This window comes from Bifidobacterium aesculapii (genome assembly GCF_001417815.1).
GTDB classification, from domain to species: Bacteria; Actinomycetota; Actinomycetes; order Actinomycetales; family Bifidobacteriaceae; genus Bifidobacterium; species Bifidobacterium aesculapii.
In genome coordinates, this window is the sequence record NZ_BCFK01000050.1 from 1 (window position 1) to 57671 (window position 57671).

Annotated in this window: 52 protein-coding genes, 2 tRNA genes and 2 pseudogenes (1 of these 56 running past the window's edge); 24 read left to right on the forward strand and 32 right to left on the reverse strand. The window is 66.0% G+C overall.

The genetic code is table 11. The annotated features are described in order from the left end of the window. The 6 genes from BFAL_RS07010 to rplS form a co-directional block, all read right to left on the reverse strand. Positions 1 to 683, reverse strand: a 683-nt coding sequence (locus tag BFAL_RS07010; RefSeq protein WP_055427741.1) for an L-ribulose-5-phosphate 4-epimerase, incomplete at its 3' end; no start/stop codon positions are given. 53 nt (positions 684 to 736) lie between these two features. Then, the gene (locus tag BFAL_RS07015; protein ID WP_055427700.1) at positions 737 to 2380 is read right to left on the reverse strand and encodes a xylulokinase; all 1644 of its coding nucleotides are present in this window, start codon (positions 2378 to 2380) and stop codon (positions 737 to 739) included. A 266-nt stretch (positions 2381 to 2646) separates the two neighbouring features. After that, positions 2647 to 3765, reverse strand: a complete 1119-nt coding sequence (locus BFAL_RS07020) for a LacI family DNA-binding transcriptional regulator (protein ID WP_055427701.1) — start codon at positions 3763 to 3765, stop codon at positions 2647 to 2649. A gap of 255 nt (positions 3766 to 4020) precedes the next feature. Beyond that, positions 4021 to 4746, reverse strand: a complete 726-nt coding sequence (gene rnhB, locus BFAL_RS07025; protein WP_055427702.1) for a ribonuclease HII — start codon at positions 4744 to 4746, stop codon at positions 4021 to 4023. Then, on the reverse strand, positions 4746 to 5513 hold the full coding sequence (lepB, locus tag BFAL_RS07030) for a signal peptidase I (RefSeq protein ID WP_082440449.1): 768 nt from the start codon (positions 5511 to 5513) through the stop codon (positions 4746 to 4748). Before lepB ends, rnhB begins: the two co-directional genes overlap by 1 nt. 118 nt (positions 5514 to 5631) lie before the next feature. Next, positions 5632 to 5988: a 50S ribosomal protein L19 gene (rplS, locus tag BFAL_RS07035; protein WP_055427703.1), complete on the reverse strand. Its 357-nt coding sequence runs from the start codon at positions 5986 to 5988 to the stop codon at positions 5632 to 5634. A 506-nt stretch (positions 5989 to 6494) separates the two neighbouring features. On the opposite strand from rplS, the gene BFAL_RS07040 reads away from it, so the two are divergent. Next, positions 6495 to 7010: a hypothetical protein gene (locus BFAL_RS07040; RefSeq protein WP_055427704.1), complete on the forward strand. Its 516-nt coding sequence runs from the start codon at positions 6495 to 6497 to the stop codon at positions 7008 to 7010. A 65-nt stretch (positions 7011 to 7075) separates the two neighbouring features. After that, entirely contained in the window at positions 7076 to 8575 is a 1500-nt protein-coding gene (locus BFAL_RS07045) for a class I SAM-dependent rRNA methyltransferase (protein WP_082440450.1), read from the forward strand. Between the two features lie 104 nt (positions 8576 to 8679). Here the strand turns inward: BFAL_RS07045 and BFAL_RS07050 are convergent, their stop codons facing one another. The 8 genes from BFAL_RS07050 to BFAL_RS07085 form a co-directional block, all read right to left on the reverse strand. Beyond that, positions 8680 to 9504: a hypothetical protein gene (locus BFAL_RS07050; protein ID WP_055427705.1), complete on the reverse strand. Its 825-nt coding sequence runs from the start codon at positions 9502 to 9504 to the stop codon at positions 8680 to 8682. Positions 9505 to 9613: 109 nt separating this feature from the next. Beyond that, positions 9614 to 11314 carry a glucose-6-phosphate isomerase gene (pgi, locus tag BFAL_RS07055; RefSeq protein WP_055427706.1) on the reverse strand — a complete coding sequence of 567 codons (1701 nt, stop codon included), beginning with the start codon at positions 11312 to 11314 and terminating at the stop codon, positions 9614 to 9616. Between the two features lie 197 nt (positions 11315 to 11511). Continuing rightward, complete coding sequence (locus BFAL_RS07060) at positions 11512 to 12516, reverse strand: AEC family transporter (RefSeq protein WP_055427707.1); 1005 nt, start codon at positions 12514 to 12516, stop codon at positions 11512 to 11514. A 72-nt stretch (positions 12517 to 12588) separates the two neighbouring features. After that, positions 12589 to 12669: transfer RNA gene (locus BFAL_RS07065), tRNA-Leu, on the reverse strand. Positions 12670 to 12738: 69 nt separating this feature from the next. Continuing rightward, positions 12739 to 12814, reverse strand: a tRNA-Thr gene (locus BFAL_RS07070). A 125-nt stretch (positions 12815 to 12939) separates the two neighbouring features. Next, a complete protein-coding gene (locus BFAL_RS07075; RefSeq protein ID WP_055427708.1) occupies positions 12940 to 13665 on the reverse strand; it encodes a non-canonical purine NTP pyrophosphatase in 726 nt (241 codons plus the stop codon). Between the two features lie 147 nt (positions 13666 to 13812). Next, entirely contained in the window at positions 13813 to 14577 is a 765-nt protein-coding gene (gene rph / locus BFAL_RS07080; RefSeq protein WP_055427709.1) for a ribonuclease PH, read from the reverse strand. 49 nt (positions 14578 to 14626) lie between these two features. Further along, a complete protein-coding gene (locus tag BFAL_RS07085; RefSeq protein ID WP_055427710.1) occupies positions 14627 to 15253 on the reverse strand; it encodes a Pr6Pr family membrane protein in 627 nt (208 codons plus the stop codon). Between the two features lie 77 nt (positions 15254 to 15330). Here BFAL_RS07085 and BFAL_RS07090 point away from each other — a divergent pair, with 77 nt between their 5' ends. After that, entirely contained in the window at positions 15331 to 16653 is a 1323-nt protein-coding gene (locus BFAL_RS07090; RefSeq protein ID WP_055427711.1) for a nicotinate phosphoribosyltransferase, read from the forward strand. Between the two features lie 215 nt (positions 16654 to 16868). Here BFAL_RS07090 and BFAL_RS07095 read toward each other — a convergent pair whose 3' ends face one another. Beyond that, entirely contained in the window at positions 16869 to 17300 is a 432-nt protein-coding gene (locus tag BFAL_RS07095) for a MerR family transcriptional regulator (RefSeq protein ID WP_055427712.1), read from the reverse strand. A 150-nt stretch (positions 17301 to 17450) separates the two neighbouring features. On the opposite strand from BFAL_RS07095, the gene BFAL_RS07100 reads away from it, so the two are divergent. Continuing rightward, positions 17451 to 18461: an aldo/keto reductase gene (locus tag BFAL_RS07100; protein ID WP_055427713.1), complete on the forward strand. Its 1011-nt coding sequence runs from the start codon at positions 17451 to 17453 to the stop codon at positions 18459 to 18461. A gap of 99 nt (positions 18462 to 18560) precedes the next feature. On the opposite strand, the gene BFAL_RS07105 is transcribed toward BFAL_RS07100, so the two are convergent. Beyond that, positions 18561 to 18842, reverse strand: a complete 282-nt coding sequence (locus BFAL_RS07105) for a DUF3039 domain-containing protein (RefSeq protein ID WP_055427744.1) — start codon at positions 18840 to 18842, stop codon at positions 18561 to 18563. 193 nt (positions 18843 to 19035) lie between these two features. On the opposite strand from BFAL_RS07105, the gene coaD reads away from it, so the two are divergent. The 7 genes from coaD to ilvN all read left to right on the forward strand — a co-directional run bounded on the left by coaD (position 19036) and on the right by ilvN (position 25208). After that, positions 19036 to 19551: a pantetheine-phosphate adenylyltransferase gene (coaD, locus tag BFAL_RS07110; protein WP_055427714.1), complete on the forward strand. Its 516-nt coding sequence runs from the start codon at positions 19036 to 19038 to the stop codon at positions 19549 to 19551. A 14-nt stretch (positions 19552 to 19565) separates the two neighbouring features. Beyond that, positions 19566 to 20519 carry a cell division protein gene (locus BFAL_RS07115; protein ID WP_370696064.1) on the forward strand — a complete coding sequence of 318 codons (954 nt, stop codon included), beginning with the start codon at positions 19566 to 19568 and terminating at the stop codon, positions 20517 to 20519. 114 nt (positions 20520 to 20633) lie between these two features. Further along, positions 20634 to 21242, forward strand: a complete 609-nt coding sequence (locus BFAL_RS07120; protein WP_055427715.1) for a YceD family protein — start codon at positions 20634 to 20636, stop codon at positions 21240 to 21242. Positions 21243 to 21379: 137 nt separating this feature from the next. Beyond that, positions 21380 to 21574, forward strand: coding sequence for a 50S ribosomal protein L32 (gene rpmF / locus BFAL_RS07125; protein WP_055427716.1), 195 nt, complete (start codon positions 21380 to 21382; stop codon positions 21572 to 21574). 162 nt (positions 21575 to 21736) lie between these two features. Then, complete coding sequence (gene rnc / locus BFAL_RS07130; RefSeq protein ID WP_370696065.1) at positions 21737 to 22444, forward strand: ribonuclease III; 708 nt, start codon at positions 21737 to 21739, stop codon at positions 22442 to 22444. Between the two features lie 234 nt (positions 22445 to 22678). Next, positions 22679 to 24649, forward strand: coding sequence for an acetolactate synthase large subunit (locus BFAL_RS07135; protein WP_082440453.1), 1971 nt, complete (start codon positions 22679 to 22681; stop codon positions 24647 to 24649). Between the two features lies 1 nt (position 24650). After that, positions 24651 to 25208 (forward strand): acetolactate synthase small subunit, encoded by a 558-nt coding sequence (gene ilvN, locus BFAL_RS07140; protein ID WP_055427717.1) that lies wholly within the window; start codon positions 24651 to 24653, stop codon positions 25206 to 25208. Positions 25209 to 25334: 126 nt separating this feature from the next. Here ilvN and BFAL_RS07145 read toward each other — a convergent pair whose 3' ends face one another. Beyond that, positions 25335 to 26012, reverse strand: coding sequence for a nucleoside/nucleotide kinase family protein (locus tag BFAL_RS07145; protein ID WP_055427718.1), 678 nt, complete (start codon positions 26010 to 26012; stop codon positions 25335 to 25337). Positions 26013 to 26279: 267 nt separating this feature from the next. Here BFAL_RS07145 and BFAL_RS07150 point away from each other — a divergent pair, with 267 nt between their 5' ends. The 3 genes from BFAL_RS07150 to BFAL_RS07165 all read left to right on the forward strand — a co-directional run bounded on the left by BFAL_RS07150 (position 26280) and on the right by BFAL_RS07165 (position 28773). Continuing rightward, complete coding sequence (locus BFAL_RS07150; RefSeq protein WP_055427719.1) at positions 26280 to 27554, forward strand: ROK family transcriptional regulator; 1275 nt, start codon at positions 26280 to 26282, stop codon at positions 27552 to 27554. Positions 27555 to 28033: 479 nt separating this feature from the next. After that, a complete protein-coding gene (locus tag BFAL_RS07160) occupies positions 28034 to 28354 on the forward strand; it encodes a FitA-like ribbon-helix-helix domain-containing protein (protein WP_055427720.1) in 321 nt (106 codons plus the stop codon). Further along, positions 28351 to 28773 (forward strand): type II toxin-antitoxin system VapC family toxin, encoded by a 423-nt coding sequence (locus tag BFAL_RS07165; protein ID WP_055427721.1) that lies wholly within the window; start codon positions 28351 to 28353, stop codon positions 28771 to 28773. Before BFAL_RS07160 ends, BFAL_RS07165 begins: the two co-directional genes overlap by 4 nt. An 87-nt stretch (positions 28774 to 28860) precedes the next feature. On the opposite strand, the pseudogene BFAL_RS11900 reads toward BFAL_RS07165, so the two are convergent. The 3 genes and pseudogenes from BFAL_RS11900 to BFAL_RS07175 all read right to left on the reverse strand — a co-directional run. Further along, positions 28861 to 29901, reverse strand: a pseudogene (locus BFAL_RS11900) (ATP-binding cassette domain-containing protein); the annotation flags it as partial. Positions 29902 to 30012: 111 nt separating this feature from the next. Then, positions 30013 to 31119, reverse strand: a pseudogene (locus BFAL_RS11905) (ABC-F family ATP-binding cassette domain-containing protein); the annotation flags it as partial. Positions 31120 to 31336: 217 nt separating this feature from the next. Then, complete coding sequence (locus BFAL_RS07175; protein ID WP_055427723.1) at positions 31337 to 32101, reverse strand: type 1 glutamine amidotransferase; 765 nt, start codon at positions 32099 to 32101, stop codon at positions 31337 to 31339. Between the two features lie 183 nt (positions 32102 to 32284). Here BFAL_RS07175 and cysS point away from each other — a divergent pair, with 183 nt between their 5' ends. Beyond that, positions 32285 to 33943 carry a cysteine--tRNA ligase gene (gene cysS, locus BFAL_RS07180; RefSeq protein WP_055427724.1) on the forward strand — a complete coding sequence of 553 codons (1659 nt, stop codon included), beginning with the start codon at positions 32285 to 32287 and terminating at the stop codon, positions 33941 to 33943. A 106-nt stretch (positions 33944 to 34049) separates the two neighbouring features. Here the strand turns inward: cysS and BFAL_RS07185 are convergent, their stop codons facing one another. Further along, a complete protein-coding gene (locus BFAL_RS07185; protein ID WP_236691701.1) occupies positions 34050 to 35168 on the reverse strand; it encodes a cation transporter in 1119 nt (372 codons plus the stop codon). Between the two features lie 284 nt (positions 35169 to 35452). On the opposite strand from BFAL_RS07185, the gene ffh reads away from it, so the two are divergent. The 6 genes from ffh (at position 35453) to trmD (ending at position 40887) form a co-directional block, all read left to right on the forward strand. Then, on the forward strand, positions 35453 to 37087 hold the full coding sequence (gene ffh / locus BFAL_RS07190; RefSeq protein ID WP_055427725.1) for a signal recognition particle protein: 1635 nt from the start codon (positions 35453 to 35455) through the stop codon (positions 37085 to 37087). A 168-nt stretch (positions 37088 to 37255) separates the two neighbouring features. Further along, on the forward strand, positions 37256 to 38431 hold the full coding sequence (locus BFAL_RS07195) for an endonuclease/exonuclease/phosphatase family protein (protein ID WP_055427748.1): 1176 nt from the start codon (positions 37256 to 37258) through the stop codon (positions 38429 to 38431). A 126-nt stretch (positions 38432 to 38557) separates the two neighbouring features. Beyond that, positions 38558 to 39013: a 30S ribosomal protein S16 gene (rpsP, locus tag BFAL_RS07200; protein ID WP_055427726.1), complete on the forward strand. Its 456-nt coding sequence runs from the start codon at positions 38558 to 38560 to the stop codon at positions 39011 to 39013. Positions 39014 to 39103: 90 nt separating this feature from the next. Next, positions 39104 to 39337 carry an RNA-binding protein gene (locus BFAL_RS07205; protein ID WP_055427727.1) on the forward strand — a complete coding sequence of 78 codons (234 nt, stop codon included), beginning with the start codon at positions 39104 to 39106 and terminating at the stop codon, positions 39335 to 39337. Between the two features lie 57 nt (positions 39338 to 39394). Continuing rightward, entirely contained in the window at positions 39395 to 40024 is a 630-nt protein-coding gene (rimM, locus tag BFAL_RS07210) for a ribosome maturation factor RimM (protein ID WP_055427728.1), read from the forward strand. Continuing rightward, a complete protein-coding gene (gene trmD / locus BFAL_RS07215; protein WP_055427729.1) occupies positions 40021 to 40887 on the forward strand; it encodes a tRNA (guanosine(37)-N1)-methyltransferase TrmD in 867 nt (288 codons plus the stop codon). Before rimM ends, trmD begins: the two co-directional genes overlap by 4 nt. 162 nt (positions 40888 to 41049) lie before the next feature. On the opposite strand, the gene BFAL_RS07220 is transcribed toward trmD, so the two are convergent. The 6 genes from BFAL_RS07220 to BFAL_RS07245 form a co-directional block, all read right to left on the reverse strand. Then, positions 41050 to 41649, reverse strand: a complete 600-nt coding sequence (locus BFAL_RS07220; protein WP_055427730.1) for a nitroreductase family protein — start codon at positions 41647 to 41649, stop codon at positions 41050 to 41052. Between the two features lie 150 nt (positions 41650 to 41799). After that, a complete protein-coding gene (gene rsmD, locus BFAL_RS07225) occupies positions 41800 to 42429 on the reverse strand; it encodes a 16S rRNA (guanine(966)-N(2))-methyltransferase RsmD (protein WP_055427731.1) in 630 nt (209 codons plus the stop codon). A 243-nt stretch (positions 42430 to 42672) separates the two neighbouring features. Further along, entirely contained in the window at positions 42673 to 44271 is a 1599-nt protein-coding gene (locus BFAL_RS07230) for a dicarboxylate/amino acid:cation symporter (protein ID WP_055427732.1), read from the reverse strand. Positions 44272 to 44281: 10 nt separating this feature from the next. Next, positions 44282 to 46192, reverse strand: a complete 1911-nt coding sequence (locus BFAL_RS11050; RefSeq protein WP_055427733.1) for a thioredoxin domain-containing protein — start codon at positions 46190 to 46192, stop codon at positions 44282 to 44284. 53 nt (positions 46193 to 46245) lie between these two features. After that, entirely contained in the window at positions 46246 to 47280 is a 1035-nt protein-coding gene (locus BFAL_RS07240; RefSeq protein WP_152973583.1) for a hypothetical protein, read from the reverse strand. 583 nt (positions 47281 to 47863) lie between these two features. Then, complete coding sequence (locus tag BFAL_RS07245; protein WP_370696066.1) at positions 47864 to 49186, reverse strand: APC family permease; 1323 nt, start codon at positions 49184 to 49186, stop codon at positions 47864 to 47866. Positions 49187 to 49437: 251 nt separating this feature from the next. On the opposite strand from BFAL_RS07245, the gene BFAL_RS07250 reads away from it, so the two are divergent. Then, a complete protein-coding gene (locus BFAL_RS07250; RefSeq protein ID WP_055427735.1) occupies positions 49438 to 50451 on the forward strand; it encodes an acyltransferase family protein in 1014 nt (337 codons plus the stop codon). 35 nt (positions 50452 to 50486) lie between these two features. On the opposite strand, the gene BFAL_RS07255 is transcribed toward BFAL_RS07250, so the two are convergent. Together BFAL_RS07255 and rpmB are read right to left on the reverse strand one after the other, a co-directional pair. Continuing rightward, positions 50487 to 52979, reverse strand: coding sequence for an ATP-dependent DNA helicase RecG (locus tag BFAL_RS07255; protein WP_055427736.1), 2493 nt, complete (start codon positions 52977 to 52979; stop codon positions 50487 to 50489). A 127-nt stretch (positions 52980 to 53106) separates the two neighbouring features. After that, entirely contained in the window at positions 53107 to 53301 is a 195-nt protein-coding gene (rpmB, locus tag BFAL_RS07260) for a 50S ribosomal protein L28 (RefSeq protein ID WP_055427737.1), read from the reverse strand. 335 nt (positions 53302 to 53636) lie between these two features. Here rpmB and BFAL_RS07265 point away from each other — a divergent pair, with 335 nt between their 5' ends. Together BFAL_RS07265 and BFAL_RS07270 are read left to right on the forward strand one after the other, a co-directional pair. Continuing rightward, positions 53637 to 54728 carry a PfkB family carbohydrate kinase gene (locus BFAL_RS07265; protein WP_082440456.1) on the forward strand — a complete coding sequence of 364 codons (1092 nt, stop codon included), beginning with the start codon at positions 53637 to 53639 and terminating at the stop codon, positions 54726 to 54728. A gap of 87 nt (positions 54729 to 54815) precedes the next feature. Beyond that, positions 54816 to 56129 (forward strand): MFS transporter, encoded by a 1314-nt coding sequence (locus BFAL_RS07270; RefSeq protein WP_055427738.1) that lies wholly within the window; start codon positions 54816 to 54818, stop codon positions 56127 to 56129. A gap of 121 nt (positions 56130 to 56250) precedes the next feature. On the opposite strand, the gene BFAL_RS07275 is transcribed toward BFAL_RS07270, so the two are convergent. The 3 genes from BFAL_RS07275 to adhE form a co-directional block, all read right to left on the reverse strand. Then, entirely contained in the window at positions 56251 to 56616 is a 366-nt protein-coding gene (locus tag BFAL_RS07275; RefSeq protein WP_055427739.1) for a VOC family protein, read from the reverse strand. Between the two features lie 74 nt (positions 56617 to 56690). Further along, positions 56691 to 57095, reverse strand: a complete 405-nt coding sequence (locus tag BFAL_RS11615) for a hypothetical protein (protein WP_236691703.1) — start codon at positions 57093 to 57095, stop codon at positions 56691 to 56693. Positions 57096 to 57262: 167 nt separating this feature from the next. Further along, positions 57263 to 57671, reverse strand: partial view of a bifunctional acetaldehyde-CoA/alcohol dehydrogenase gene (gene adhE / locus BFAL_RS07285; protein ID WP_055427740.1) — the end only. Its footprint extends 2321 nt past the window's final position; the window shows 409 of its 2730 coding nt (coding positions 2322–2730); its start codon lies off the right edge, out of view — the gene reads right to left on this strand; the stop codon is at positions 57263 to 57265.

Below are 57671 nucleotides of genomic sequence, written 5' to 3' on the forward strand. Positions count from 1 at the left end.
CCGTAGACGTTCTGGTAGCGGTCGTTGAGCTTGTCGATGTCGGCCTGGTCGATCTCGATGATGTCGCCCAGCTGACGCGCCGCCCACATCGTGTGCGCGACCTCCTCAGTCATGGCCGCGGCCTTCACCGCGCCCTCCGCGTCCTTGCCGATCGTGAACGGGCCATGGTTCTGCATGAGCACCGCCGGGGACTTCGGATACTTCTTCAACGTCTCCACGACACCCTCGCCGATCGCCTCCGAGCCGATCAGACGGAACGGGCCAACCGGCACCGGACCACCGAACTCGTCGCCCATCATCGTCAGACCGCACGGGATGTTCTGACCGGTGGCGGCCCAAGCGGTGGCGTAGGTGGAGTGCGTGTGCACCACACCGTACACGTCCGGCATGTTGCGGTAGATGTACGCGTGCGACGCGGTGTCCGAGCTCGGCGCCTCCGTGCCGTCGACCACGTTGCCGTCCAGATCGACCACGACCATCGAGTTCGGGGTCAGGTTCTCGTAGCGCACGCCCGACGGCTTGATCACGAACAGATCCGCCGTGTGCAGACGCTGGGAGACGTTGCCCGCCGTCCACACGACCAGGTTCCACTTGATCAGCTGCTGGTGCAGGTTCGAGACGACCTCGCGCACCTGCTTGACCTCGGCACGCACCTCAGGGCCGTAATCAGCCAAAGTAGCCATTTGCTTTCATCCTTTCAATCAATGGTTGGACGTTGTTGAAACCGTGTTTCCGCTTACTTGTCTTCGAGGTCGATGGTCTCGATGGCGGCGTGCTCGATGGGCAGGCCCTTGGTGAAGCGGCCGAAGAACTCCTCGAAGCCGACGACGTCGCCGGCGTAGGGCTCCTCGGTGGTGGACTGGTCGTCCTTGAAGACGCAGCCGTCGAGGTAGTCGGCGAGGTTGGTGTGCTCCTCATCGGTGTGCCACAGGTAGTCGGCGAGCACGGCCATGCCCCATGCGCCGCCTTCGGCGGCGGTGGACATGACCTTGATCGGCGTGTTGAATGCGGCGGCGAGGATCTTCTGGGCCACCTTCGGGGTGGTGAAGATGCCGCCGTGGCCGACGAGGGAGTCAATCTGCACGTGCTCCTGCTTGGTCATGACGTCCATGCCGATCTTGACCGGGGAGAACGCGGAGAAGAGCTGCGCGCGCATGAAGTTGCCGAGGGTCATGTTGGCCTCGGGGCTGCGGGCGAACAGCGGACGGCCTTCCGGCAGTCCGGCGAGGAATTCGCCGGAACGGAACGGGTAGTTGAGCAGACCGCCGCAGTTGGCGTCGACGTCGTCGGCGATGGCCGCGCGGAACAGGGTGCCGTACAGCATGCCGGCGTCGACCGGGCTGCCGATGGCCTTGGCGAACTGGCCGAACAGGCCGACCCACGCGTTGAGGTCGGAGGTGAAGTTGTTGGCGTGGCTCATGCCGGCGAGGTCGCCGGCCGGGGTGGTGACGAGGTCGACCTCCGGATGCAGGGCGTTGAGCTTGTGCTCGAGGACGACCATCGCGAAGATGGAGGTGCCGGCGGAGACGTTGCCGGTGCGCACGCGCACGGAGTTGGTGGCGACCATGCCGGTGCCGGCGTCGCCTTCCGGCGGGGCGAGCACGATGCCCGGCTGCAGGTTGCCGGACGGGTCGAGAAGCTTGGCGCCCTCTTCGGTGAGCGTGCCGGCGGGGGTGCCGGCGACGAGCGGCTTGGGCAGCAGGTCGGTGAGCTTCCACGGCTGGGCGGCGACTTCGGGCAGCGCGTTGAACTTCTCGATGAATTCGGTCTCGTAGGTGTGGGTGGTCGGGTCGATCGGGAACATGCCGGAGGCGTCGCCGACACCGAGGACCTTCTCGCCGGTGAGCTTCCAGTGGACGTAGCCGGCGAGGGTGGTGAAGTACGCGACCTTGCCGACGTGCTCCTCCTTGTTGAGCACGGCCTGGTAGAGGTGGGCGATGGACCAGCGCTCGGGGATGTTGTACTGGAACAGCTCGGAGAGCTTCTTGTGGGCTTCGGAGGTGTTGGTGTTCTGCCAGGTGCGGAACGGCACGAGCAGTTCGCCGTCCTTGTCGAAGGCGAGGTAGCCGTGCATCATGGCGGAGAAGCCGATGTGGCCGACGTGGGTGAGGGTCTCGCCGTAGGCGGTCTTCACGTCGTTGGCCATCGAGGCGTAGGCCGTCTGCAGGCCCTTCCAGATCTCCTCCTTGGAGTAGCTCCACAGGCCGTCCTCCAGATGCGAGGCCCAGCCGTAGTCGCCGGAGGCGATGGTCTTGTATTCATCGTCGATCAGCACGGCCTTGATGCGCGTGGAACCGAATTCGATGCCCAGCGAGGTCTTGCCGGCGCGAATCTTCTCCGCGATCGTCGCGACCTGCTCGGAGGTGTTCGTTGCTGCCATTCTGTGGACTCCTTCTGACCGGCCGGCCATCACCGCCCGATCGTCGTTCCTTGGGCGCTGACCGCACCCCTTCCTTGGGTGGCCGTTAACGCTCACAATTTCCGTATTCATTGTAACGGCCAGACGGCCGTACCACAAGCCCGACGTGCCACGAAAGATAACGGTTTGATAACAGGTCATCAAACAGCCTGATACCGGCCCATGCCGCACTCGCGGGCCCGCACGCAATGACCCCGAACCGCATATGCCCACCGGCGACGCGCCCGTCAGACACGGGGCACCGGCCCCAACGAGATGCGGTCACGCACCGAGGCGGGAACCAGACCGACGCCGTGCTGCGAATTGGGCAGCGCCGCGCCCTGCCCTTCGCCGAGCAGCCGCAGCACCTCACGCATCGCGGCGGTGCCGAGCCCTTCGAAGTCCGGACGCACGGTCGTCAACGGCGGGAACATGTTGTCCATCGCGGTCATGTCGTCGAATCCGACGAGGCTCACGTCCTGCGGAATGCGCAGTCCGTGCTCCTGCAGGGCGCGCGCCACGCCCACCGACTGCGCGTCGTTCGCGGCGACGACGACGGTCGGCAGCGGCGCACCGGTCACGCCGGCGGTGTCGATGAGGCGGTTCATCTTCGCGTACGCCTCGCCCGACTCCCACGTACCGCAGCGCATCACCTGCGTCTGGATGGATTCCGCGGCGGAGAGCGTCTCCCACGCGGCCAGTCGCGTCGCGGCGTCGCGCCAGTCGTGCGGACCGGCGAGATAGAGCACGCGGCGGTGCCCTGCGGACTTGACCAGACGCATCACATCGGCCATCGCGCCCCACTGGTCGATGCCGACGAACGCCGTGCGCTCCAGATCGCCGGCGGGCAGCAGCGAACGCGCCTCGCGCATGCTGATGCCGCCGTGCGTCGAGGTGACGATGACGCGCGGCTGCGTGACGCGCGACCGGCAGGCGACGTCCAGCATCACGTCGGTGGGGGTCAGGAAGATGAACGCGTCGACGTTCTGCTCGTTGAACGTGTCGACGAGGTCGTCGAACTCGGCCTGCGTGCACAACGCCTCATGCACCATCATCACGCTCATGAACAGCCCGTGGCCGCGCGCGATGGACTCGATGGAGGAGATGGTGGAGATGGGACCGAAGAACTTGATGCCTCCGGCGATCAGTCCGATGGTGCGCGAACGGCTCGAGGCGAGCGCGCGCGCCGAGTTCGACGGACGGTAGCCGAGTTCGCGGATCGCCGCCTTGACGCGTGCGCGCGTGGCGTCGGAGACGTCCGGGGAGTTGTTGATCACGCGGGATACGGTCTGATGGCTCACTCCCGCGAGCTTCGCGACCTCGAACATCGACGGGCGTTTGTTTGCCCTATTGCGGCCGGACACCATACCACTTCTCCTTCCGCGCGGCACTGCACTGTCCCTCGCAGTGTATCGCGAAAAACCAGACGACACGTGAACGTTCACACGATTATCGGGGCCGGAGCATGGCCGTATCGGCGTGCATGCACGGGCGACGGCGCCGGTCCGCACCCCGCCCCGACACGAATACGACGCCATGCGACGCGACGCCATGCGACGCGACGCCATGCGCTACGACGCGACGCCATGCGATACGATGCGGCGCGACGGGAGCCTTACGGATCAGACAAGCTTCCAGGAGACGCGATGCAGGTCGCTGGGCCCCTGAGCGGCGATCGCCGCCTTGTGCGCCGCGGTGCCGTAGCCCTTGTTGCTCCCCCAACCGTATGCGGCGTATTCCTGCCGTTCAGCGAGACGCTCCATGAGCCGGTCTCGCGTCACCTTCGCGATGACGGCCGCGGCGGCGACGCTCGCACAGGAGCGATCGCCCTTGACCTTGGTCGTCACATGCGCCGGCACCGGCACGTCCGGCGCGTCGAACGTGTCGAGCGTTTTGGTGATGTAGTCGTACGGGCCGTCGAGAATCGCACCGACGCGCACGCGACGGCGATCCGACTCCCCCGCCACGTCGGTCATGTCGAGCATGCCGGTCGCGTCGATTCCCAGACGCCGTTCCGCTTCGGCGAGCGCACGCAGCGCGGCGACGCCGAGCGCATGGCTGATGCCCCATTCGTCGATTTCGGCGTTGCTCGCCTCGCCGACCGCCCACGCGGCGGGCCATGCGACGAGCTCGCCGTAGATGGCCTCGCGGCGGTGTTCGGTGAGGAGTTTCGAATCGGCGACGCCGTCGGGCACGTCGAGCGAGGCGAGGTCATGGGCGTGCAGCATCGTGCAGCCGACCATCACCGGGCCGGCGAGCGCGCCGCGCCCCACTTCGTCGAATCCGGCGACGAGGTCGTAGCCGCGGGAGGCGAGCTCCCGTTCAAGGTCGAGCGTGGGGGTGATCATCAGGCTCCCGTAGGCGCGTCCGGCACGCCGGCGAAGACCTCGTGGTGCCCGTCGAGCGATCCGAGACGGTTGAGCGGCCAGTAGCGGCACAGTCCGACGCCCACCACGTCGGAGATCGGGACGAGACCGTGGTCGCCGTCGTCCTGATGGTAGCGGGAGTCGGCGGAGTTGGCGCGGTTGTCGCCCATGACGAACACGTGGCCTTCGGTGACGGTCACGCTGAACGGGAACGCGCTCGGCTGCACGCCGTTCTTGAGGTATGCGGTTTCGGTGACGGCGACGCCGTTGACCTTGATCGGCTGGCCCGCGCCCTCGCATGCGACGGTGTCGCCGGGCAGGCCGATGACGCGTTTGATGAGGTAGTCGCCGGGAAGCGGCGACGTGGATTGTTCGTTGGAGAGCCAGTTCGCCGGATCGTGGAAGACGACGACGTCGCCGCGTTTGAGTCCGAACGCCTTGGGTGCGATCTTGAGGGTGACGACGCGGTCGCCGGGTTCGATGGTGCTTTCCATCGAGCGGGAGGGGATCACGTAGGTGCCGATGAGGAAGACGCGCACGAGGATCACGATGAGGATCGGGATGCCGCACCAGATGAGCGTGTCCTTCCAGGAGAACCGTTCATCGTCGAGTTCCCGCCGTGTGCCGCGGTTCCGGGCCGCGGACCCGGACTCGGGCAGGTCGCCGCCCGACGGTGCGGCGGTCACGCCGACGCCCTGCTCGGCCAGTTGGAACGTGTGGCGGTCGCGCTCGTCATTGTCGTATGGCATGGCCCCTCCTGTCGCGAAAACTCCGCCCATCTTAGCCGCGTGCGTGCCCAGATGCGAAACGGCCCGGAACCGCGTACGGGTTCCGGGCCGTCGTTCACGCGCGATGTGCGCTATCGGCTCACTTGGCGCGACGCTCGACGATACGAGCGGCCTTGCCGCGCAGGGCGCGCAGGTAGTAGAGCTTGGCGCGACGGACGCGGCCCAGACGCACGACCTTGATGGAGTCGATGGACGGGGAGTGCAGCGGGAAGCGACGCTCCACGCCGGTGCCGAAGCTGATCTTGCGGACCACGAAGGTCTCGCGCACGCCGGAACCCTGACGGGCGATGACCACGCCGGTGAAGGTCTGGATACGGGAGTTGTTGCCTTCCTTGATCTTGACGTTCACGTCGACCGTGTCACCGGGACGGAAGGCCGGGATCTCCTCGGCGGGCTTCATGTGCTTGGCGTCGAAAGCCTCGATGGCGTTGACCATGATTGTTCCTTAGGTGCCGCCGCATATCGGCCACCGGTCGGGGCGCATGCACGGCCTGTATGGCCCGGACTGTCCGCCCGGCGTGGCGCATGCACCGATGTCTTTCCCCACGGGTCCGCCCGCGAGGGGTGCCGATCCGCCGGAGACACGCCTTGCGGCGCCCGGCTGGACCTTCGTGCGACGGGGGTTTATGCGGCGACCCCCGCCACGACACAGCAATCGAACATTGTACGGCTCCTCGCGGACACCTCGCACGCGCGCAGGTTCGCGAGCCGGACGCCCCTCCTCCACGAGCCGGACAGGACCCTTCCACGAGCCGGACGGGGGCGGCCGGACGGGCGGGTCGTTCCTATCATCGGTGTGCGGCATTCATTGGTCCATATAGTGAACTCATACCATTCGCATATCGAACCAATGGTGGGCATCCGCCGCCGAGGGGCGGCGCGTCGCGGCACGTAACTGAGCGTGACGCGATCGTAACGGCATCAGGGTGGTGGAGGGTGATCATGGGCGCGTTTTCCTTGACGGCCAACAACGAGATCGGTTCGAATGCGACGTGGAGGGCGGTCCCTCTCGGGCGACTTGAGTTTCCACAGGCGAGCGAACCCTACGAAGGCGCGTTCGACGACGACTTCTGGCCGAGCCGCCACGAGGAGTACAACCGCCTCGAATGGGACAGGATGGACTGGAACGCGGTCCGCAGGCAGATGAATCGGGTGTCGGACCGGTTGGAACGCCAGCCCGAGACGTCGCCCGAACTGGAATTCGACGTCCCTTCGATCCGCGAGCGCACGTTCCTGGAGATGTGGTTCGGCTACGGCGACCCGAGCGTCGAGGCCACGGCGGTCGACGGAACGGCGTCGACCCGCTACCGCGTCGGATACGGCCAGCATCGCATCTGCGCGTACGCCGACTATCCGATGGGCACGCGCGACCGCGGTCTGATGCGGATCCCCGCCTCCGGGTTCCTGCCGTCCGGCCCGCTCTCCCCCGGCACCCGCATCCCCGTGCTCACGCACTGACGGGAATCGCCGGCCGCCACGGGCCGGGCGTCGACGGGGCTCATATACAGACAGGACAGCACGATATGAAGACGAACAGAACGTATCCACGCGCAGTGGTCACCGCGAAGGGCGCCCATGCGATCGAGACAGGGCATCCGTGGGTGTACGAGGGCGAGGTGAGACGGTTCGAGCTGCCCTCCGGCGAATCGTGGGACAACAACGGCTCGCTCAAACCCGGAGCATGGGATTCGCCGGCTGCCGGGCCCTCGCCCGAAAACGCGCCCGACCATGAACACACGTCCGGTCCCGACCATCCGACGGAAGACGTGCGGCCCCTGCGGGCGCGTCGCGGCGCCGGCGATTTCCACGAGCGCCGCCTTCGCAAGGAGCTGCTCAACGCGCCGCGGACCGAAGGCGAGATCATTCCGCTCGAAACCCTGCCCGACGGCTCGATCGTGGATGTGGTAAGTCTCAAGGGCGCCTATCTCGGCACCGGCCTGCTGTCCCGCCACAGCCGCATCCGCGTGCGTCTGGTGACGCGCAACGCCAACGACGACTTCTCCCCCGAGTTCTGGAAGCGCAAGGCGCGTTGGGCGTGGGACTACCGCAGGACCGTGATGGGGGACGATGCGCGGGCCTGCCGCGTGATCTTCTCCGAAGCGGACGATTTCCCCGGGTTGATCGTCGACCGGTTCGACGACGTGCTCGTCACGCAGACCCTATCGGCGGGCATGGAACGGCTCAAGCCCGTGGTCTTCCGGGCATTGCTCGACGTGTTCGCCGAGGATGGGATCGCGTTGCGCGGCATCTACGAGCGCAACGACGTGGCCACGCGCGCGCTGGAGGGATTGGAGCAGACGACCGGCTGGTGGACGGCGCGATCACGGGACGGCATCGCGGACGGCGCCTCCGACGCGGGCCCGACCGTCACCGACATCGTCGAGAACGGTGTGCGCTATCACGTCGACTTCGCGAACGGCCAGAAGACGGGTTTCTTCCTCGACCAGAAATACAACCGCCGCGCCGTGGCCCGTCTGGCGAACGGCAGGCGCGTGCTCGACTGCTGCACGCACACCGGTTCCTTCGCGCTCAATGCGGCGCTTGGCGGAGCGGAGTTCGTGCGCGCGGTCGACGTGTCCGAAACCGCCATCGACATGGCGAGGGAGAACGCGCGCTTGAACGGACCGGACGTCGAGAGCCGCATGGATTTCACCGTCGCGAACATCTTCGACCTGCTGCCCGAGCTGGAACGCACGCGCAACCCCGAACGCTTCGACTTCATCATCCTCGACCCGCCGGCGTTCACCAAGAGCCGCCGCACCATCACCGCGGCCGCGCGGGGCTACCGCGAGATCAACTACCGGGCGATGCGCATCCTGCCGCGCGGCGGCTATCTGGCGACCTGCTCCTGCTCGCATTTCATGGATCATGACCGGTTCAAGCGCATGCTCGCCGAGGCGGCGCAGGATGCCGGCGTGCATCTGCGCCAGATCGAGGAGCGCCAGCAGGCCCCGGACCATCCGATCGTCTGGGGAGTGCCGGAGACCGACTATCTCAAATGCCTGCTGTTCCAAGTGGTGTAAGCCGGTGTGAGCCGGTGTAAGACGCTGTGAACCGCTGACCGTCATGAGACAGGATGGGGGCTACGGGGACGTCATGCCCCGTAGCCCCCATCCGCACGTAATCCTCACATGAGCCAGTGCGTGGCGCAGGCGGCGAGGAACACGAGCAGGCCGAATCGCATGACCGGAACCATGCCCATGCCGAGCCACGCGTAGGCGGCCGGATGCTCCAGCGCGTTCCACTGCCTGGTGGAGACGCGCAGCAGCACGACGGCGGCCACGACCAATACGAGGAACACGGTCCAGCCCACGGCCGAGGCGGCCTCGGGCTTGGCCATGTCCGCGTACATGGCGGGCAGGAAGATCCAGCACGATCCGCACAGCACGGTCCATCCCGATTCGATGCCGATGCGCACCACGGTGCCGGGATCGTTCTCGGATTCGGACTGCCCGCGGTGCCTCGTGTTGGCCCACAGGAACGACGCCGCGACGACGAGCAATGCGGCCACGGCGAGATACGCGGCCCACCGCAGGTAGGTCACGTCGGTGTAGAACTCGCTCGGCAGCACGACGATGGCGGAGACCACGAACGTGACGGCCACCATGATGCGGCCGAACACACCCTGTTTCTCGGTGCCGCCGAACGGCCAGCCGACGATCATCAGCATCGTGGCCGACATGGCGAGCATGCCGGAACCGATGATGCCGCCGGGCGTGAGCACACCCAACGTGTACACGATGCCGAAGAACAGCGCGTAGGCGACGAGCTGCGTGACGACGACGGTGAACTCGCCGTGCACGGTCATGCCGAACCCGGGACGCCCATTGCGCGCGTCGCCGCGGCCGGAGCCGCCGCGCGCGTCGCCGCGCACCGGGCGGCGGGCCTCGTCGCGCGTCGCGGAGACGCGCCTGTCATTGCCGCGCCCCTTGCGCGGACCGCGTTTGCCCATATCCATTCCCTCCTTGCAAGCCCGACGGCCCTGACGAACGATGCCCGGCATCGCCGGGATGCCGGGCATCGATGGTGACCGCTCCGCGATTACGGAGCGTCACGGCCGATCAGAACTCGCGGTTCTTACGGTAGAACTCGATCAGCGACTTGGTCGAGGCGTCCTGGGCGGCGAGCGCGTCGTCGTCCTTGGAGATGGCCGGCGTGATCTGCTTGGCCAGCTGCTTGCCGAGCTCGACGCCCCACTGGTCGTAGGAGTCGAGGCCCCACACGGTGCCCTCGACGAAGGTGATGTGCTCGTACAGGGCGATGAGCTCGCCGAGCGCGAACGGGGTCAGGGCCACGCCGAAGATGGAGGTGGTCGGGCGGTTGCCGGTGAACACGCGGGCGGGGACGATCTCCTCCGGGGTGCCCTCGGCGCGGACCTCGTCGGCGGTCTTGCCGAACGCGAGGGCCTTGGTCTGGGCGAAGTAGTTGCCGAGGAACAGCTCGTGCACGTCCTGGTCGCCGTCCTTGGTCGGGTTCGGCGTGTTGACGAACGCGATGAAGTCGGCCGGGATGAGCTGGGTGCCCTGGTGGATCAGCTGGTAGAAGGCGTGCTGGCCGTTGGTGCCGGGCTCGCCCCAGAAGATCTCGCCGGTCTCGGTGGTGACGGGGGTGCCGTCCCAGCGCACGGACTTGCCGTTGGACTCCATGGTGAGCTGCTGCAGGTAGGCCGGGAAGCGGTGCAGGTACTGGTCGTACGGCAGCACGGCGTGCGAGGCGGCCTTGAAGAAGTTGCGGTACCAGACGTTGAGCATGCCGAGCAGCACGACGACGTTCTTCTCGAACGGCGTGTTGGCGAAGTACTCGTCGATCTCGTGGAAGCCGTGCAGGAACTCCTCGAAGCGGGCCGGGCCGAAGACGACGGCCAGGGAGGTGCCGACGGCGGAGTCGACGGAGTAGCGGCCGCCGACCCAGTTCCAGAAGCCGAACGCGTTGGCCGGGTCGATGCCGAACTCCTCGACCTTCTCCAGGTTGGTGGAGACGGCGACGAAGTGCTTCTTGATGGCTTCGGCCTTCTGGGCCTCGTCGTCGTCGGAGATGGCGCCGTTGGCGACGAGCTCCTCGAGCAGCCAGGTGCGGGCCTCGCGGGCGTTGGTGAGGGTCTCGAGAGTGGTGAAGGTCTTGGAGACGATGATGAACAGGGTGGTCTCCGGGTCGAGGCCCTTGGTCTTCTCGGCCAGGTCGTTCGGGTCGATGTTGGAGATGTAGCGGGCGGAGATGCCGGCGTCCGCGTAGGGCTTGAGGGCTTCGTACGCCATGACGGGACCCAGGTCGGAGCCGCCGATGCCGATGTTGACGACGGTCTCGATCTTGCGGCCGGTCACGCCGGTCCACTTGCCGGAGCGGACCTCGTCGGCGAAGGCGTAGATCTTGTCGAGGGTCTCGCGCACGTCCTTGACGGTGTCCTGGCCGTCGACGATGTACTTGCCCTCGTCCTCGACCGGGCGGCGCAGCGCGGTGTGCAGCACGGCGCGGTCCTCGGTGTTGTTGATGTGCACGCCGGTGTACATGGCCTTGATGCGCTCGTCGAGCTTGACCTCGCGGGCCAGGTGGACGAACAGCTGGAGGGTCTCCGGCTTGATGAGGTTCTTGGAGAGGTCGAAGTGCAGGTCGCCGGCATCGAAGCTGAGCTCCTTGACGCGGTCGGCGTCTTCGGCGAACCACTTCTTGAGGCTGATGCCCTCGGCCTGAAGCTCGTCGTAGTGCTTCTGCAGAGCGACCCACGCCGGGGTGGTGGTGGCGTCAATGGGAGGATTGATGGCCATAGGATTCCATTCCTTTCATCATTGATGGAAGCGACTCGCGACCCGTTGCTTCCCCGGATCGTCCGCCGTTCCGTATCACGAAACAGAATACTCACAAAAGCGGACACAATAACACAAAAAGAACACGCGGCTACGCTACGGCAACGTAGCGGTGAACGGACGGGGTCAAGCGCCGGCGCGGCCCGCCCGCACCATTCTCATGCCACGCCCATCAGTGCATGGGCGACGGCCATCATGACCAGGGAGATGATGGCGGTGATCGCCAGCGAGAACCCGGCGAGCTTCGCGTTGCCCAGCACCTTGTCGGTGAACAGGGTGGAGAAGATCGCGATCGGGGCGAGCACGGCGATCACGGCGACCGCACGGATCTCGGCGGAGAACGGCAGCACGAACCAGGCGAACGCGGCGAACGCCAGCGCGAACGGCAGACGCCATGCGAGCACCGCCAGCACCTCCTTGACGTCATGCCGGTCGCGCGGCAGGTCCATGAGCATGCCGACCATGAACATCGAGCAGAACGCGTTCGCCCCGCTCAGCGGCTGCATGACGGTAGCGATCCAATCGGGAATGCGGATGTCCGCGAACATGAGCACGACCATGAGCATGTACGTGTCGAACGGCACGGAGCCGAAGAAGCTTCTGAGGATGTTCTTGGCGAACGCGCGACGCGCCAGACGCCTGGCGTCCCGATCCTTCGGCCGCTCATACGGCAGCGTGGGCGCGGCGCCCGCATGCTGCTCGGCGAGCGTCTTGCCGGGCCGGATGTGCAGCAGCTGCTGGGTCATCACGTTCGTGCCGGCGGCGACCATCACGCAGTTGCCGATGTCGAACATCGCGGCGGGCACCACCGCGCCCGGCCCCCAGAACGCGGTGACGACGGGGAAGCAGAAGCAGCCGAGATTGAATCCCGCGCCGTTGAGCATGAGGAACGCGCGGTCGGCCACGCCGCGCCGGCGCGTGGTCAGGAAGATCAGGACGGGCGGGATGAGCGCACAGAAGAACCCGAACACGCTGAGCCACAGGTAGCTCACGTCATGCGGGTTCGTGGCGAACGAATAGATGATCGCCCCCGGCAGCACCACGTTGAACTCCGCCGTCTGGATGACACGGTAGTCCTTCGCACCGAACAGGCCGAACCGTTTGAACAGGTATCCAGCCAGAATGATGAGCAGCAGCGAGGCCGGGCCGAGTATCGCCGTCATGATCTTCCCTCCTGCCCCGAGCATCACGCGGCACCGGATGAGGTCCCGGATTGGACGGGGCCCGGGGTCATGTGCGCGAGATGGGACTCGAACCCACACGTCCGAAGACACAGGAACCTAAATCCTGCGCGGCTACCATTACGCCACTCGCGCGCAAGAAGACAATGTATCAGTGGCCGGGGAGAATGAAAAACCCGGACTCGGCGAACCGAATCCGGGTGCTGGAGCCACTTGTCAGAATCGAACTGACGACCTGCTCATTACGAGTGAGCCGCTCTACCGACTGAGCTAAAGTGGCTTTGCGCTTGGGAAGCGTACGCTACCCATGCACAAGAGAAAAAGTATAGGGCGCGTCGCGCAAAAAGCAAACCGGCGTGTCATTGCGTGCCGGACGCCTCCGATCCGACCGTCCGGCACGGTCCGTCAACGCTCCAGCAACGCCTCGAGCGCCGGCACGAGCGCCTTGAGCGCCTTGCCGCGATGGGAGATCGCGTTCTTCTCCGCCGGCGTCATCTCGGCGCTGGTCAACGGCTCGCCCTCATGACCGGGCTCCTCGCTGGAGCGGCCGGGCTGGTCGTCCGGCACGAAGATCGGATCGTAGCCGAATCCGTGTTCGCCGCGCTCCTTGCGGATGATCCGCCCGGGCATCTCCCCCACCTCGACCGTCTCGGAGACGATCGCGTGCTGTGCGGCGAGCGCCGCGGCACCGCCTGCGGCCACCGCGCTGCCGCCCGTCGCGTCGACCTCGTCGCCGGGCACGACGAGCGCGGCGGCGCAACGGAATCGCGCCGTGCGCCTGTCGTCCGGAATGTCCTCGATCTGGGCGAGCAGCAGCGCATTGTTCGCCTTGTCATGCCCGTGCGCGCCGGCCCACCGCGCGGAGAGGATGCCGGGCGCGGCGCCCATCACGTCGACGATGAGTCCGGAATCGTCGGCGATGGCGGGCAGACCGGTGCGTCGGGCGACGTCACGCGCCTTGAGCAGGGCGTTCTCCTGGAAGGTGACGCCCGTCTCGACCGGGTCCGGCAGGTGCAGCGCGCCGGCAGAGACGAGTTCGACCAAGGCGGCGTCCGCGCCGAGATCCTCTTCGAGGATGCGGCGAATCTCCACCAGTTTGCCTTCGTTGTGTGTGGCGACGACGAGTTTCATCGGGTTCCCTTTCACATATGCCCTATATGCGTTCCTGGATGCGCCATGATCGCCGGGCGGTCATGCACGGCGCAGGTGCGGTTGTGCGGTCAGGTGCGGCGCGGTCATCCGCGGCCATGTGCGGTCGCGCACGGTCGCGCGTGCGGTTCAGTCGAGCGCGAGCGCGGCGCGCTGGGCGGCCTGCAGCTCCTTGTTGCCCTTTTCGGCGAGGTCGAGCAGCGTGCCGAGTTCGGCGCGCGTGAACGGGCGGTGTTCGGCGGTGCCCTGCAGTTCGATGAACTCGCCGCGGCCGGTCATCGCCACGTTCATGTCGGTCATGGCCTGGCTGTCCTCGACGTACGGCAGGTCAAGCATCGGCGTGCCGTCGATCACGCCCACGGACACCGCGGAGACGACGTCCTTGATGGCCTTGTCGGCGGACTTGATGTGCCCGTTGCGCTCCGCCCAGTCCAGCGCGTCGACGAGCGCGACGTACGCGCCGGTCACGGAGGCGGTGCGCGTGCCGCCATCGGCCTGGAGCACGTCGCAGTCGAGTTGGATCTGGTTCTCGCCGAGCGCCTTCATGTCGATGACACCCCTGAGACAGCGGCCGATCAGACGGCTGATCTCATGCGTGCGCCCGCCGATCTTCCCCTTGACGGATTCGCGGTCGGTACGCTCCTTCGTGGCGCGCGGCAGCATCGCGTATTCGGCGGTGACCCAGCCGAGCCCGGAATCCTTGCGCCAGCGCGGCACGCCCGGCGTGAACGTCGCGGTGCACATGACGCGCGTGTTGCCGCATTCGATGAGCACGGAGCCTTCCGGAGCGTCGGTGAAATGGCGGGTGATGCGCACGGGGCGCAATTCGTCGACCTTGCGGCCGTCCTGGCGGATGATGGGGCGATCGGACGGCATGTCTGTGATTTCAACCATGGCACACAGCCTACTCCACGCGCCCCGACCGCGCCGGGATACCCGCACTTCAGCCGAGCAGCGGCTTGGACGGCAGGATGCGGTCGATGACGAACACGATGAGACTGAGTACGAGGAAGCCGATGGCGAGCTTGCCGCAGTTGACGCCGAACTGCGCCCAGCCGAGCGCATTCAGGTCGATGAACGCATACGGGTACGGGCTGCCGCCCGCTGCGGGACCGGCCGTGGGGAACAGTGCGGCGCGCACGAGCACGAACGCGAGGTAGACGGGGAAGTAGATGAGCCACGAGAACATGTAGTGCCATTGGAACCGGCGATGGGCGTCGAAGAGCACGAAGTCGACGACGGCCATGATGGGGGCGATGCGGTGCAGCCACGTGTTCGTCATCAGACCGAGCACCTGCGGCACATACGCAGGATCGTCCGGCGGCATGGCCACGAACGCGACCACGGCGGTGACGACGGCGTACAACGTCACGCATCCCTTGAGCCACGCGGGCGGCTCCACGCCTTTGAGGATCGAGGCCGCACCGGCCCACAGCATCACGAAACCGAGCGCGAACCCGGCCTGGAACGTGAAATACGTCCAGAATTCGGGGCGGCTCCACGCCTCGTATGTGCCGACGAAACACATGGCGGCGATCGCCAGCCGCCACAATCCCGCGATGAATCTCATGCTCCCCAGTCTATCCGCAAGGGGGTAATCTGGTACCCGACTCAGGAAACGGACGATGCCCACAGGCCAAGGGAGCGATCATGGATTATTCGCCGGCGCTGATGACCGACATGTACGAGTACACGATGCTGGACGCGTGCCTCAAGGACGGCACCGCGAACCGCAAATGCGTGTTCGAGGTGTTCACCCGGCACCTGCCGCAGGGACGGCGCTACGGCGTGGTCGCGGGAACCGGGCGCATCCTCGACGCGCTCGAACGCTTCCACCTGGACGACGCGGACCTGCGCTTCCTCGCCGACCGCCACGTGGTGAGCCCCGAAACCATCACATGGCTGGAGAACTTCCGCTTCTCCGGCACGATCAAGGGCTACCGCGAAGGCGAGATGTTCTTCCCGAACTCCCCCATCCTCGAAGTCGAGGGCACGTTCGGCGAGTGCACGCTGCTCGAGACGCTGATCCTGTCCGTCCTCAACTACGATTCGGCGGTCGCCTCGGCCGCCTCCCGCATGGCCTCCGCCGCGAAGGACCGCCCCTGCATGGACATGGGCGGGCGCCGCACGAACGAATGGGCGGCCGTGGCCGCCGCGCGCGCCTCCGTGGTCGGCGGCTTCCAAGGCACCGCGAACCTGCTCGCCGCGCAGATGTACGGTCTCAAGGCCATCGGCACCGCCGCGCACTGCTTCACGCTCGTGCACGACAGCGAGCGCCAGGCGTTCGAATCGCAGATCGCCGCACTCGGCAAGAACACCACACTGCTCGTCGACACGTACAACATCGAGGAGGCCGTGAAGACCGCCGTCGAGGTCGCCGGCCCGCAGCTCGGCGGCGTGCGCATCGACTCCGGCGACCTCGCGCTCATGGCGCAGCGCGTGCGCAACCAGCTGGACGCGTTGGGCGCGACGAACACGAAGATCACCGTCACCAACGATCTCGACGAGTATGCGCTCGCCGCGCTGCAGACCGCGCCGGTCGACTCGTACGGCGTGGGTACGATGCTCGTCACCGGTTCGGGCGCGCCCACATGCGCGATGGTGTACAAGCTCACCGAGCGCGAGGGCGCAGACGGAGCGATGACGCCGGTCATGAAGAAGTCGAAGGACAAGGCCACCGTGCCGGGCCGCAAGGTCGCCTACCGTTCGTACGAATACGGTCTGGCGGACGTCGAGCACGTGGTCTCGGGCTCCGAGGACAAGCTCGCCGCGTTCCGCCCCGACGAGGGGTGGAAGGATCTGATGGTCGACTTCGTGGACCATGGCGAGATCGACCACCAGTGGCAGGGTCATGACGCGATCATGCGCGCGCACGACTACCGCGCCAAGGCACTGGCCGAGCTGCCGATCGCGGCGCAGAGCCTGATGAAGGGCGACCCAGTGATTCCTACGGAAATCACCGTTCTGTGATTTCCGTAGGAATCCTTCGCGGCTGCCGCCGCTCACCTCACCTACGGGCAGCCCACCGGGCTGCCCGCCTCACGGTTCGGCCTTCGGAAATCACCGTTCTGTGATTTCCGAAGGAATCCTTCGCGGCTGCCGCCGCTCACCTCACCTACGGGCAGCCCACCGGACTGCCCGTTTCACGGTTCGGCCTACGGAAATCACCGTTCTGTGACACCGGTTCAGCATTCGATGGCATAGACGCGGGTCTTGTAGTCCTTCCATTCAGGCAGGGACTCACCCGCGTCGAGCGCGCGCTTGATATCGCCGTAATAGTGGAGCTTGCGCTGCACATGCATCGCGGCCTCATCGAGCGCGCGCCGCTGCTCGTCGAGTGACTCGCGCCTCGATTCGAGCAGGTCGAGGATCTCGTCGATGTGTGCCGGCTCGTCCCGCTCGTATGTGAAGAACTTCTTGAGATCGTCGATGGTCATGCCCGCGTTCTTGAAGCAGCAGATCGCGCGCAGCCGGTTGATGTGGCGTTCCTCGTACACGCGCCGGCCGGCCGTGTCGCGCCCCACATCGGTGAGCAGCCCCTGATCCTCGTAGTACCTCAGCGTGGAGGTCTGCATATGGAATCGGGCCGCCACCTCGCGAATCGTGTATGCCGCCATGGTTCCACCGTCACCTTCCATCCGTCGTTCCCGATTCCCACGGCCGCCGCACGACACGCCACGGCCGCCGCGGCTTGAGTTCAAGCCCACTTGAATTGCGACGATGGTCACGTTACCAGACAACAGCCCCATCGAACCGGAGGACAACCGATGCTCGAACCCACCACCACCTACACGCCGGCCGCAGGCCGCTACGACGCGATGACCTACAACCGCTGCGGCGAATCCGGCCTCAAACTGCCGGCCGTCTCGCTCGGCTTCTGGCACAACTTCGGTATCCTAACGCCGTTCGAGCACATGCGCGCGCTCGTGTTCACCGCCTTCGACCACGGCATCACGCATTTCGACCTCGCCAACAACTACGGGCCGGAGCCCGGCGAGGCTGAACGCAATTGCGGGCGTCTCATCAACCGCTACTTCAAGGCGTACCGCGACGAGCTCGTCGTCTCCACCAAGGCCGGCTACGAGATGTGGACGGGCCCGTACGGCGACCACGGCTCGCGCAAGTACCTGCTCGCCTCGCTCGACCAGTCGCTGGAACGCCTCGGCCTCGACTACGTGGACATCTTCTACCATCACCGCCCGGACCCGGAGACCCCGCTCGAGGAGACGATGGGCGCATTGGCCACGGCAGTCCAGTCCGGCAAGGCGCTGTACGTGGGTCTGTCCAACTACGACGGGCCGACCCTGGAGCGCGCGACCGCGATCCTCGACGAGCTGCACGTGCCGTTCATCATCAACCAGAACCGCTACAACATCTTCGACCGCACCATCGAACGCAACGGGCTCAAGGAGACGGCCAAACGCCTCGGCAAGGGCATCATCACCTTCTCGCCACTCGCGCAGGGACTGCTGACGAACCGTTATCTCGACGGCGTGCCTTCGGACAGCCGCATCGCCCTCGATCCGCGCTTCCTCAAGGATTCCGCGCTCACGCCCGAGCGCCTCCAGCAGATCCGCGAGCTCAACGACATCGCCATCGCACGCGGACAGACGCTCGCCGAGATGAGCCTCGCCTGGCTGCTGCACGACGGCGTCGTCACCTCCGTGCTCGCCGGCGCCTCCAAGCCGCAGCAGATCCTCGACAACATCGGCGCGCTGAAGAACACCACGTTCAGCGCGGAGGAACTCACCAGAATCGACGAAATCTCCCAGCGCTGACGGTCGTCTTACTTTCTTGGCGCGGTTTTCGTGCGCGTTCCGGCCGGAACGCGCACGAAAACCGCGCCAAGAGACGACAGCCGTGGGAGACGAGACACATCACCAGCCGCGCATCTCGTCGTAGATGCGCTTGCAGTCCGGGCACACCGGGTACTTGGACGGATCGTGCTTCGGCACCCACACCTTGCCGCACAGCGCGACCACCGGACGCCCGGTCATCTGCGATTCGGCGATGCGGTCGCGCGAGACGTAGTGCGCGAACCGGTCGGCGTCGCCGTCGTCCGCGCGACGCGTCTCCTCCTTCTCCTCCGGACGTTCCAGCACCGCGGTGCCGGTCTGCGCGTCCGGATCGGACAGCGGGGACGACGTGTCCGCGTCCATCCACGCGGCCGACGCCGCCGCCTCTCCTTCGACAGGACGGAAACCAAACACGACAGACGCGTCACGTTCCTTCATGACGACCTCCTTGCAACTCGAAATCCTGCGACCTGTGCTACCGACCACCATCATAGCGACGTGGCAACGAGGCGGCCTCGACCGGCGACGACGCGACGACGCGGTAGGCTAGTGACCCATGACCATAGCAGTGTGCCCCGGCTCCTACGACCCAGTGACCGCCGGACATCTTGATGTAATCGAACGCAGCGCGCGCTTCTTCGAGCAAGTGCATGTGGTGGTGGCGGTGAACGCGGCGAAGACGCCGATGTTCCCCGCGCACACCCGCGTCGATGTGATTCGACGCGCCCTCGCCAAGGACGGCTGCACGAACGTCGTCGTCGCCTCGACCGACGGGCTCATCACCGACTATTGTCGTGAAGTGGGAGCCTCCGTCATCGTCAAGGGGCTGCGCCAGAACGGCGACTACGAGGCGGAACTGGGCATGGCTCTGGTGAACCGCAAGATCGGCGACGTGGAGACGCTGTTCCTGCCCGCCGACCCGGTGCTCGAACACATATCCAGCTCCATCGTCAAGGACGTGGCCCGCCATGGCGGCGACGTGACCGGCATGGTGCCCGACTGCGTGGTGCCGATGCTCACCGAGGCGCTGGCACGGGAGGCCTCCGCACGCGATACGCGCGCGAACGCGTAGGAAAGGAACGCATCATGACCGATGCAGCACAGGACGGACGCCCGCAGGACGACGCGGCGCGCCCGGACGGATACGTGGACCTCACCGCGCAGACGGAAGGCGGCGCGCGACCGCAGTCGACCGGCGACGCGGCGGACGCGCCGGCGTCGCCGGTGACGTTCGAACCGATGGTGGCGCCGCCCGCACCGGTCGTTCAGGACGCGGAACCGGCCGCGCCCACGGACACGGAAGGACCCGGGGGGCCGACGGACCCGCCGGCCCTCTCCCCCACCGCGCCCGCACAGACCGTCACCGCCGCACAGGACGCCGCCGCAGAAGACGGCCGGCACGACTCCGACGACGAACGTGTGCTCAAGTCGCCGTTCCCGTTGCCGGATCTGCGTGAGAGCGACGAGGACGACGACCTCGACCAGAGCCGTGACGAGTTCACCACGGTCTACGACATCATCGACCGTCTGGAGGCCACGCTCGAGGAGGCGAAGGGCGGCATCTTCTTCCCCGATCAGGTGAAGATCGACCGAGCCCGGTTCGGCGACGAGCTCAACGAGCTCAAGAAGATGCTCCCCGTGCAGCTCGAACGCGCCTCGGCGCTCATGCGCGAGGCCGAACGCCGGCTGGAAGGCGCGCAGACCCAGGCCAACGCCATCGTCGCCTCCGCACAAAGCCGCGCCGCCGACATCGTCAAGGAGGCGAACGAGCAGGCCCAGTTCCTCGCCGGGCAGGAAAACGTCACCGAAATCGCCCGGCAGAAGGCGCGCACGATCCTCGACACCGCCCAGACGAAGGCCGACCGCCTCACGCGCGGCGCGGACGATTATTCAACGAAGGTGATGGAGACGTTGCGCGCACAGCTCACGAAGATGAGCGGCGACGTGGACGCCGGACTCGACGTGCTCTACGAGCGGCGCAAGTCCGCGGGGCGAGACCTGCCCAAGCTCGAAGTGAGCGACTATCCGGAATCCCGCTGAGACCGCACGCAGGCGGACGCGCGGAACCCGGACGACATCGGAACGCGCCGGCGCATGTATGCTGACGCCCGGCGCAACCACAGCATCAAGCATCAACGAAAGGAAGACCACATCATGGCCCGTCCCGAAGATTCCCCCTGGGCGGTGTCCGTCGCGCAGATCGCGGCGCGCCCCGGCCAATCCAAACCGCTCGACGCCGATTTCCCCGCACCGGAAGGCATCGGCGACGCGGTCATCGGCGTCGACGAAGGCGCGCCGGTGCATGTGCGCGGCTCCTTCGACTCGATCGTCGACGGACTGATCCTCACCGCGCGCGTGACCGCCCCGGTGCACGCCGAATGCACCCGCTGCCTCAAGCCCATCGCACGCGACTGGGGCGTGGACGTCACCGCGTTCTTCCCCTACGAGCCCGACGACGGCAAGAACCGCGACGGACACGGCAAGGGCGAGGTCGAGGTGATCGCCGGCGAAGAGGAGTCTGAGGACATCTACCCCCTGTCCTCCGGGGGCGCGTTCGCCGACCTGGAGGCGCTGCTGCGCGACACGCTGGTCGAGCGCCTGCCCCTCCAGCCGCTGTGCCGCGAGGACTGCCTCGGCCTGTGCCCGCAGTGCGGAGTGGACCTCAACGAGCATCCGGACCACCATCACGAGACCACCGATCTGCGTTTCGCCGGACTCGCCGACCTCAAGGCGCAGCTGGAGGCCGAGGAACGCGGCGAGTAGCCGCACCCGGCACGCTCGGCGGCGGCCAACCTGCATCGGCAAACGCCGAGCGTGTCGCCGTCGGTCTTTGTACAGACGCCGCGTTACACTTCTGAACGCTTAAGCTCACATGTTCGAACGAAACAGAGGATACTGAAATGGCACTGCCTAAGTACAAGACCTCGCGCGCCAACACGCACTCGCGTCGCGCGAACTGGAAGGCGACCGCTACGGCGACCGTGACTTGCCCGAACTGCGGCGAGCCGGCCCTGCCGCACGTGGCCTGCCCGAGCTGCGGTTCCTTCCGCGGCCGCATCTACCGTGAGGCCATCCGCTCCGGTCACGCCAAGTGATCACGCGGTAGCCGATCGACATCGACATGAGGGAAGCCCTGCCATCGACGGGTGGCGGGGCTTTCGCATAAGTTCAGGAGCATGAGATTGACCGAAACCACCCACGACCAGCATGACGCACACGAGCAGGAGCGGACGGGCGCGGACGGCACCGCCCACGCGGTGCGCATCACGGGACCGACATCCGACGCCGCCGCCGAACTGCTGAACCGGCTCGGCACCACGATCAGCCCGGACCTGCTCGTCCAGGCGCTCACCCACCGTTCCTTCGCGCACGAGCACCCCGGAGTCAAGCATTACGAACGTCTCGAATTCCTCGGCGACGCCGTGCTCGAACTCGTCGCCACCGAGACCCTCTTCCGCGTCCACCCGGACATGACCGAAGGCCAGTTGGCGAAGATGCGCGCCAAGGCGGTGAGCGAGGAGGCGCTGAGCGCCATCGCGCGCACCAAACTGCACGTCGAACCGTACATCCTTCTCGGCCGCGGCGAGGCGGCGCAGGGAGGTGCCTCGAAAAGCTCCATCCTGTGCGACATCGTCGAATCGCTGATCGGCGCGACATTCGTCGAACACGGCATCGACGGCGCGCGCGAGGTCGTGCACCGTCTCGTCGACGACACGCTGGCCGAAGTCGCCACCGAAGGCCCCGCGCTCGATTGGAAAACGTCGCTGACGGTGAAGGCGCACGAGATGGGCCGCCCGGAGCCCGTCTACCACATGTCCGTCTCCGGACCGGAATACGCGCAGGTGTTCACCGCGCGCGTCACGCTCGGCGACGACGACACCGTGCTCGGCACGGCGCGCGGCTCCAGCAAGCGCAAGGCGCAGCTGGCCGCCGCCGAAATCGCGTGGCACAGGCTCGACGACTGACGGCGGGGCGACGACCGCCACGGCGGGCGCAACGGCGCAGTGCGACGCACCTCACACGCCGCCGTTCCGCCCATTGGGCCATATCCCGCAAACGTTCTCGGAACGAATAGACTGGTAGCACGCACGCGCAGCCAGGCACGACCCGGCCGCGCGCCCACGACGAAGCCGACACGGCCACCGGGAACCACCTTGGAGCCGAACGGCCACGGACCAGTAGTGAAGTGTGAGAGGATTATGGCTTTACCCACGCCTTTGCAGGCTTTCAGCGGCGTGCCCAAGACACCCGCGAGCGACAAGCAGACCATCGTCGACGGCGAGAAGATGACCGGCGCGCAGGCGCTGGTCCGTTCCCTGGAGGATCTGGGAGTCACCGACGTGTTCGGCATCCCCGGCGGCGCGATCCTGCCCGTCTACCACCAGATCAACGACGATCTGAAGTTCCGCTTCATCCTGATGCGCCATGAGCAGGCCGCCGGCCACGCCGCGGAAGGCTACGCCATCGCGACCGGCAAGGTGGGCGTGTGCATCGTGACGTCCGGCCCGGGCGCCACCAATGTGGTCACCGCCATCGCGGACGCCAACATGGATTCGGTGCCCCTGGTCGTCATCACCGGTCAGGTCGGCGTGCAGGCCATCGGCACCGACGCCTTCCAGGAGGCCGACATCGTCGGCATCACCTACCCGGTGTCGAAGCACTCGTATCTCGTCACCCGCGCGCAGGACATCCCGCGCGTGCTCGCCGAAGCGTTCCACGTGGCCGCCACCGGCCGCCCGGGACCGGTCGTCGTGGATCTCACGAAGACCGCGCAGACCGGCGACATGTACTATTCGTGGCCGCAGCGCATGATCCTGCCCGGCTACAACCCGACGACGAAGGCGCACGGCCGCGTGCTGTCCGACGCGGCGAAGCTGTTCAACCAGTCGTACCGCCCGGTGCTGTACGTGGGCGGCGGCGCGATGCGCTCCAACGCGGGCGCGCAGGTGAAGCGTCTCGCCGAACTCACGGACGCGCCGATCGTCACCACGCTGCCGGCGCGAGGCATCGTGCCCGACTCCGACCCGCACAACCTCGGCATGCTCGGCATGCACGGCACGGTGGCGGCGACCGGCGCCGTGCAGCGCTGCGACCTGCTCGTCGCGATCGGCGCGCGCTTCGACGACCGCGTGACCGGCAAGCTCGACGCGTTCGCGCCCGGCGCGCGCGTGATCCACATCGACATCGACCCTGCCGAAATCGGCAAGAACCGCACGCCCGACGTGCCGATCGTGGGCGACGTGGCGACCGTGCTCGACGACCTCATCCCGGAGATCGAGCGCGCGCAGGCCATCACGCCGAAGCCGAACCGCAAGCCATGGTGGGACCGCATCGACTACTGGCGCGGCAAGTACCCGATGACGTGGGACGAGCCGACCGACGGCTCGCTCGCGCCGCAGTGGGTCGTCAAGAAACTCTCCGACATGGCCGACCCGTCGACGATCTGGGTGACCGGCGTGGGCCAGCACCAGATGTGGGCCTCCCAGTTCATCGACTTCGAAAACCCGAAGTCCTGGCTCTCCTCCGGCGGCCTCGGCACGATGGGCTACGGTCTGCCGGCGGCGATCGGCGCGGCGGTAGCGTCGGCGCGCGAGTTCGACGGGAAGAAGCCCGTGTGGCTCATCGACGGCGACGGCTCCTTCCAGATGACCAGCGAGGAGCTGGCCGCCGCGTTCTTCGCGCACACGCCGGTGAAGATCGCCCTGCTCAACAACTCCGTCTACGGCATGGTGCGCCAGTGGCAGACCCTGTTCTACGACCACCACTATTCGCAGACGAACCTGCTTGACGGCGAGGCGCACGGCCCCGAGGGCGACGCGCAGGCCGCAGCCGGCGACCTGCCGCTCGAAGTGCCGGACTTCGTGAAGCTGGCCGAAGCCTACGGCTGCGTGGCGATGCGCGTGTTCACCGAGGAGGAGGCCGTCGAGGCGATCGCCAAGGCGAACGCGATCAACGACCGACCGGTGCTCATCGACTTCCGCGTGTGGAAGGACGCGATGGTGTGGCCGATGGTCGCCGCCGGAGCGTCGAACGACGCGGTGACGTACAAGCCGGGCATCAAGCCCCTGCTGGACGACACCGAGGGCGACGCGTATGTGAACGCCGCCGAGGAGCGGCGCGTCGCGGCCCGCGAGGCCGCCGAGGCCGCCGCCGATGGGAAGGAGAACTGACATGCCCGCGAACTACCCTGCCTCCAAGCCCGGCTCCGAACGCCACACGCTTTCCGTGCTGGTGGAGAACCGCCCGGGTGTGCTGGCGCGCATCGCCGGCCTGTTCGCCCGCCGCGCGTTCAACATCAACTCGCTGTCCGTCTCCCCCACCGAGCGTCCGGACATCTCCCGCGTGACCGTCACCGCCGATGTGGAGGCCGTGCCGCTCGAGCAGATCATCAAGCAGCTCAACAAGCTGCTGCACGTGCTCAAGATCGTGGAGCTCGACCCGAACACCACCGTGGAGCGCGAGCTCGTGCTCATCAAGGTGGCGGCGGACGAGTCCAACCGTTCCGACGTGCTGGAGATCGTGCGTCTGTTCCGCGTGCGCGTGGTCGACGTGAACCCGGAGTCGCTCACGATTGAGGCCACCGGCGCCGAAGGCAAGATCGACGCGCTGCTGGGCCTGCTCGAGCACTACGGCGTGATCGAGCTGGTGCGCTCCGGCGCCGTGGCCGTCACGCGAGGCCCGAAGGCCCTGAGCGAAAAGGTCATCGGCTCCGAGATCACCGGCCGGTGATTTCGATCTCGACGAACCGGCCTTGAGCCGGTGGACACCGCTGATCACGGCCAATCACGATGGAGGGCGTCCATCCCGAAACGACGGGATGGACGCCCTCTTTGATACGTGCACAGGTTGCGAAACTCACAAGTCCAGCGGCGGCAGTTCGACTGTGGCGTCGGCGCGGTCGCGGCAGGCGGCGATGCGGCGCGCGTTGACCTCGTCGACCTCCATGACCCATTTGCGCGCCTGCTCGGGTTCCTTGCCGAATCGGATGTGGCGTTCGACGAGGCGCTCGCGGCGCAGATCGTCGTCGACGTCGACGTACCACACCTCGGTCATGGCCGCGCGCACGTCCCTCCACGCATCGGCCTCGTCCAGCAGGTAGTTGCCCTCGGTGACCACGAGGCGGGTCCACGGGAACACCGGAATCGCTCCGGCCAGCGGCTGCTCCAGATCGCGTTCAAACATCGGCGCGTAGATCACGCCGTCCTCGCCGGCGCTGATGCGCCTGAGCAGGGAGCGGTAGCCACGGGCGTCGAACGTGTCGATCGCGCCCTTGCGCTGCAGGCGCCCCAGACGCCTGAGTTCGACGTCGGCCAAATGATAGCCGTCCATCGGCACCCACGCCGAGAAGTGGTCCTTCGGTTCGGCGGCGCCGCCCGGGACCCCTTCGGCGAACGCCTCGGCAAGCAGCTGCGCCAGCGTGGACTTGCCGGCGCCCGGCGCGCCGACGATGCCGAGGATCACACGCTCGTCGGCGGCGAGCAGCTCCTTCACGCGGGACTTGGCTTCTTCGAGATTCGCAATGTTGACGGTCATCGTCGTTTCCTCCCATGGGTTTCGCCCCTCCCGTCCGTCGGCACCGCCGATGGACGGGAGATGGCGGTGTATAGTGCCATCGTTCGTGGGCGCAGACGTCTCCGCTTCTTCGGGAGATGACTGCAGTGGAGTCCGCGGATGCGTCACCGTCATCCGTTGTTCTCCTTGCAGTACATAAGTCTACCACAGTTTTGTATAAGAATATACAAAAGTAAGCATGAAACTGTAAAGGTTCTGTCAATACTCAGCTGCTGTATGCTAACTGGTATGGATAAGTCTGCGGAATACACCGATCTCGGCGACGGCGCCGTCGAACTACTCACCCGCCTGCGCACACATGGTCCGATGACGCGCAGCGAAATCGGCGCCGTCACCGGCTGGGCGCGCCCCACCGTGAACCGCCGCATCGAGGAACTCGACGCCATCGGTATCGTCCGTCCGCTGTCCATGCCCAGCCCGACCGGAGGCAGACCCGCGCAAGGCTTCGCCTTCGACGCGTCCTGCGCGACCATCCTCGCCGTCGACATCGCGACCACGGCCACCACCATCGCCCTATGCGACCTGTCCGCGCATCCCACCGAGATCCGGACCATCGCGGTCGGCGCCGAGAACGAACCGGAGGAGACGCTCGCCCTGATCCGCGCGACGGCGGACGCGATGCTGGCAGGCGGCGCGGACGCCACGCTCTCCCCCGTCGCACCGGCGCGCCTGTGCGCGGTGTCCGTCGCGGTGACCACCCGCGTCGAAACCGCCACCGGCAACATCATCCAGGCGCCGGTGATGCGACATTGGGAGAACCACAACCTCCGCGACTATTTCACGGCGCACTACCACGTGCCCGCGTTCGTCGAGAACGATGCCAACGCCCGCGCCCTCTGCAAGGCATACGAACTGGCCGAGAACGGCACCGGCTATGCCGACGCTGAACGGGGCGACGGCGCGCCCATGATCGCCGACCTCCTGTACGTGCATGCCGGCATGGGCTTGGGCGCCGGCGTCATCTCCTCCGGCACTGTCATGCATGGCGCGTTCGGCGCCGCCGGCGACATCGGCCACATCCACGTCTTCGGCGAGGACGGCGCACAAAGCTCCTGCCGATGCGGCAACACCGGCTGCGTGGAGGCTTCGGCCGGCGGGTGGGCCGTGATTCAGGCGCTGCGAGACACCGGCCGGCCGGTGCACACGCTGGGCGACGTGATCGAGCTCGCCGATCACGGCGACGTCGAGACCGTGCGCATGATCCGCCTGGCGGGCCGGCTCATAGGCGACACGATCTCCGCCTGCATCAACCTGCTCAACCCGTCGTGCATCGTCATCGGCGGCGAGCTGTCACACTGCGGGGAGCTGCTGATGTCCGGCATCCGCGAGCGCGTGTGGGCCCGCGCCCAGCCGCTCGCCACCACATCGCTGCGCATCGAATCCTGTTCGGACGAGGCACAGGCGGGAATCATCGGACTGGCGTACGCGGCCATCGATCAGGGGCTGACGTCGCTCGAGTTCCTGAGGCGTTTCGCTTCACGTGGCGAGCTTCCCATAAGGTAGTGTTTCACCCATCGCGCGGTGACGCGACACGACACAAAACGACGGTATTCCACCAAACGCCCCAATCGCATTGATCAGCTGATCCTGCGCACAGTCTCTTTGTATGCGGCTTCGTCATCACGAACGGACACGACGATGATCGTCATCGCCCGTTCGGTGCGCTCGAGCCGGTATACGGCCCGCAGCCCATCCCCTTACGCCACGCCATCTATTCGAACTCCGGATCAAAGCCATCGTCGACAGGCCGATAGTCCTCTGAATGCATCCTTCATGCTCAGCCTCTCCCCGGCATCGCGTTTCATCCGGTCCACGGCTTCGAGATAAAGCGCGAAATTCTCCTCGGCCTCCGTATAGCGTTTGTAGTCCTCCGGAGTGATGACATAATGCAAGCACATATATGCTATTATCGCGCACACAGGCAACGCATGCACAATGCCAGCATCCACGGACGTGACATGGCGATACGACAGGAGGCACCTATGACCACCGCAGCGACACAGCCAAAATCCGGCAGAACCAACACATTGACCATCAGACGGCTTTCCGACGAATGCGTGGCGACGCTGAAGCAGGCAGCCAAGGACAACAACCGATCCATGGAGGCGGAGGTGCGCTCGATCCTCGAGGAGTTCACGACCGAGTACATCGCACGACATGAGCTCGAGCAGACGAATCTCTTCAGCGAGATCCGCAAATACATGGAGGAGGAGGGAATAGAAGGATTCGACGAAAACGAATTTCCTCTACCGGAACGCCACTCCACCGGCAGCCGACCGCCAGTGAGGTTTGATGCAGCATGATCATCCTCGATACCAACATCCTCAGCGAGCTGGTGCGCCCACATCCGGACGAGAGGATGATGGCATGGTCCGCCAGCTTCACCAATGAGGACTTCTCCCTGACCGCGATCACCGTGGGTGAACTCCTCTACGGTCTGAGTCTGCTTCCCGACGGCAAACGTAAGCAGACTCTGGCCCACCTCATCACCCGTGAACTAGCACCCTTTGCTGATCGTATTCTCCCCTTTGACGCCGCAGCAGCAACGCACTACGCACGTATCAAGACCGCGCGGCGCGAATCGGGACGTCCCATCAGCGAACAGGACGCGATGATCGCGGCGATCGCCCGGGCACACGACGCGACACTGGCCACCCGCAATGCCAAGGACTTCGAAGGCACCGGCATCGAAGTCATCAACCCGTGGGAACACCAAGGCTGATGGCACCTGCGCCGTCAGTCTTTTTACATCCTTTATAACCTTGATGCCTCAAGTGTCGCACCGAACCGCTTCAAGGCAGAGCTGCCACTACTCCAGCTGCTCGGACAGCTCCATCCATTCGAGGGTGAGTTCCTCCGATTCGTCCGTGACGGCCTTCAGCTGGTCGTTGAGCTCGTTGAGACCGGCATAGTCGCTCGGGTCATGCGCGGCCATCTGCTGTTCGAGGTCGGCCTTCCGTTCCTCCAGTTTGTCGAGCTTGCGTTCGATGGTCTTCACACGCTTGGATGCCTCGTGGAACGCCTTGCCGGTGAGCTTCGGAGTCGTCTGCTCCGCTGCCTGACCATCACCATCCACCGCGGAGGACGCGTCGCCGGTGGCAACGGAGACGGCCGCGCTCTCCGCACCGCCCTTGCGCTTCGCCTTGCCCGCACCGGTCCCGGCGATGCCGGCGACCTCGTCAGGCAGACCCTTGCCGTTCTTCAGGTCCTCGACCATGTCGAGGTAGTCTTGCACGCCGCCGGGCAGGTGGCGCACCTTGCCGCCGATCAATGCGAACTGCTGGTCGGTGACGCGTTCGAGCAGGTAGCGGTCGTGGGAGACGACGATGAGCGTGCCCGGCCACGTGTCGAGCAGGTCCTCCATCACGGCGAGCATGTCGGTGTCGAGGTCGTTGCCGGGCTCGTCCATGATGAGCACGTTCGGCTCGTCGAGCAGGATGAGCAGCAGCTGCATGCGGCGCTTCTGCCCGCCGGACAGGTCAGCGATCGGCGTCATCAGCTGCGCGGATTCGAAACCGAGACGCTCCATGAGCTGGCCGGGCGTCACCTCCTTGCCGTCGACGATGTAGCTCGGCTTGTAGCGGCTCAATACTTCCTTGATCTTGTACTTGCCGAGTTTCTCCAGCTCGTCGAGACGCTGCGAAAGCACGGCGAAGCGCACCGTCTTGCCGATGTTCACATGCCCCACGGTCGGGGTGAGCGTGCCGTCGATGAGCTTCAGCAGCGTGGATTTGCCGGCGCCGTTCGCGCCGACGATGCCGAACCGGTCGCCGGGGCCGATGAGCCAGGTCACGTCGTCGAGGATCTCTCGGCCGGACACGGTCACCTTGCGTGCGGCGGACGTGCCTTCGCCGGCGTCGGCGAGTGTCGCGGACGCATCGACGCCGATGGTCTCGCCGCCGGTGTTCGCGCGGCGGACCGCACGTTCGTCGTCGGCGAAGGCGGAGGCGGAGACACCTTCCGCCTCGGCCTTCGCGCGAGCCTGTTCGGCGGCGGCGACGGCCTCGGGCACGCCGGCGTCCACCAGCCGCGGGTCGGTCATATCGGTGACGGCCACTTCGACGGAACCGTGGAGCTGCGGTTCGGCGTACATCGCGTTCACCACGTCCACGCGCGACGCGGAGTCGGCGAGCGCGGCGGCGTCCGGGGCGACGCGCGAGATATCGCCATGCTTTTCGAAGATCTGCGTCACGTCGACGAGGTCCACGACCTGCTTGCCGAGGCGCGAGGTGGCCATCTGCTTCAGTTCGAGCGTGTTGCGCATCGGCGGCACGTCGGCGATGAGCTCGCGCGCGGCCTTGACGTGGAACTTCTGCTTGGTGGAGCGGGCGCGGGCGCCGCGCGACAGCCATGCGAGCTCCTTGCGGGCGAGGTTGCGGCGTTTGGTCTCGCGCACGTCCGCCTGCCTGTCGCGTTCGACGCGCTGCAGCATGTACGCGGAGTAGCCTCCTTCGAACGGTTCGATGACGCCGTCGTGCACCTCCCACATGGATTCGCACACCTCGTCGAGGAACCAGCGGTCGTGGGTGACGAGCAGCAGCGCGCCCTGGCCGCGCGACCAGCGGTTCTTCAGGTGTTCGGCGAGCCAGTGGATGGTGACGACGTCAAGGTGGTTGGTGGGCTCGTCGAGGGCGAGGATGTCCCAGTCCTTGAGCAGGAGGCGTGCGAGGTCGGCGCGGCGGCGCTGGCCGCCGGACAGGGAGCCGACCTTCGCGTCGAGGCTCATGCCGCCGAGCAGCGCCTCGACGATCTCACGGGAGGTGTTGTCGGACGCCCATTCGTAGTCGGCGCGGCCCTCCAGCGCGGCTTCGCGGATCGTGGCCTCGTCGTCGAGCGGATCGCGTTGGTCGAGCATGCCGAAGGTGAGACCGCCGCGTTTCGTCACGCGGCCCGAATCCGGTTCCTGGGTGCCGCGGAACAGGTGCAGCAGCGTGGATTTGCCGTCGCCGTTGCGGCCGACGATGCCGATGCGGTCGCCTTCGAAGACGCCCTGCGTCACATCGGTGAAGATGGTTTTGGTGGCGAAGGCGAGGGATACGTGTTCCAGTCCAATATCGTAAGTCGGCATAGACCACTAACTTAGCGTCACCACCGGGCATCCCCGCTCCGGACCACCCACTCCCCCACCCCACTTCCCACCCCACTCCCCATGGTGCGGTTTCACTCTAAGCGCAATCGGCGGAATGACGCCGTTCCCCGCAACCGCACCATGGGGAGTTTACCGCACCATGGGAGTCGGGCGCGGGAGATGCGGGCGCGGGGGATGGGATGTGGACGGGGTGGGCTCAGCTGATGACGGGGTCTTTGGGTCTGGACTCCTCGGCGCGCTTGTCGATGGCGCGGGCGTAGCTGTTGCACCGGGCCGCGAAGCCGGTGAACACCTGGTCGGCGAGCGGGTGGATGAGCGGATTGCAACGGGCGAACTGCTCGCGCAGCTGCGACTTGGAGCCTCCGGCGGCCTTCAGGTCCTTGACCATGCTCGGCTCGTCGAGCCATTCCTCGAGCAGCGCCGAACCCACCTCCAGATGGAACTGGAGCCCCAGCGCGGAACCCGCGCGGAACGCCTGCACCTTGGTCGCCTCCGAGCGGGCGAGCAGCTGGGCTCCCTCGGGAAGCCCCACCACGTCGTTGTGCCAGTGGAGCACGTCGATCTGCTTGTCCCACATGGAGAAGTAGTCGTGCTTGTCGACTCGCTTGATCGGTCCGAACCCGATCTCCGGCCGCTCGCCGCGATGCAGCTTCGCACCGAGAGCGGTGGCGATGATCTGATGGCCGAGGCACACGCCCAGCACCGGCTTGTTGACGGCGATGGCGGCGCGAGCGAGTTTCGCCTCGGCCTTGAGACCGGGGTGCCTGTCGTAGTCGGTGGCGCCCATCGGCCCGCCCATGATCACGACGCCGGCGAGTTCGTCGAATGCGGGCAGGTCGGGTTTCTTCTCATCCACGATGTTGAGAATCTGGTAGCCGAGTCCGATCTCGTCGAACGCGGTGACGATGCGCCCGGGCTTCTCCCAAGGCACATGTTGCAGAACAAGCACTTGCGCAGTCATGGTTCCCATTGTGGCACGACCTACGTAAACGCCGTTCGCATGGCGCCGCAATGCCACGCCGCAATGCCACGCCGCCATGTCTCCGCCGCCACGACGCCATGCCGCGCGTCATAGATTTCATCTATTCCATCCGATCGCGTGCCGCTTTGCGCCTGTCGGCTCGCACACATACGCTAGGGGCTTATGGGAAACAGTCAAGAACCGCAGGATTTCAGCGCCTCCGTCATGCCGAGCGCGCTTGACGCACCGCGCGTCACCAAGGCCGCCGCCGGTCTGAAGCTCTACGACACCGCCTCGCACGCCACGAGCGTGTTCACGCCGATCAAGCCCGGCCGTGTCGGCATCTACGTGTGCGGCGCCACGGTGCAGTCCTCGCCGCATATCGGCCATATCCGCGCCGCCGTGGCGTTCGACGTCGTGCGCCGTTGGTTCCTCAAACTCGGGTATCAGGTCACGTTCGTGAGGAACGTCACCGACATCGACGACAAGATCCTCGACAAGGCCGCCGCCGCGGGCCAGCAGTGGTGGGCGCGCGCCTACTACTACGAGCGCGAGTTCACGCACGCCTACGAGACGCTCGGCGTGTTGCCGCCTACGGTCGAGCCGCGCGCGACTGGCCACATGTCCGACATGATCGACCTGATCGAACGCATCATCGCGAACGGCCACGGCTACGCAGTGCGCGACGCGGACGGCAACCCGACCGGCAACGTGTATTTCGACGTCGCATCCTGGCCGCACTACGGCGAACTGACGCACCAGAAGCAGTCCGGCGCCGCGGAGGTCGACGAGGCTGCGGCCGTCGCCGACCGTATGGGCCCGTCCGTCGACGCCGCCGGCGACGACAAATACAATCCGGTCGACCCGGCCGACGCCTCCCCCGACAAGCACGATTCGCGCGATTTCGCGCTGTGGAAGGCCCCGAAGGATTCCGATCCGCTCGACGCGCGCTGGAACACGCCGTTCGGCGTGGGCCGCCCGGGCTGGCATATCGAATGCTCGGCGATGAGCCATCGCTACCTCAAGGACGGTTTCGACATCCACGGCGGCGGCCTCGACCTGCGCTTCCCCCACCATGAGAACGAGATGGCGCAGACCCGCGCCGCCGGCTACGATTCGGCCGCGCGCTGGATGCACTCGGCGTGGGTCACCGCCAAGGGCGAGAAGATGTCGAAGTCGCTGGGCACCGGCCTGTCCGTGCCGAGCGTGCTCGCCGAACATTCCGCGTGGGTGGTGCGTTACGCGCTGGGCTCCGTCCAGTACCGTTCGATGCTCGAATGGTCCGATCAGGCGCTGGTCGAGGCGCAGGCCGCGTACGACCGCATCTCGAACTTCATCGAACGCGCGGGCGTCGCGCTTGGCGAACAGCCGTCGCGCGAGGAGATCGTCGCGCTCACCGCCGACGATCTTCCGGATGATTTCGTCGCCGCGATGAACGACGACGTGAACGTCTCCGGCGCCGCCGCCGCGATCTTCACCGCGATCCGCAACGGCAACACGCTGCTGTCCCGCCTCACCGACCACGCCGATTCCGCCGAGGCCAGATCCGAGGTGCGCGCCGCGCTCGTCGCCGTGCGCGCGATGCTCGACACGCTCGGACTCGACCCGCTCGCCGAACCGTGGGTCTCGCAGGGCGCCGCGGGCGGCGCGGCCGGCTCCGGCGCGGATGAGTCCCCGGAACATCAGGCGCTGGAGCGCCTCATCGGCGAACAGCTGACCGCGCGTGCCGAAGCCCGCAAGGCGAGGGACTTCGCCAAGGCCGATGCGATCCGCGACACGCTGGCCGAAGCCGGCATCGCCATCGAAGACGGTCCGCAGGGCTCCACCTGGAGTCTCAAGTAGCGTCGTCCGCAGGCATGGCACGGCCCCGGCCCCGGGATTCATCCATCGGGGCCGGGGCCGTGTCGTATCGGAGCCGGTCGGCGTCCGCCGGATCAGCCGAACTTGATCAGTCGAAGACGAAATCGACGTCGACGATGTGCAGGCGGCGCTTGAGCTCGTGTTCGAGCGCCCGCTTGCATTCGACGAGGTCGGCCACGTCGATGGTGTCGCCGGTGCCGGCGAGATACACGTCGACCGTGTAGTTCATGCCGGTCTTGAAGATCAGCGTCTTCTCGTATTCGGTGTTCGCCGGCAGGTGGCGCTGCGCCACCGTCTCCACGTGGCTGTTGGTCTCGTCGTCGTCATGCACGCCGCCGACCAGTTCGACGAACGCCTCCCTGATCACCCCGAGCGGCTCCTTGATGGTGGCGGCGACGAGCCCGACGGTGATGAAGAAGTCGCCGGTGTAGTGCAGGAAGCCGAGCGGACCGCCTGCGGGCAACACCAGGAGGACCACGGCGACCGCTCCCACGCCGAACGACATCACGCCGTCCACGAGCGTGCTTTTTGCCTCCGCTCCCAGCATCGTGCTGGAATCGCGGATCGAACGGTTGCGCGCGCGGTAGTAGAGGTACAGGCCGAGGCAGGATGCGACGGCGAAGATCTCGTAGACGACGACCGGCCCGGTGGCGATGGGTTCACCCTCGCCAAGCGCGAACCAGTCGTAGGCGACCCGTGCGACGTCGAGCAGGGAGTAGAGCAGGAGCGAGAGCGTGAGGATGGCCTTGGCGATCGCGTAGATCGGCTCAAGCGCGAACATGCCGTTGGGGAAGCGTTCGGTGGTGCGCACGGTGCGGTGCGAGAGGTATACCGCGACGAGCCCGGAGAGCACGGATATCGCGGTGAAGGAGGAGTCGAGGAACATGGCCTTGAGGCCGGTCATGAAGAACACGATCATGCCGGCGGCGACCTGCGCCACGTTGACGACGATGCCGACGGTGAGCGCGCGGCGTTCGACGGCCTTGTGGTTGGAGGGGGCGGGGACTGCGCCCTTGGCCTCGCCCGCCGCGGTTCGCGCGGGTTTCCCGGTTTCCAGGTTCTTGTGGTTGATGCGGTTGAGGGTGAGCGGCACCCGGTTCGGGCGGATGCGTCGTGCGATGCGTCCGCCGATCGCGCGGATGCTTGAAGTGCCGCCGGTCCTGGTCGTGCAGGTGCCGCCGCCGTCTGGCATATGCTTATTGGTCATATGATGGGCCTTCCGGTGCTTGGCTGTCCGCGTTGGCCCTCGTCCGTTCCGCACGTCGATTGCGACGGCCGATCGCGGATCATCGCGGGTGGCCCATCGTGACGCACGTGCCGGAAGTGGCTCACAGCAGTCAGCTCGGTGGTGTCCAGGAAATCGTCAAAACACGGCCGTCATGGCCGCCGTGATCACATTCCACGGATTTTCTTGCCCCTCCATGGTACCGGAAGGCCCTTACCGGGGCTCGCCGCCGGTTTTCCCGCGTGGCGGCTAGACTGTAGCCCATTATGGCAGCATTTAGTTCTCTGACTGACAAGCTCTCGAATGCGTTCAAGCATCTCAAGAGCAAAGGCAAGCTTTCCGAGACGGACATCGACGGCACGATCCGCGAGATCCGCCGCGCCCTGCTCGACGCCGACGTGGCGCTCGAGGTGGTGCGTCCATTCACCGCACGCGTGCGCGAGCGCGCGCTCGGCACCGAGGTGTCCGATGCGCTGAACCCGGCGCAGCAGGTCGTCAAGATCGTCAACGAGGAGTTGACGGCGATTCTCGGCGCCGGCGTGGACCGTCCGCTGAACTTCGCGAAGAACCCGCCGACGATCATCATGCTCGCCGGTCTGCAGGGCGCCGGCAAGACGACGCTCGCCGGCAAGCTCGGCTACTGGCTCAAGGACGCCGGCCACACGCCGCTGCTGGTCGCGGCCGATCTGCAGCGTCCGAACGCGGTGACGCAGCTGCAGGTGGTCGGCGAGCGCGCCGGCGTGCCGGTGTACGCGCCGGAGAAGGGCGTGCAGTCGGACGGCGGCGACGCGGTCTCCGCCCCGGGACAGACCTCCGGCGATCCGGTGAAGGTGGCGCGCGATTCGATCGCGTTCGCCAAGCAGAAGCTGTACGACACGGTCATCATCGATACCGCCGGTCGACTGGGTGTCGACGAGGAGCTGATGAAGCAGGCGCGCGACATCCGCGACGCCGTGAACCCGAACGAGATCCTGTTCGTCATCGATGCGATGATCGGTCAGGACGCGGTGCGTACCGCGAAGGCGTTCGACGAGGGCGTGGACTTCACCGGCGTGGTGCTGTCCAAGCTCGATGGCGACGCGCGCGGCGGTGCGGCGCTGTCGGTCGCGAGCGTGACCGGCAAGCCGATCCTGTTCGCCTCGAACGGCGAGGGTCTCAAGGACTTCGAGGTGTTCCACCCGGACCGTATGGCCTCACGCATCCTCGACATGGGCGATATCCTCACGCTGATCGAGCAGGCACAGAAGCAGTTCGACGAGAAGCAGGCCCGCGAGGCCGCCGCCAAGATGGCGGAGGGCGAGTTCGGGCTCGATGACTTCCTCGAGCAGCTGCAGCAGGTCAGGAAGCTCGGTTCCATGAAGTCGCTGCTCGGCATGATTCCGGGTATGGCTGCGCACCGCAAGGAGCTGGAGCAGTTCGATGAGCGCGAGATCGACCGCACGGAGGCGATCATCCGTTCGATGACGCCCGAGGAGCGGCGCAATCCGAAGATCATCAACGGTTCGCGCCGCGCCCGCATCGCGTATGGTTCCGGCAACACGGTCTCCGCCGTGAACGCACTGCTGCAGCGGTTCGAACAGGCCGCGAAGATGATGAAGCGCATGTCGAACAAGGCCGGTCTGGGCGGAGGCGTGCCCGGGTTCGGCGGTTCGATGGGCGGCGGCAAGAAGAACAAGAAGGCCAAGGGCAAGAACAAGAAGGGCCGTTCCGGCAACCCGATGAAGCGCGAGGCCGAGGAGAAGGCGTTGCGCGACAAGCTCGCCGGCAGGAAGTCCGGCGGTTCCGCGTTCGCCAAGCCGCAGAACCCGGCGCTGCCCGCGGGGCTTCAGCAGGCGCTGGACGCCAACGGCGGCGAACTGCCGCCGAACCTGGGCGGCGGACTGGCCGGCCTGCTGCGCTGAGCCCGGTTGCCCCCGCACAGGTCCGCCTTTGCGGACGGCCCCCTCAAGCCGAGGGGGCCGTCTTTGTATCGGCATATTCGTTTCGGCGCATATGGTCAAGGTGCCCTCGTCGTGAGGCAGCCGAGGAATGATTCGTTGTTGAGATGTTGAGAAAGGTGACTATCCATGATGGTGTGGTTCCTGTGGGCGGTCATGTTCGTCGGCATGGTCTGGGTGCTGTTGGGGCAGCTTCCGGCCGGTTGGGACGCACGGATGCCGTTGCCGTACATGATCGCGTTGACCCCCTTCCTGTGGATTCCGTTGGTCCTGTGCGCGGCGGCCGCTGGCCTGCTGCACGAGTGGGGACTGATGGTCTGCCTGCTGGTCGTGGCCCTGGCCGCGTCCACGCGGCGTATCGCCTACTGGGGCACGGACCCACGCCCCGGGCGGAATACGGGCGACATCCGCGAAACCAATCGTGAAACATCACGTGAAACACATCGGGACGTCCGTGAAACGTCTTGTGAAACACCTCGAGACGAGTCCGGCGTCGACGGCACCGCATCCGATGTCGTCGACGCGCGTTCCGTCGACACCGCAGCCGCAGACATGGACCACGCACCGGCTCCCGTCTCCCTCACCGTGATGACGCTCAACTGCCGTTACGGACGCGCGGACGCCACCGCGATCGTCGACGCGGTGCGCGGCCGCGGCATCGACGTGCTCGCGCTGCAGGAGGTGAGCGACGACCTCGTCACGCGCCTCGACGCGGCGGGCATCGCCGACCTGCTGCCCCACCGCCAATCAGGCGAGGCGAAGGAAAGCGACAACGGCGGGTACAACATGATCTTCGCGGCATACGAACCAGTGGCGTCCGAAGCGTCCGCCGTCGCCATCCCGGCGGCGGACGTGCCGTCGCTCGCCATCCGGCTGCGCGACGGACAGGACGTCACGCTCGCCTCGGCGCATCCGAAATCCCCGATGCGCGGATGCCGCGACTGGTCGGCGGGCATCATCGGACTCGGCGCGCTCGCGCAACATGCGAAACAGGACGGCACGATCGCCGTCGTGCTCGGCGATCTCAACTCCGGAACCGACCATCCGAGCTTCCGCGCTCTGCTCGCCCGCGGATTCCGCGACGCAAGCCTCACCCAAGGCAAAGGTCCGAATCTCACATTCCCCCGCTGGCTGCCGTGGCCGCGCATCGAACTCGACCACGTCCTCGCCACGCATGGTCTGCGCTTCAGCGAGGTCGCGTCGTTCCCGGTGCCCGGCACCGACCATCTCGCCCTGACCGCGCGCCTCGAACCGAGCCGCGAGACGCATCGCACAGGCGTGTCGCGAGTCCGGGGCGGGGCGCTATAATAGGCCAGTTATTCGCGAGCACGTGGCGCCCTCTACACCCCGGGCCGCGAGGAACACGTGGGCTCGGCGAGCTGCGCCCCACAAAGCGAACCGAACACACACCCCTGATATTTAAGGAGAGCCACTTTGGCAACCAAGATTCGTCTGAAGCGCATGGGTAAGAAGTTCTACGCGTTCTACCGCGTGGTCGTCATGGATTCACGCAAGAAGCGCGACGGACGCGCCATCGAGGAGATCGGCACGTACAACCCGAACACCCAGCCTTCCACGATTCAGATCGACTCCGAGCGCGCCCAGTACTGGCTGGGTGTCGGCGCGCAGCCGACCGAGCAGGTCTTCAAGCTGCTGAACATCACCGGTGACTGGCAGAAGTTCAAGGGTCTCGACGGTGCCGAAGGCACCCTGAAGACCGCCGAGGCCGGCCCGGATGCCGCCGCCCGCGTCGAGGCCGTCGAGGCCGAGGCCCAGAAGCTCAAGGCCGCCAAGTCCGAAGCCGAGGCGAAGGCCAAGGCCGAGGCTGAGGCCGCTGCCGCCGCCGAGGAGGCCCCGGCTGAGGAAGCTCCGGCCGCCGACGCCGAGTGAGCGGTGCCGCAAGGCACCCCGACGACGCCATGTAGCCTGCGAACGCAGTAATGTAGTGGAAGGCAACGTGGCATAGAAAGGCTGACTGAAATGCTTGCACAGGCAGTGGAACACCTCATCAAGAACATCGTCGATTTCCCGGACGACGTGTCCGTCAAATCGCATGAGAACGCGCGTGGGGAACTGCTTCGCGTCCGCGTGAACCCCGAGGACATCGGCCGTGTCATCGGCCGTTCGGGGCGTACCGCCAACGCGATCCGCACGGTGATTCAGGCGCTTGCCGATCACAAGGTGCGCGTGGACATCATGGACGTGCGCCACTGAGCCACGTCCATGTCGGCCGAAAGGCCGCTAGGTACTCGATGGGGTACACTGCTTGGCATGGCAGATCAGAATATGCATGACGACCCTCAGCAGCCGGAACTGCTGAGGGTCGCTCGTATCGGGCGGGCCCAGGGGATGAAGGGCGAAGTGACCGTCCAGGTGTTCACCGACGAACCGGAATGGCGGTTCGAACCCGGTTCCGTATTGTATTCGAGCGACGGCGAAGAGGAATACGTCATCGAATCCTCCCGCACATTCAAGAACCGGTGGATCATCAAACTCGAAGGCTGTGACGACCGCAACGCCTCCGAAGCGTTGAACGGCACCGTATTGTATGGCGAGGCCGACGATCCGGACGACATGCTCGAAGCGGACGAATGGTACCCGAAGGATCTCATCGGTCTTGAGGCCCGTATGGCCGAAGGCAATGGTCTGGGCGTGGAGGCCGGACGTGTGGTCGGCACGGTGGTGGACGTCATCGACTCCCCCGCGCAGTCGCTGCTCAAGATCCGTCTCGTCGAACCCGTGCAGGTGGGCGAAGCGAAGGACGGCACGCCGGTGTTCGAGAAGACCGCGCTTGTGCCGTTCGTCGACCAGATCGTTCCCGACATCGACCTGGAGGAGGGCTATCTCACCATCGACCCGCCGGGCGGCCTGATCGCGGGTCTGGAGGGCGATGCCCGGTGAGGATCGACGTCGTTTCCGTGTTCCCCGAGTATTTCGACGTGATGGGTCTGAGCCTGATGGGCAAGGCGCAGGAGAAGGGCATCCTGCGCATTACGGCGCATAACCTGCGCGATTGGACCCATGACGTGCACCATTCGGTCGACGACACCCCGGTCGGCGGCGGTGCCGGCATGGTGATGAAGCCCAGTGTCTGGGCCGAATGTCTCGACGAGCTGCTCGGTCTGGACGCCCCCGATGCCGCAACCCCCTGCGCAGGTTCGTCCGCCGACTGCGCAGGTTCGCCCGTCGACCGCGCAGGTGATGCCGCCCCCGCCCCGGTGGTGATATTCCCGAACCCGTCCGCTCCCCTGTTCACGCAGCGTGACGCCACGGAGCTCTCGCACGCCGATCATCTGGTTTTCGGATGCGGCCGCTACGAGGGATATGACGCGCGCATCCCCGAATACTACCGTTCGCGGGGCGTGGATGTGCGCGAGTATTCAATCGGGGATTATGTGCTCAATGGCGGCGAAGTGGCGACTTCGGTGATGGTGGAGGCGATCACCCGTCTGATTCCGGGGTTCATGGGCAACGCCGACTCCATCGTCGAGGAATCCTACACGGGCGAGAACGCCCTGCTGGAGCACCGCCAATACACGAAGCCCGCCGAATGGCGGGGGCTCAAGGTGCCGGACGTGCTGCTGTCCGGCGACCACGGCAAGGTGGACCGATACCGCCGCGATGAGGCATTGGAGCGCACGAACGAGATCCGCCCGGACCTCATCGAGAGATTGGATTGCAAGGCGCTCGACAAGGCCGACCGCAAAACCTTGATGGCTTTGGGCTGGGAGGTCTCCGCCGCGCACCCGAGGCGCATCCGGTAGCGTGCGGTCGTTCCCGGCCCGCACCGGCGAGGGATCTCCCGGCGTGGGCCGGGTGAACAAGGAGCGCCACGCCCCGGCAAAGGGGCGCGAAAAAACGTTTGGGGGTCTTCCGAATCACATGCAAGGATTCGGAAGACCCCCAACGGCGCAATCACCTATGGCTTACAGGCCGAAGACCTTGACACGTGCGTCGGCCGGCTGCTTGTCGACCGGGCCGGCCGGCTGGGCGACGACGCCGAACGGCATCTGGGCCTGCAGCTTCCAGCTCTTCGGCAGGTCGAACTCGGCGGCGACGGCCTCGTCGATCAGCGGGTTGTAGTGCTGCAGGGACGCACCCAGGCCCTTCTCGGCGAGGGCGGTCCACACGGCGAGCTGCAGCATGCCGGCGGCGTCGCGGGCGAAGCCGGGGAAGTTGGCGGCGTAGGCGGGGATGTTCTCCTGCAGCTGCTTGGTCACGTCCTCGTCGTCGTAGAACAGCACGGTGCCGTGGCCGGCGGCGAAGGAGTCGATCTTGGCCGAGGTGGCCTTGAACTGCTCGTCATCGGTCACGATCTTGCGCAGGGTCTCCTTGACGATGTCCCACAGCTTCTGGCTGGCGTCGCCGAAGAGCACGACGGCGCGCTGCGGCTGGGAGTTGAAGGCGCTCGGCACATCGACGACGACCTTCTTGACGAGGTCGGCGATCTCCTGGTCGCTGATCGGGGAGGCGCCGGTCAGGGCGTACTGGGAACGGCGGGTTTCAAGCGCGTTGACGAAGGACATGTGGTTTCCTTTCCTATCGGCTGCTTCCGGTTCCGTCCGCATCCGTCTGTCCGTATGCGGACGGAACCATCATGGCATCATGCGATACCTCGTTTCGAGGTACACAATACACATGCCCCGATACGAGGTATGGCCGTTCGGCGTTTCGCCTCACAGTGCAGGACCCTCATGATCCTCACGATCCTCATCATCACGGTCACCATTCACGACCGGTTCGATGGCGAACACGGCCGTCTCGCCGTAGTCGTGATGATCGGTAATCTCCCACCCCGCCGGAGGCGTGGGGTCGTCGGATCGCGCGGAACGTTCCAGCACAATCACCGTGCCCTCGCCCGTCAGCCCGCCGGACGCCAGATCGGCGAGCAGCGAGTCGCACGCGGCCGTTTCGAACGCGTACGGCGGGTCGATGAAGATCAGGTCGAACGGGTGCGCCGCCGCACCGGACGCCGCGAACGCCTCGGCCTTGCGGATGAGCACGCACGCGCTGATGTCCGACGACCATGACCTGTTGCGCTTCAGCTGCGCGAGGGTCTTCACGATAAGCGCCGCAGCGGGTTTCGAGGATTCCACGGCGACGAGTTCGCGCGCACCTCGGCTCAGCGCCTCGATGCCGAGCGCACCCGTGCCGGCGAACAGGTCGAGCACGCGGGCGTCGTCGAGCACGCCCCAGGATTCGAGACGCGAGAACACCGCCTCCTTGGTGCGGTCGGTGGTCGGCCTGGTCCCGGTCTTCGGCGTGGCCAACGCCATGCCCTTGAATCGTCCTGCAATCACACGCATACGCACCACTCTACCGTTTGCGCTGCACCGCCCTCGACGACGATCGCACCGTCCGGGACGGTCAGGCGGTCAGGACGATGGCACGCAACACAGGCAAGGGGCACTCGAAACGAACGATGCTATCATTCGTTGTCGAGTACCCCTTGCTCGGATACTCAGGGCGGTTCCGCAATTGACCATGCGGGGCCGCCCGTTTCTCTTTTCACCGCAGGCCCGTCACCAACGGTCCACTGTCATGGGGTTCTACGCCGCCAGACGATCGGGGACACCGCACGCGCCGACGGGAACCGGACGGTCCTCGCCTCCGTCCCCGCCAAGATGCAGCATGGACGATCCTCTGGAGAGGGAAATCGCCGCACCCGCTCCGGCCCCGGCGGCTGCCGCAACCGGCGTGACGACCGCCACCGGAACAGGGCGCGTGGATGCCACGCCTGCGCCAGGCACCGAAACCGGTCGCGCAGGAGACACGGGAGCCGGAGACGAGACCGGCACGCGATGGCGATGCCGCCCCGTACCGGCCTTGGCCGCGGCCAGCACGCCGTCATCGAACTCGCCGGTCTGACGCGCCACGATGGTGGCGCAGGTGACGGCGGCGGAGACGTTCGCCATGGTGCTCGGCATGCCGACGATGTTGCTGACAGGCACCAACGGCACCAGCAACTGCACCGGCAACCCGACCGCGGTGAACACCGTGGTCGCGGTGACGATGGCAGTGCCGGGCACGCCGGCCGTGCCGATCGAGGAGAACAGGCCGATGACGGCGAGCGCCGCATAGGCTCCGGGGCCGTAGTCGAGCCCGAGCGCGTTGATGGTGAACACAGCGGACAGCATGGGCCATACGCCGGCGCATCCGGGCATGCCGATTGTGGTGCCGATGGGCGTGGTGAAGTTCGCCACGTCCGCGCCCACGCCGATCGTGCCGATCTGGCGGATGCTCAGCGGGAGCGTCGCCACGCTGGACTGCGTGGTGAACGCGGTGGTCTGCGCGGGCAGGACGGCCTTGAAGAACGTGATCGGGTTCACGCCGGCCACGAACTTGAGCAGCAGTCCGTTGATGATGAACGCCTGCACGAAGTTGAGTGCGAATCCGAGCAGCAGGATGCCGAGCAGCGCGAGCAGCGCATCCGCCTTCGAAGTGGTGGCCGCCGTGGAGGTGGCGCCGAGCACGACCACCGCGTACGGGGTGAGTTCGACGACGTACCCGACTGCCTTGTAGATCACGTCCTTCGTCTGATCGAAGAACTTCGTGACGACGCTCACATCCTTGCTTCGCCCTACGGACACGATGGCGATGGCGAGCACGGCGGCGGTGATGATGATCGGTACCACGCGGTTGCCGGACAGGTCGCCCACGATGTTCTTCGGGAAGAAGTTGAGCACGACCTGGTCGAACGGCGCGGTCTGCGAGGTGAGGAATCCCGCGGTGGAGGCGTCGTTGACAAGCTTGACGCCGGCGCCGATGTGCAGCGGGATGGCGACGGACAGCGTCATCACAATGGCGATGAGGTTGGTGAGCATCAGCCAGCCGACCGACCGCAGTCCGATGCCGCGCAGTTTACGCAGCGACCCGACATAGGTGATGCTGGAGATGATCGAGACGAAGATCAGCGGCGCCACGAGGGCGGTGATGAGGTTGATGTAGATGTTGCCGAGCAGGTTGAGCGAATCGACGTGCCCGTTGAAGGCGAGGCTCACGGCGATGCCGAGCACCAGCGCGAGCACGGTCAGCACGCTGAAGTTGAGCGAGAACACCTTGCGCAGCACGGCGATCAGCACGAACAGGCCGATGACCGCCGCCCAGACGGCGACCGCGGTGGGATCGATGCCGGATAGGACTCCCATGGGGATCGGCTCACTTTCCGGCGTCGATGCGGGCGTCGTCCGCGGCGCGGGTCTCGCGCGCACGGCGGCTGGCGACGAGGCTGATCACGGCGAGTGCCAGCAGTCCGGCCACGGTGAGGGCCGGCAGGACGATGCCGGATCCGGTGTTCGACAACTGCCCAGAGGCCTTGTCCGCACTTACCGTCTTACCGGCGTTGCCCGAGTTACCGGCGTTACCGGCGTTACCCGAATTACCTGCATTGCCAGAGTTGCCGGCATTACCGGCGTTGCCCGAGTTACCGCCGTTGTTGCCGCTGCCGGAATCGGAGCCGCTCAGACCGGCCTCGGCCCGATCGAGCGTCTGGGTGGCGGCGGTGAGGCTGTTCTCCCCGTCAATCGGGGCCTGCTTGTTCGCGACGATCTTCTCAGCGTTGGCGAGAGCGGCATTGAACGCGTCTACACGCGCGGCATCGCGACCTTCGAGGTTGACCTTCTTGGCCTCCTCGATGCTGCCGCGAAGCTCGATGAGCGAGTAGAAGTGGTCGAGCTGGGCCACGTAGGCGTCACGGTCGTTGGTCACGGTGCGGCCGAAGTTCTTCGCGGTGGACAGGTCGTCGCCGGTGAGCGTGTGGTAGTTGAACTCATTGAGCTTGGCGTCGTCGTACGTGGTGCCCCACCAGGAGAGCATGTATTCGCGCGCCGTGGGCTGGGGCTTGGTGTCGACGTTGTAGTCGGCGCCATGGTAGTCGACGACCTCGTCGGTGATGGGGCCGGCGGGTTGGTCGGTGCCGGGCAGCTGCACGGCGTTCTTGTTGTTGTAGTGGAGCAGCAGCGGCACCTGCAGACGGTTCGCCTTGTTCCCCTTGGAGTCCACGATGAACTTGCCGGTGTCTTCGGTCACGAGGTTCGGCAGGTAGGTGTTCACCAGATGCGTGTACAGGTCGGCAAGCGGATGGCCACCGTCACCGTAGCTGTCGCGGATGTGGAACGGGGAACCCTTGCCGGACGTGTTGTCGAGGATGGTGTCGAACGTGTAGACGTGGTCGACGCCGTACTTCTCGGCCTCGCTGTTCACGTAGCGGATGGTGGCCTCCGTGTTGGGGCACCAGGTGGCGCCGAAGAAGATGAAGTGGTTGCCTTCGGACTGCAGGATCTTCTCCAGTTCGCCGTAGGTGACGGAAACGAGGCGGATGTCCTTCTCCTCGCCGGTCTTGAACACCGGGCCCGCGCCGCGGTCCGGCGAGTAGTGGGTCACGTAGAAGTCGCCGTTGGTGCGCACGGCTGCGTTCTTCGCGGTGGCGAGCACGCCGTCGAGGGCGGTGGCGTCCGTGATGGATCCGGCGCCGGCGTAGGCGAGCACCTTGTTGTCGCCGGCGGCGTCCTTGTCATAGGTGAACAGCGTGGGCAGGTCCACCACCTTGGAGGGGTCCTTGCTTTGGATGGCGCCCAGCTTGTAGGTGTCGACGGTGGTCTGGAAACGCTTGGCGAACGCCTCGACCTTGTTGTTCCTGTCGTTCACGTCGACGAGCGTGTCGGCTCCGGCGTTGTCGAGGTGCGGGTCGAAGTTGTACACCTTCGTGATGCCCTGCGCCTTGGCGGCCTTGTCGATGCCGGGCAGCGCCTTGGCGAACTGCGGGTCCCATGTGCCGCCGATGAGGATCGCGTACTTGCCGGTGCCGTTCTTGAGGATGTCTTCGAGGCGTTCCAGCGTGATGTTCTCGAACACGTGGTCCGTGGGCAGGCCCTCGATGCCGGCGTAGTAGTCGAACGGCGTGTCCTCCTGCGAAGCGCCCTGGGTGGAGACGATGGGCGTCTCGGCTGCGGTCGCGGTGACCGGCAGCGCGAATCCGCCGATGCCGATGGCCGCGGCGGCGATCAGCGCGATCGCTTTGCCTTTCCAACCGTTCGATGCCGGACCGTGTCCGGAGATGATGTTGTTCATGATTCGTCTATTCCCTTGTCGTATGTTTGTTTGTTGCGGTTTGTCTGTTTCGTTCATTTGGATTCGGATGTGCGGTCGTGCGCTTCCCCAGCGGAGGTGCCGCCTCCGGTTTGGAAGTCGAACACCGAAGTCGTTTCCTGCGCGTGATCGGCCAGGGGAGGAAGCACGGTCGTCGGCGCGGACTGATCAGCGGCGACGGTATCCGCCGCGACCGGGGCGTCCGCGACGTTCCCGTCGACGCCCGCGTCACCGGCGCCCGCATCGGAGCCGACGGCGAGCGCGTGCCTGCGGCGCTGACGCACGATGATCGTGGCGACGAGCGTGCCGGCTGCGGCGAGTGCGATCAGCGCGATGGCGATGATGCGGACCGCCGGGTTCACCGCCGGCGCCTCATCGGCGACACCGGTGGCCTTGGTGCCCGTCTCCTCCGCGACGGCGGTGGAACCGGTGCTCTTGCCGGAGGTCGTGGTCTTCGCCTCGGTCTTGGACTCGCCGGACTTCGCCTCGGTCGCCTCGGACTTCGCCTTTGCGGCGTCCTCGTTCTGCTGGGTGGATTCGGTGGTGCCTGACGTCGTCGCCTCACCCGAGCCTGCCGTGGCGCCGGTGCCGGATGCCGCGCCGTTGTTCTGGACTCCCGTCGCGCCGGTGCCCGTGCCGCCGCCCGTCTGCGTGGCGGGCTGAGACGTCTGCGGCACCGACTGCTGCGGCGTGGCCTGCTGTTGCGGCGCTGACGTCTGTGGCGTCGACTGCTGCGGTTGGGCGGGCTTGGCGGCGGCGGCCTGCTGGGCCTTGTAGTTGGCGCAGTAGCTGTCGAAGCTGGCCTTCTGCGCGGAGACGTCGATGCCGCCGCCCGGGTTGGAATCGTAGGCGGAACCGCCGCTCGAGCAGCAGGCGACCGGATTGTAGTTGGCGGAACACAGGTCGCACACGTCGCCGACCGCGTAGGCGGTGCCCAGCGCGAACTGGAGACCGGCCACGGCGATCACCGCGGCCAGCAGCGAGCCGATAAGCGTGCGGCGCGCCCTGCGGTGGGGACGGTTGCCGGAACGGTTCCGTTCCCTGGCTTCCTGTGACATTGACGATGACATGATATGGGATTCCCTTCTTCTTGGACTCTGCGATTGCGATGAGCTGGACGATGACGTTCAATCAGACGGAGAGCACGGCCGACAATCGCCGGCCGATGCCGCGTGACGTTCCATGAGTATGCTTGCGCGCGGCCGCCGTACCCGTATGGTGATGCTTCACGACTTGGTGATGCTTACGACCGTGAAACGGCGACGCTCCTCACGCTGCCCGATGAACGAGGCGGCTACGTCGGATGGACGGACCGCCGTCATGCGGCTACCTGAGCCGCATGGGCATGAACGACACCGAACACGCCTGTCGCGCGATGATCGCCGACGGCTTCGCACCGCCGCCTTGGTGAATATGCGTATGCATATGCATGATGATGTGCTCCTTGCTCGGTGTAAGGCATCTGACCAGGATGCCCGGCCCTGCATCGTTCCCCAACATTGCGCAGTGGCCTTTCCCTCCTCGGACCGGCCGGGTTTGCGAATGAACTGCCTTCTCCCCCAGACCGCCCCGAATCGGGACGTTGCAGCCATCGTAGACCATCCGGGCCGTGTCGCGGACCGTGTGGCTATACGGATGTCTTATGACCTCATATCAGCGGATGCGCGCATCCGCTGTTCCAACGTTTCCCTTCGGTCTTGTTTCGTCCGATTGCGGCAATGACGCGCCGCGCAGATACGCGGCGAGCACGGCTATGAGCAGCAGGACGGCATTGCCGGCGATGAGCAGCGTGTTCATCGTGTAGAGCAGCCAGATGATGAGCAGCACGTCGACCACGCATGCGGCCGCGCAGACGCCGCGGACCACGGGACGCTCCTGTCTACGTGTCGCTCCGGCGGCGATGGCGAGCTGGACCACGATGGTCAGGATCGTCACGCTGGAGGAGACCGTCATCGTCGACACGCCTGCGATCAGCGGGACGACGCCCGCCGCCGCAAGCACCGCCAGCAACCGCACCGGTGTGCCGGTGCGTTCCGATACGGCCGCGAGCTCCTTCGGCAGCCACCCGTCCCGTGCCGCGGCGCGCAGCGGATGGACGATCCAGCCGATGACCGCGTTCAACGTGGTGAGCAGCGCGAACGCCGAGCCTGAGGCCACAAACGCCGCGGCGATGCCCGACGGCATGAACGCGCCCGCCGAGACGGACAGGTCACGGTTGGCCACGCGATCGATGGGCAGCACGCCGGCGTCCAGCACGCACAGCACCGTGTACAGCACGACCACGATGACCAACGACAGGCGCATGGCGCGGGGTATGGCGACGCGCGGCTCACGCGTCACGGCCGCATAGTTCGCAACGGACGCCACGCCGTTGACCATGAACGTCATGTACAGCACGGCGAACAGGAACACCGCCGGCGAACCGAGGAACACGTTCCGGGTGAGATACTCGGCGCGCACGTGCGGCGCGAGATACGCCGCGTACACGCCGAACGCGACTGCCAGCAGCACGGCCATGACCAGTTGCGCGACGGCTGCGACGCGCGCCCCCAACGCATGGATCGCAACGAAAACGACGACGATGATTGCGGCGAGCGTACGCTCGGCTAACGAGGGCAGATGCAGCAGCTTCGCCGCAGACCACGCGTAGGCGGTCACGTCGAACACAAGAAAGCACATGAGATATGCGACCACGCCGCCCGCACGGGCGCCGAGCAGCGCACCCACCTGCTCGTATTGCCCTCCCGGGTACGCGCCGCCGGCGCTGACCGCCAGCTGCGGCGCCAACGCAACGGCGGCCAGTATGCCCGCCGTCAACGCCGCCGTCCACAATCCGGTGCCGGTGATTCCGATGCCGATGCCCGCCATCGACATAACGCCCAATCCAACGACCCCTCCGACCGCCAACGCGGTCAACGATGCGGTCCCGAGTCCTGCGCGTCCCTGCCGCGCCTCCAGACCGCCTGTCGCGGCAATGCGTTTCGCAGACGCCGGCCGACGCCGGCCCCTATCCGCCTCTGCAATGAGCTTCGCAGACGCACGATTCCCCTTCCCCATGGCATTCCCCCTATGTTCGCCATTCATGTCCCTCCACTTAAAGCACAGGAACATGCCCCGGCACGCCGCAACGCCGACCACAGTCATACGGATTTTCTATGACATGCCTTCACCACGACCCGTCCCACGTCTCCAAGATGGAGGTACAGACAACGGCTTAGCATGGCCTCGTGCAGAAGAGGGAAGACATCACCAGCATCCGTGCCATAGCCATCCTGCTTGTCGCTTTCGGACATAGCATCGTCCTGTACTCGAGTACCTGGAATCTTTACGAGACGCCTGTGCAGTCGCAGGTGCTCGATCATCTCAAGAACATCATCAACATGCTGCAGATACCGCTGTTCTTTTCGGTATCAGGATTCTGCCTCGTGTTCACTATGCTTAGGGGGGGGGATGGGCTTGACGCCCGTCCATTCCTGTGGAACAAGTGCAAGCGCATTCTCCTGCCGTTCCTGATCATCGGTCTGGCATGGATGCTGCCCATTCGGCTTCTGCTCGACTACCCCGGCTATCGGGGCCAATCAATCCCTACAGTCATCCTGAGGGACTTCCTGCGGGGATCCGATAACGGCCATTTATGGTTCCTGCCGACATTGTTCCTCATGCTGGCGATCAGTCTCTTCCTCATCAAGATATGCGGCACCGGCATCCGGCTGGACATCGCCATGGGAGCCGTGAGCCTGCTTTCGTGGGCCGTCTTCGTTTTCGCCCATCCGCTGGTGGAGAAGAACACGTATCTTATGCAGTTCACCTTCTACTATTTCTTCTTCGCATTGGGGTTCATCTATCATCGGCATGAAGCGGTGCTGCGGCGCGTGAACGGGCAAGGGGCCACGACACCGCTCATTCCGATACCGGTTACCGTCATCGTTCTGGCGGCATGCGTCGCCCTGTCATGGAACACGCATTCAACCCCCATCATGCTCGTACTGTCCGCGATCAGTACGCTGTGCATATACCTGATCACCCCCAGACGCTCCTGCGCACCGCTGCGTCTGATCAGCAAGGACAGCATGGGCATCTATCTGTTCCACTCACCCATGCTCTACATCTCCTTCACCTACTGGCCAGAGATCAACCCGCTGCTCATGGTTCTCATCAACTTCGTCGGATTCGGATGTGTCGCGATCCTGCTCACCGAACTCATGCGGCGTATCCATTGCGGAGTCGTCATCGGCGAATGAACCGGCCACCGGCATAACAGTCGGCGACCGGCACCCTAGTTGGAGGTGAGGAAGGTCTCGTTGCCGCGGGTGAAGTCAAGCACCGCTCCGGCAAGCTGCGGCGCGTCCGCAAGGTCCGGATCCTCGGCGAGCATGTGCGCTGCGCGTTCGCGCGCGTCGGTGATGATTTTCGCATCCTTGACGACGCGCAGCAGCTTGAGGCTCGATTTCAAGCCTGATTGCGCGTCGCCGAGCACGTCGCCCGCGCCGCGCAGCTCCAGATCCGCCTGCGCGATCTTCGCGCCGTCGAGCGAATCATGGATGACCTCGAGACGTGCCTCGGCGGTCGTTCCCGGTTCGGCACGCGAGATGAGGAACGCCCAGCTGTTCGTGCCGCCTCGGCCGACGCGCCCGCGCAGCTGGTGCAGCTGTGAAAGCCCGTACCGGTCCGCGTCGAAGATCACGATGCAGCTGGCCTGCCTGACATCCACGCCCACTTCGATCACCGTCGTGCAGACCAACACGGGCGTCTCCCCGGAGGCGAACGAGTCCATGACCTGCGTCTTCGCATCGTCCTTGTCCCTCCCGGTGAGCGTGGCGAACCTGACGCCCGCGAACTGCGGCAGCGCCTTGAGCCGTGCGGCGATCTCCGCGACGGAGTGCAACGGCGGACGCGCGACCTCCTCGCCGTTCTCGTCGAGCGCGGCGAACATGTCGTCGATACCGTCGGCGGCGCGCGCTCCCCCGCGCGAACCGCCGCCCCTGCCCTCCTCGTCGTCCGCGTCGATGCGCGCGCACACGATGTACGCGCGTTCCCCCGCGTCGATGCGCGCGCGGATGTGCGAGAACATGCGGCCCATCGTGTTCGCGTCGTTTTCGTTGACGACGACGGTGCGGATCGGCTTGCGCCCGCCGGGCAGTTCGGTGAGCCACGAGATGTCGAGGTCGCCGAACCAGGTCATGGCGGCGGTGCGCGGAATCGGCGTGGCGGTCATGACGAGTAGGTGCGGCGCGGTGCCGTCAGCGGATTTCGCGTTCAGCGATTCGCGCTGTTCGACGCCGAACCGATGCTGTTCGTCGATGACGACCAGTGCGAGGTTCGGTGCCTGGAACGTCTTCGAGAACGCGGCGTGCGTCGACACGATGATGCCCGGCGTGCCGCTCGCGGCGGCGGCGAGCGCCTTGCGCCGCGCCGCGAGCCGCATGCCGCCGGTGAGCAACGTGACCGGCACGCTCGGCGCCTGCGCGTGCGTTACGGCGTCACCGCCGCCGTCCATCGCCGCAATCATGCGCGTGATGGTCTCGGCATGCTGTTCGGCGAGTACCTGCGTGGGCGCGACGAGCACCGCCTGATATCCGGCGCCGACGGCCTGCAGCATCGCGGCGAGTGCGACGACGGTCTTGCCGGAGCCGACCTCGCCCTGCAGCAGCCGCTGCATCGGCGTGGGGCGCGTCATGTCGGCGGCGATGTCGTCGATCACGGCGCGTTGGCCGCCGGTGAGCGTGAACGGCAGTGAATCGATGAACCTGTCGCGCAGGCTGGTCTCGCCGGATTCCGCCGCATGCGCGTCGTTTTCGGGTTGAAGCGGGCAGGGGTGTGCGGCGGCCTTGTGCGCGTGGCGTCGCGCCTGGAGCAGCGACGTCTGGCAGATGAACGCCTCCTCGTAGCGCAGCGTGTCGATGCCTTTGCCGAACGACTGCTTCGATTGAGGCTCGTGGATCGCACGGAACGCGTCGGCCCGGTGCATGAGCCCGCGTGCCGTGCGGATCGATTCCGGCAGGATGTCGGGAATGGCGTCGGCGAGGGTGGCGGCGAACCGGTCCTCGTCCTCATGGGCCTGCAGGGCGATGTCGTCGGTGCCGGGGGCGGGCAGGTCGCGCCCTCCGAGCATCCACATGAGGCTCAGTATCGTCTCGTGGATGCGTTCGCTCTTGAGTCTTGCGGACGCATGGTAGATCGGGCGCGGCTTGGTCACGCGCGCCATCGCCTCGGCGACGGTGGGCGCGTCCCATCCGCCGGAGACGGTGTTCCGGGCGACGGCGGTCTGCCGCCGTGGCGACGCGAAATCCCGCCACGGATCGTCGCCGTCGAGGGTCCGCGATGGCGCGACGGTGAGGATCTGCGGATGGGTGAACTGCAGGCGCCCCATGTACTCGGACGGCGCTCCGGCGACGACGACCGTGTTCCCCTCGGCGAAACGCCGCATCAGCCAGTCGATATAGCCTTTTTTGCCGCCGCCGAAGAAGACGAGCTGCGCACTGTCCTCACGCATGCCGCGCGCGACGGCGGAGACGCTGTCGTCGACGGTGACGATCAGACGCATGTTGCGACCGGAGAAGGTGCGTGCGGAGCGCACGACACCCGCGAACGCCATCTGCTGGCCGATGACCGCCTCGCGTACCGCACGCTCGGGCACAGGGGCGGTCACGCGGAACGGATAGTAGGTGAGCGCGTCGCCGACGGTGACGATTCCGAACGATTTGAGCGCGGACGCGCGGCGCTTGTTCGCCAGCAGCGCCGCGACCGGAGTGTCCAACGTAATGCCCATAGTCCTGTATTCTCCCACACGCCGCGGCGGACCGGACAACAGTACCGGAGCCGCGATCGTCGCATGATATGCGAAAGCCCCACCGGTGAACCGATGGGGCTCCGATACGTTAACGCTGTTCGCGCACTCACGCAACCACGCGCTGGACCTTGCCGGCCTTGATGCACTTGACGCACACGCGGAGACGAACGTTCTCGCCATCGACCGTGGTACGGACCGGCTGCAGGTTCGGGCGGAAGGTGCGCTTGTTGCGGATATGCGAGTGAGACACGGTGTATCCGACCTGCGGACCCTTGCCGCACACGTCACAACGAGCTGCCATGATGGACTCCCTTTAACCTTGACTATCAAGTCTGTTTCGCGTCCCGGCCGACCATGCGAACACGTTCAACCGAACACACAACTTCACGAATATATCCCAGCACGCCGACAAGCGCAACACGGCGTGGAATCCTATGCGATTCCCGTGCGCCACCGGTACGCCTTGGGCGTAGAAGAGGAATTCTACTGGCGATACCGGACGCGTAGCGTTCCGATGCCCATTGCGGCACACGCCGCCGCACCTAGAATCACAGGTGAGACCGGACCGAGGATATAGAATGGTCTGGCACCGTCATCACCGACAGCTGGCGGTTCTTGGGGCTCAAGGAGGACGACATGTTCGGATTGCACAACACTCTGCACGATACCCTGCACGACGCGACGAACGGCACGGACGCCGGCGAAGACGCCGCGCACATCCCATCCGTGATCTCGCTCGGCCAGGTGTGGGTCGACATCATGATGGACGTCGACGAGATGCCCGCAGCCGGCGACTTCGCGATCGCGAACGACACGCGGCCCGTGGTCGGCGGCAGCTACCGGGTGCTGGACGCGGTGGCGCGCATGGGCGTGCCCGCCGAACACGCCGGAATCATCGGCAACGGCGTGTGGGCGTCGATGGTGCGCAAGGCGTACGAGGAGGCCGGCATCGCGCACGTCGGCCCCTCGCGGCTCGACGCGGATTCCGGATTCCGTCTCGTCTTCCACGACCAGGATGGGCGCAAGACGTTCGTCGCGCATTACGGCGCGGAGGCGCAGGGCGACGAGACCACGTTCGACGCGCTCGAGCCGGGCGCGGGCGACGTGGTGCATATCAGCGGCAACACGATGCTCGACCACACGGCCACCGGCATCGACGGATTCGTGGCCCGCGCCGGCACCGATCCGAAGACGCGGCCGTACCGACTCGTCATCAACCCGACCAACACCCTGAAACTCGTCAACGACCATCTGCTGGAGGATCTCGTGCTCGCACGCCCGATCTGGTCATGCAACCGTCAGGAGGCGACGACGCTGGCCGACCGGCTCGGCGTGCCCATCGACGAGGAGGCGGCGCTCACCGTCGGCGGAGGCTTCGACCAGGCGATGAACACCTTGTGCGACGCGCTCGGCAACGCGTTGCGCGCCCCGCTGGTCGTGCGCGCCGGATCGCGCGGCGCCTGGGTGCGCGAGCCCGGCGGCGCGGTGGAGCACATCGAGGGATTCCCGACGAAGGGCGTGCACACACGCTCCGCCGGCGCATGCCATACGGGGGCGACGTGCGCGATGCTGGCGAAGGGATGGTCGCTCGCGGACGCGGTGCGGATCGCGAACGCCGCCGCCTCGCTGGCGATCCAGCGCAACCAGGGCGGCGTGCCGATCTGCCCCTCCTACGACGAGGCCGTCGCCTTGGCGGGGACCGTGGAATCGGGGCCGCAGACGGCATAATTCATACTGCGTTCACCTTGCCAGACCCGCCGTTCCAGCTCGCTCCCCTACGATTGAATGCGATTCGAGACCGTAGGGAGAACGCACATGTCCCAGAACGCCACCACAACCGCCCCGCAAGGCGCCCCCGCCGACGCCTTGGCCAGGCTCACCACGCGCGAGAAGAAGTGGATTGTCTACGACGTGGGCAACTCCGCGTTCGTGCTGCTGTCCACGGCGGTCATCCCGATCTACGCGAAGTCGCTGATGCCCGCGGACGGCAACATCGTGTCCGCATGGGGGTATGCGCAGACGATCGCCTCGCTGGTCATCGCGTTGCTCATGCCGTTGCTCGGCTCGATCGCGGACGTGCAGGGCATGAAGATCAGGTTCTTCCTCGGGTTCTTCGGCACGGGCGTGGTGATGTGCTGCGCGATGGCCCTGCCGCTGACCTGGCTGCCGTTCCTCATCGTCTACGTGCTCGCCACGATAGGCCTCAACGGTTCGCTCACGTTCTATGATTCGATGCTCATCGACACCACGACCAACGAGCGCATGGACAAGGTGTCCTCGCACGGCTACGGCTGGGGCTATGTGGGCTCCACCATCCCGTTCATCGCGTGCATCGCGCTGATCTTCGGCGGACCGGCGGTCTTCGGATGGTCCACAGTGGCCTGCACGCGCGCCGCGTTCGTGATCACGGCGCTGTGGTGGGTGGCGTTCACAGTGCCGCTGCTGACCAGCTACACGCAGGTCCACTACCGTGCGACGCGCGAGCATGCGCGCGAGGCGGTCGCGGGCACGTTCCGCGAGCTCGGATCCACGTTCGGCAAGATCGTGAAGAACAAGCCACTGTGGATGTTCATGGTCGCGTTCTTCTTCTACATCGATGCGGTGAACACGGTGATCTCGATGAGCACCTCGTACGGCACGCAGCTCGGCATCGATTCCACGCAGCTCGTGGTGGCGCTGCTGGTCACGCAGTTCGTGGCGTTCCCCTGCGCGATCATCTACGGCCGTCTCGCCGGCCGCTTCGGCTGCAAGCCGATGATCATGGCCGCCGTGGTGGCGTACATGTGCATCGTGTTCTTCGCCACGTTCTTCCTCAAGGCGGCGCCCGAGTTCTGGATTCTCGCGATTCTGGTGGGCATGTTCCAAGGCGGCATCCAGGCGCTGTCGCGTTCCTATTACGGCAAGATCATTCCCAAGGACCACGCGAACGAGTACTACGGCTTCTACGACATCTTCGGCAAGACCGCCTCGATCCTCGGCACGTTCCTCGTGGCCACGACGACTACGCTGACCGGCAACGCCTCGCTCGGCGTGCTCTCCATCGCGATCCTGCTGGTGGTGGCGCTTGTCTTCCTCACGTTGCAGAAAGATCCTACGCGGACGGCGACGGCCTCGGCCCGGATCGCCTGAATCTCCCGCCAAACCGAGCCCCCTCTGTTGAGGGGGCTGTCAGCGAAGCCGACTGGGGAGAGCACGGTTCGCCCGTTCAGACGAACAGCGCGTCCGCTTCCCTTGCGGCCGATCAGCGCCTCTAACGCAGGCAGGCCTCGATGTTGTTGCCGTCGGGGTCGTGGATGAACGCGGCGTAGTACGTCGGCCCGTAGTTCGGGCGCGGACCGGGCTGGCCGTTGTCCGTGCCGCCCGCCTCGAGCCCGGCCTTGTGGAACGCCTTGACGGCGTCCTCGTCGGCCGCGTGGAACGCCAGATGCGTCGGGACGACCGGGTTGCCGTCCTTCGGGGATTCCAGCCACACGCTGTCGCCGTCCGCCTTGTTCGCAAAGCACACCGCGCCCGGGAAATCATGCTTCTTCACATAGCCGAGCGGGGCGAGCAGATGCTCGTAGAATCCGGCGCGTTCATTGGCGTCCTTGACGAAAAGTCCGACATGATCGATCATGGCTACCTCCTTGTTTCCGCCGTCCGGGAATGCCTCGGGCGGCACCGTCTCCAGTGTAGCCGGATTTGCCGGAATCAGCGTCCGAGCAGACCGGAGATCTGGCCGATGACGTCGCCGGGCAGACCGGCCTGCTCTGCGATGGCGCCGAAATCGAGGTTCGCGCCCTGTTCGCCGATCATGCCGGCCACGGCACCGATCTGATCGGCGGAGACGTGCTCCTGCGCCAGTGCGGCGAGGTCGCCGAGCTGTTCGGGATTGAGATGGTCGCCGGCGACCTGTGCGATCTCGCCCAGCTGGCCGGCGTCGAACTGCTCCGTGACGGCGGCGGGCAGGTCGCTGAGCGAGCTCAGATCGGCACCGCCCGGGAACTGTTGGGCGATATTGCCGATGATGTCGCCCGCGGCCCCGCCGAACACGCCTTCGGCGACGCCGCCCAGATGCTCGGATGCCAGATTCCTGATGCTGTCGAACAATCCCATGTCACACCCCTTCATTGATGACTATGTGGTTGCCGACTACTGTACAGCACGATTGTGGCAACCTGCTGGCTATGGGCCGATGATGACCTGGACGACGTCCCGCATACGGGCAAGCCCCCTCGTTCGGGAACGAGGGGGCTTGCGGAATTACAGGACACCTACCGAGTTCAGCGTTCGGAGGCTTCTTCGGTGGCGGCGAGGCCTTCGCGTTCGACGCGGATCTTGTGGCCTTCCTCCTGGCGCACGCCGTAGTAGGCGGCGATGGCGATGTCCTTCATGTCGTTGATGAGCGGGATGCGCGGGTTCGCGGGCGTGCACTGGTCCTCGTAGGCGCGCATGCCGATCTGGTCGAGCACGCTCCAGAAGTAGTCCTCGTCCACGCCGCACTCCTGGAAGCTCTTGTTCATGCCGAGCTTGTTGTCGCGGTAGTCCTCCACGGCCTTCGCGAGGTTCTCCACGGCCTCGGCCGGGGTCTTGCCCGGGTCGACGCCGAGGTTCACGGCGATGTCGCGGTAGCGTTCGTCGGCGATGTACTTGTTGTACTTCGGCCAGCTGGTGGGCTCCTCCGGGACCTGC

Bases quoted from the DNA above. Each gene is read 5' to 3' on its own strand.
- BFAL_RS07015 (WP_055427700.1), bottom strand. From the start codon at position 2,380: ATGGCAGCAACGAACACCTCCGAGCAGGTCGCGACGATCGCGGAGAAG.
- BFAL_RS07020 (WP_055427701.1), bottom strand. From the start codon at position 3,765: ATGGTGTCCGGCCGCAATAGGGCAAACAAACGCCCGTCGATGTTCGAG.
- rnhB (WP_055427702.1), bottom strand. From the start codon at position 4,746: ATGATCACCCCCACGCTCGACCTTGAACGGGAGCTCGCCTCCCGCGGC.
- lepB (WP_082440449.1), bottom strand. From the start codon at position 5,513: ATGCCATACGACAATGACGAGCGCGACCGCCACACGTTCCAACTGGCC.
- rplS (WP_055427703.1), bottom strand. From the start codon at position 5,988: ATGGTCAACGCCATCGAGGCTTTCGACGCCAAGCACATGAAGCCCGCC.
- BFAL_RS07040 (WP_055427704.1), top strand. From the start codon at position 6,495: ATGGGCGCGTTTTCCTTGACGGCCAACAACGAGATCGGTTCGAATGCG.
- BFAL_RS07045 (WP_082440450.1), top strand. From the start codon at position 7,076: ATGAAGACGAACAGAACGTATCCACGCGCAGTGGTCACCGCGAAGGGC.
- BFAL_RS07050 (WP_055427705.1), bottom strand. From the start codon at position 9,504: ATGGGCAAACGCGGTCCGCGCAAGGGGCGCGGCAATGACAGGCGCGTC.
- pgi (WP_055427706.1), bottom strand. From the start codon at position 11,314: ATGGCCATCAATCCTCCCATTGACGCCACCACCACCCCGGCGTGGGTC.
- BFAL_RS07060 (WP_055427707.1), bottom strand. From the start codon at position 12,516: ATGACGGCGATACTCGGCCCGGCCTCGCTGCTGCTCATCATTCTGGCT.
- BFAL_RS07075 (WP_055427708.1), bottom strand. From the start codon at position 13,665: ATGAAACTCGTCGTCGCCACACACAACGAAGGCAAACTGGTGGAGATT.
- rph (WP_055427709.1), bottom strand. From the start codon at position 14,577: ATGGTTGAAATCACAGACATGCCGTCCGATCGCCCCATCATCCGCCAG.
- BFAL_RS07085 (WP_055427710.1), bottom strand. From the start codon at position 15,253: ATGAGATTCATCGCGGGATTGTGGCGGCTGGCGATCGCCGCCATGTGT.
- BFAL_RS07095 (WP_055427712.1), bottom strand. From the start codon at position 17,300: ATGGCGGCATACACGATTCGCGAGGTGGCGGCCCGATTCCATATGCAG.
- BFAL_RS07100 (WP_055427713.1), top strand. From the start codon at position 17,451: ATGCTCGAACCCACCACCACCTACACGCCGGCCGCAGGCCGCTACGAC.
- BFAL_RS07105 (WP_055427744.1), bottom strand. From the start codon at position 18,842: ATGGACGCGGACACGTCGTCCCCGCTGTCCGATCCGGACGCGCAGACC.
- coaD (WP_055427714.1), top strand. From the start codon at position 19,036: ATGACCATAGCAGTGTGCCCCGGCTCCTACGACCCAGTGACCGCCGGA.
- BFAL_RS07115 (WP_370696064.1), top strand. From the start codon at position 19,566: ATGACCGATGCAGCACAGGACGGACGCCCGCAGGACGACGCGGCGCGC.
- BFAL_RS07120 (WP_055427715.1), top strand. From the start codon at position 20,634: ATGGCCCGTCCCGAAGATTCCCCCTGGGCGGTGTCCGTCGCGCAGATC.
- rpmF (WP_055427716.1), top strand. From the start codon at position 21,380: ATGGCACTGCCTAAGTACAAGACCTCGCGCGCCAACACGCACTCGCGT.
- BFAL_RS07135 (WP_082440453.1), top strand. From the start codon at position 22,679: ATGGCTTTACCCACGCCTTTGCAGGCTTTCAGCGGCGTGCCCAAGACA.
- ilvN (WP_055427717.1), top strand. From the start codon at position 24,651: ATGCCCGCGAACTACCCTGCCTCCAAGCCCGGCTCCGAACGCCACACG.
- BFAL_RS07145 (WP_055427718.1), bottom strand. From the start codon at position 26,012: ATGACCGTCAACATTGCGAATCTCGAAGAAGCCAAGTCCCGCGTGAAG.
- BFAL_RS07150 (WP_055427719.1), top strand. From the start codon at position 26,280: ATGGATAAGTCTGCGGAATACACCGATCTCGGCGACGGCGCCGTCGAA.
- BFAL_RS07160 (WP_055427720.1), top strand. From the start codon at position 28,034: ATGACCACCGCAGCGACACAGCCAAAATCCGGCAGAACCAACACATTG.
- BFAL_RS07165 (WP_055427721.1), top strand. From the start codon at position 28,351: ATGATCATCCTCGATACCAACATCCTCAGCGAGCTGGTGCGCCCACAT.
- BFAL_RS07175 (WP_055427723.1), bottom strand. From the start codon at position 32,101: ATGACTGCGCAAGTGCTTGTTCTGCAACATGTGCCTTGGGAGAAGCCC.
- cysS (WP_055427724.1), top strand. From the start codon at position 32,285: ATGGGAAACAGTCAAGAACCGCAGGATTTCAGCGCCTCCGTCATGCCG.
- BFAL_RS07185 (WP_236691701.1), bottom strand. From the start codon at position 35,168: ATGACCAATAAGCATATGCCAGACGGCGGCGGCACCTGCACGACCAGG.
- ffh (WP_055427725.1), top strand. From the start codon at position 35,453: ATGGCAGCATTTAGTTCTCTGACTGACAAGCTCTCGAATGCGTTCAAG.
- BFAL_RS07195 (WP_055427748.1), top strand. From the start codon at position 37,256: ATGGTGTGGTTCCTGTGGGCGGTCATGTTCGTCGGCATGGTCTGGGTG.
- BFAL_RS07205 (WP_055427727.1), top strand. From the start codon at position 39,104: ATGCTTGCACAGGCAGTGGAACACCTCATCAAGAACATCGTCGATTTC.
- rimM (WP_055427728.1), top strand. From the start codon at position 39,395: ATGGCAGATCAGAATATGCATGACGACCCTCAGCAGCCGGAACTGCTG.
- BFAL_RS07220 (WP_055427730.1), bottom strand. From the start codon at position 41,649: ATGTCCTTCGTCAACGCGCTTGAAACCCGCCGTTCCCAGTACGCCCTG.
- rsmD (WP_055427731.1), bottom strand. From the start codon at position 42,429: ATGCGTGTGATTGCAGGACGATTCAAGGGCATGGCGTTGGCCACGCCG.
- BFAL_RS07230 (WP_055427732.1), bottom strand. From the start codon at position 44,271: ATGGGAGTCCTATCCGGCATCGATCCCACCGCGGTCGCCGTCTGGGCG.
- BFAL_RS11050 (WP_055427733.1), bottom strand. From the start codon at position 46,192: ATGAACAACATCATCTCCGGACACGGTCCGGCATCGAACGGTTGGAAA.
- BFAL_RS07240 (WP_152973583.1), bottom strand. From the start codon at position 47,280: ATGTCATCGTCAATGTCACAGGAAGCCAGGGAACGGAACCGTTCCGGC.
- BFAL_RS07255 (WP_055427736.1), bottom strand. From the start codon at position 52,979: ATGGGCATTACGTTGGACACTCCGGTCGCGGCGCTGCTGGCGAACAAG.
- rpmB (WP_055427737.1), bottom strand. From the start codon at position 53,301: ATGGCAGCTCGTTGTGACGTGTGCGGCAAGGGTCCGCAGGTCGGATAC.
- BFAL_RS07265 (WP_082440456.1), top strand. From the start codon at position 53,637: ATGTTCGGATTGCACAACACTCTGCACGATACCCTGCACGACGCGACG.
- BFAL_RS07270 (WP_055427738.1), top strand. From the start codon at position 54,816: ATGTCCCAGAACGCCACCACAACCGCCCCGCAAGGCGCCCCCGCCGAC.
- BFAL_RS07275 (WP_055427739.1), bottom strand. From the start codon at position 56,616: ATGATCGATCATGTCGGACTTTTCGTCAAGGACGCCAATGAACGCGCC.
- BFAL_RS11615 (WP_236691703.1), bottom strand. From the start codon at position 57,095: ATGGGATTGTTCGACAGCATCAGGAATCTGGCATCCGAGCATCTGGGC.